The 55025-nt window shown below is 59.7% G+C and carries 58 protein-coding genes, 1 tRNA gene and 2 pseudogenes (1 of these 61 running past the window's edge); 32 read left to right on the top strand and 29 right to left on the bottom strand.

Annotated elements, in window-relative coordinates:
• The 8 genes and pseudogenes from tauD to Q8M42_RS10805 form a co-directional block, all read left to right on the top strand.
• On the top strand, positions 1-786 hold the 3' portion of the coding sequence (gene tauD / locus Q8M42_RS10840) for a taurine dioxygenase (protein ID WP_304868479.1). The gene continues 48 nt to the left of window position 1, outside the view; only the last 786 of its 834 coding nucleotides appear in the window; the start codon falls outside the window, past its left edge; it ends in the stop codon at positions 784-786.
• Positions 787-864: 78 nt separating this feature from the next.
• Positions 865-1599, top strand: coding sequence for a sulfite exporter TauE/SafE family protein (locus tag Q8M42_RS10835; protein ID WP_304868481.1), 735 nt, complete (start codon positions 865-867; stop codon positions 1597-1599).
• A 212-nt stretch (positions 1600-1811) separates the two neighbouring features.
• Positions 1812-3107 carry an SfnB family sulfur acquisition oxidoreductase gene (locus Q8M42_RS10830; RefSeq protein ID WP_304868482.1) on the top strand — a complete coding sequence of 432 codons (1296 nt, stop codon included), beginning with the start codon at positions 1812-1814 and terminating at the stop codon, positions 3105-3107.
• A 3-nt stretch (positions 3108-3110) separates the two neighbouring features.
• Positions 3111-4310 (top strand): SfnB family sulfur acquisition oxidoreductase, encoded by a 1200-nt coding sequence (locus Q8M42_RS10825; RefSeq protein ID WP_304868484.1) that lies wholly within the window; start codon positions 3111-3113, stop codon positions 4308-4310.
• On the top strand, positions 4310-5740 hold the full coding sequence (locus tag Q8M42_RS10820; protein ID WP_304868486.1) for an LLM class flavin-dependent oxidoreductase: 1431 nt from the start codon (positions 4310-4312) through the stop codon (positions 5738-5740). The genes Q8M42_RS10825 and Q8M42_RS10820 overlap by 1 nt, the downstream gene beginning before the upstream one ends.
• Positions 5741-5760: 20 nt before the next feature.
• Positions 5761-6555, top strand: coding sequence for a MetQ/NlpA family ABC transporter substrate-binding protein (locus Q8M42_RS10815; RefSeq protein WP_304868488.1), 795 nt, complete (start codon positions 5761-5763; stop codon positions 6553-6555).
• 62 nt (positions 6556-6617) lie between these two features.
• Positions 6618-7655: pseudogene (locus Q8M42_RS10810) on the top strand (methionine ABC transporter ATP-binding protein); the annotation flags it as partial.
• The gene (locus Q8M42_RS10805; protein ID WP_304868492.1) at positions 7639-8292 is read left to right on the top strand and encodes a methionine ABC transporter permease; all 654 of its coding nucleotides are present in this window, start codon (positions 7639-7641) and stop codon (positions 8290-8292) included. The pseudogene Q8M42_RS10810 and the gene Q8M42_RS10805, both read left to right, overlap by 17 nt.
• A 429-nt stretch (positions 8293-8721) precedes the next feature.
• Here Q8M42_RS10805 and Q8M42_RS10795 read toward each other — a convergent pair whose 3' ends face one another.
• The 11 genes from Q8M42_RS10795 to Q8M42_RS10745 all read right to left on the bottom strand — a co-directional run bounded on the left by Q8M42_RS10795 (position 8722) and on the right by Q8M42_RS10745 (position 20220).
• Positions 8722-9609, bottom strand: coding sequence for an autotransporter outer membrane beta-barrel domain-containing protein (locus tag Q8M42_RS10795; RefSeq protein ID WP_304868494.1), 888 nt, complete (start codon positions 9607-9609; stop codon positions 8722-8724).
• A 1026-nt stretch (positions 9610-10635) separates the two neighbouring features.
• Positions 10636-10920: a gamma-butyrobetaine hydroxylase-like domain-containing protein gene (locus Q8M42_RS10790; RefSeq protein ID WP_304868496.1), complete on the bottom strand. Its 285-nt coding sequence runs from the start codon at positions 10918-10920 to the stop codon at positions 10636-10638.
• The gene (locus tag Q8M42_RS10785; RefSeq protein WP_304868498.1) at positions 10917-11885 is read right to left on the bottom strand and encodes a HEAT repeat domain-containing protein; all 969 of its coding nucleotides are present in this window, start codon (positions 11883-11885) and stop codon (positions 10917-10919) included. Before Q8M42_RS10785 ends, Q8M42_RS10790 begins: the two co-directional genes overlap by 4 nt.
• On the bottom strand, positions 11882-12739 hold the full coding sequence (locus tag Q8M42_RS10780) for an ABC transporter ATP-binding protein (RefSeq protein ID WP_304868499.1): 858 nt from the start codon (positions 12737-12739) through the stop codon (positions 11882-11884). Before Q8M42_RS10780 ends, Q8M42_RS10785 begins: the two co-directional genes overlap by 4 nt.
• Complete coding sequence (locus Q8M42_RS10775) at positions 12739-13518, bottom strand: ABC transporter permease (RefSeq protein WP_304868501.1); 780 nt, start codon at positions 13516-13518, stop codon at positions 12739-12741. The genes Q8M42_RS10780 and Q8M42_RS10775 overlap by 1 nt, the downstream gene beginning before the upstream one ends.
• A gap of 70 nt (positions 13519-13588) precedes the next feature.
• Positions 13589-14998, bottom strand: coding sequence for an ABC transporter substrate-binding protein (locus Q8M42_RS10770; protein WP_304868503.1), 1410 nt, complete (start codon positions 14996-14998; stop codon positions 13589-13591).
• A gap of 189 nt (positions 14999-15187) precedes the next feature.
• Complete coding sequence (locus Q8M42_RS10765) at positions 15188-15433, bottom strand: ferredoxin family protein (RefSeq protein WP_304868505.1); 246 nt, start codon at positions 15431-15433, stop codon at positions 15188-15190.
• A 15-nt stretch (positions 15434-15448) separates the two neighbouring features.
• Positions 15449-17185: a fumarate reductase/succinate dehydrogenase flavoprotein subunit gene (locus Q8M42_RS10760; protein ID WP_304868507.1), complete on the bottom strand. Its 1737-nt coding sequence runs from the start codon at positions 17183-17185 to the stop codon at positions 15449-15451.
• Positions 17182-17931, bottom strand: a complete 750-nt coding sequence (locus Q8M42_RS10755; protein ID WP_304868509.1) for a GntR family transcriptional regulator — start codon at positions 17929-17931, stop codon at positions 17182-17184. The genes Q8M42_RS10760 and Q8M42_RS10755 overlap by 4 nt, the downstream gene beginning before the upstream one ends.
• Before the next feature lie 180 nt (positions 17932-18111).
• The gene (locus tag Q8M42_RS10750) at positions 18112-19302 is read right to left on the bottom strand and encodes a PLP-dependent aspartate aminotransferase family protein (RefSeq protein ID WP_304868511.1); all 1191 of its coding nucleotides are present in this window, start codon (positions 19300-19302) and stop codon (positions 18112-18114) included.
• A 135-nt stretch (positions 19303-19437) separates the two neighbouring features.
• Entirely contained in the window at positions 19438-20220 is a 783-nt protein-coding gene (locus tag Q8M42_RS10745; RefSeq protein WP_304868514.1) for a MetQ/NlpA family ABC transporter substrate-binding protein, read from the bottom strand.
• Between the two features lie 255 nt (positions 20221-20475).
• On the opposite strand from Q8M42_RS10745, the gene Q8M42_RS10740 reads away from it, so the two are divergent.
• The 6 genes from Q8M42_RS10740 (at position 20476) to tal (ending at position 25914) form a co-directional block, all read left to right on the top strand.
• Complete coding sequence (locus tag Q8M42_RS10740) at positions 20476-21477, top strand: D-cysteine desulfhydrase (RefSeq protein ID WP_304868516.1); 1002 nt, start codon at positions 20476-20478, stop codon at positions 21475-21477.
• 109 nt (positions 21478-21586) lie between these two features.
• Positions 21587-22387 carry a cystine ABC transporter substrate-binding protein gene (tcyJ, locus tag Q8M42_RS10735; protein ID WP_304868518.1) on the top strand — a complete coding sequence of 267 codons (801 nt, stop codon included), beginning with the start codon at positions 21587-21589 and terminating at the stop codon, positions 22385-22387.
• Positions 22384-23055, top strand: coding sequence for a cystine ABC transporter permease (tcyL, locus tag Q8M42_RS10730; RefSeq protein WP_304868520.1), 672 nt, complete (start codon positions 22384-22386; stop codon positions 23053-23055). Before tcyJ ends, tcyL begins: the two co-directional genes overlap by 4 nt.
• Positions 23052-23813 (top strand): L-cystine ABC transporter ATP-binding protein TcyN, encoded by a 762-nt coding sequence (tcyN, locus tag Q8M42_RS10725; RefSeq protein ID WP_304868521.1) that lies wholly within the window; start codon positions 23052-23054, stop codon positions 23811-23813. Before tcyL ends, tcyN begins: the two co-directional genes overlap by 4 nt.
• Positions 23814-23950: 137 nt before the next feature.
• Positions 23951-24946, top strand: a complete 996-nt coding sequence (gene dusA / locus Q8M42_RS10720) for a tRNA dihydrouridine(20/20a) synthase DusA (RefSeq protein ID WP_304868522.1) — start codon at positions 23951-23953, stop codon at positions 24944-24946.
• Positions 24947-24987: 41 nt separating this feature from the next.
• On the top strand, positions 24988-25914 hold the full coding sequence (gene tal, locus Q8M42_RS10715; protein WP_304868523.1) for a transaldolase: 927 nt from the start codon (positions 24988-24990) through the stop codon (positions 25912-25914).
• A gap of 57 nt (positions 25915-25971) precedes the next feature.
• Here the strand turns inward: tal and rssC are convergent, their stop codons facing one another.
• Together rssC and rssB are read right to left on the bottom strand one after the other, a co-directional pair.
• Positions 25972-26454 carry an anti-sigma factor antagonist RssC gene (rssC, locus tag Q8M42_RS10710; protein WP_275963607.1) on the bottom strand — a complete coding sequence of 161 codons (483 nt, stop codon included), beginning with the start codon at positions 26452-26454 and terminating at the stop codon, positions 25972-25974.
• Positions 26455-26462: 8 nt separating this feature from the next.
• Entirely contained in the window at positions 26463-27647 is a 1185-nt protein-coding gene (rssB, locus tag Q8M42_RS10705; RefSeq protein ID WP_304868524.1) for a two-component system response regulator RssB, read from the bottom strand.
• 217 nt (positions 27648-27864) lie between these two features.
• On the opposite strand from rssB, the gene Q8M42_RS10700 reads away from it, so the two are divergent.
• Positions 27865-28164: a PilZ domain-containing protein gene (locus tag Q8M42_RS10700; RefSeq protein WP_304868525.1), complete on the top strand. Its 300-nt coding sequence runs from the start codon at positions 27865-27867 to the stop codon at positions 28162-28164.
• Between the two features lie 60 nt (positions 28165-28224).
• Here the strand turns inward: Q8M42_RS10700 and Q8M42_RS10695 are convergent, their stop codons facing one another.
• Entirely contained in the window at positions 28225-28926 is a 702-nt protein-coding gene (locus Q8M42_RS10695) for a VacJ family lipoprotein (RefSeq protein ID WP_304868526.1), read from the bottom strand.
• A gap of 233 nt (positions 28927-29159) precedes the next feature.
• On the opposite strand from Q8M42_RS10695, the gene Q8M42_RS10690 reads away from it, so the two are divergent.
• Both Q8M42_RS10690 and Q8M42_RS10685 read left to right on the top strand, forming a co-directional pair.
• On the top strand, positions 29160-29870 hold the full coding sequence (locus Q8M42_RS10690; RefSeq protein WP_304868528.1) for an HAD family phosphatase: 711 nt from the start codon (positions 29160-29162) through the stop codon (positions 29868-29870).
• Between the two features lie 148 nt (positions 29871-30018).
• A complete protein-coding gene (locus tag Q8M42_RS10685; protein ID WP_304868530.1) occupies positions 30019-30285 on the top strand; it encodes a DUF4404 family protein in 267 nt (88 codons plus the stop codon).
• 47 nt (positions 30286-30332) lie between these two features.
• On the opposite strand, the gene queF is transcribed toward Q8M42_RS10685, so the two are convergent.
• The 4 genes from queF to Q8M42_RS10665 all read right to left on the bottom strand — a co-directional run bounded on the left by queF (position 30333) and on the right by Q8M42_RS10665 (position 32868).
• On the bottom strand, positions 30333-31163 hold the full coding sequence (gene queF / locus Q8M42_RS10680; protein ID WP_304868532.1) for an NADPH-dependent 7-cyano-7-deazaguanine reductase QueF: 831 nt from the start codon (positions 31161-31163) through the stop codon (positions 30333-30335).
• Between the two features lie 95 nt (positions 31164-31258).
• On the bottom strand, positions 31259-31957 hold the full coding sequence (gene pyrF / locus Q8M42_RS10675; RefSeq protein WP_304868534.1) for an orotidine-5'-phosphate decarboxylase: 699 nt from the start codon (positions 31955-31957) through the stop codon (positions 31259-31261).
• Positions 31958-32071: 114 nt separating this feature from the next.
• Positions 32072-32542 carry a DUF3291 domain-containing protein gene (locus Q8M42_RS10670; RefSeq protein WP_304868536.1) on the bottom strand — a complete coding sequence of 157 codons (471 nt, stop codon included), beginning with the start codon at positions 32540-32542 and terminating at the stop codon, positions 32072-32074.
• 92 nt (positions 32543-32634) lie between these two features.
• Entirely contained in the window at positions 32635-32868 is a 234-nt protein-coding gene (locus Q8M42_RS10665; protein ID WP_304868538.1) for a DUF1127 domain-containing protein, read from the bottom strand.
• A 97-nt stretch (positions 32869-32965) separates the two neighbouring features.
• On the opposite strand from Q8M42_RS10665, the gene Q8M42_RS10660 reads away from it, so the two are divergent.
• Entirely contained in the window at positions 32966-33820 is an 855-nt protein-coding gene (locus Q8M42_RS10660; protein ID WP_304868540.1) for a LysR substrate-binding domain-containing protein, read from the top strand.
• On the opposite strand, the gene Q8M42_RS10655 is transcribed toward Q8M42_RS10660, so the two are convergent.
• The gene (locus Q8M42_RS10655) at positions 33810-34565 is read right to left on the bottom strand and encodes a sulfite exporter TauE/SafE family protein (RefSeq protein WP_304868542.1); all 756 of its coding nucleotides are present in this window, start codon (positions 34563-34565) and stop codon (positions 33810-33812) included. The two genes, Q8M42_RS10660 and Q8M42_RS10655, sit on opposite strands and share 11 nt — an antisense overlap.
• A gap of 106 nt (positions 34566-34671) precedes the next feature.
• Between Q8M42_RS10655 and Q8M42_RS10650 the strand changes: the two genes are divergently transcribed.
• Positions 34672-35640 carry a LysR family transcriptional regulator gene (locus Q8M42_RS10650; RefSeq protein ID WP_304868544.1) on the top strand — a complete coding sequence of 323 codons (969 nt, stop codon included), beginning with the start codon at positions 34672-34674 and terminating at the stop codon, positions 35638-35640.
• A 132-nt stretch (positions 35641-35772) separates the two neighbouring features.
• Here Q8M42_RS10650 and efp read toward each other — a convergent pair whose 3' ends face one another.
• Together efp and earP are read right to left on the bottom strand one after the other, a co-directional pair.
• A complete protein-coding gene (efp, locus tag Q8M42_RS10645) occupies positions 35773-36345 on the bottom strand; it encodes an elongation factor P (protein WP_090247751.1) in 573 nt (190 codons plus the stop codon).
• 46 nt (positions 36346-36391) lie between these two features.
• On the bottom strand, positions 36392-37525 hold the full coding sequence (gene earP / locus Q8M42_RS10640) for an elongation factor P maturation arginine rhamnosyltransferase EarP (RefSeq protein WP_304868547.1): 1134 nt from the start codon (positions 37523-37525) through the stop codon (positions 36392-36394).
• A gap of 143 nt (positions 37526-37668) precedes the next feature.
• Here earP and Q8M42_RS10635 point away from each other — a divergent pair, with 143 nt between their 5' ends.
• Positions 37669-37911: a type II toxin-antitoxin system Phd/YefM family antitoxin gene (locus Q8M42_RS10635; protein ID WP_090505392.1), complete on the top strand. Its 243-nt coding sequence runs from the start codon at positions 37669-37671 to the stop codon at positions 37909-37911.
• Positions 37908-38171, top strand: coding sequence for a Txe/YoeB family addiction module toxin (locus Q8M42_RS10630; protein ID WP_304868550.1), 264 nt, complete (start codon positions 37908-37910; stop codon positions 38169-38171). Before Q8M42_RS10635 ends, Q8M42_RS10630 begins: the two co-directional genes overlap by 4 nt.
• Before the next feature lie 94 nt (positions 38172-38265).
• Here the strand turns inward: Q8M42_RS10630 and Q8M42_RS10625 are convergent.
• Positions 38266-38355: transfer RNA gene (locus tag Q8M42_RS10625), tRNA-Ser, on the bottom strand.
• A 40-nt stretch (positions 38356-38395) separates the two neighbouring features.
• A complete protein-coding gene (locus tag Q8M42_RS10620) occupies positions 38396-38584 on the bottom strand; it encodes a hypothetical protein (protein WP_304868552.1) in 189 nt (62 codons plus the stop codon).
• Positions 38585-38648: 64 nt separating this feature from the next.
• Here Q8M42_RS10620 and Q8M42_RS10615 point away from each other — a divergent pair, with 64 nt between their 5' ends.
• The 6 genes and pseudogenes from Q8M42_RS10615 to Q8M42_RS10595 all read left to right on the top strand — a co-directional run bounded on the left by Q8M42_RS10615 (position 38649) and on the right by Q8M42_RS10595 (position 44212).
• On the top strand, positions 38649-39338 hold the full coding sequence (locus tag Q8M42_RS10615; protein ID WP_160014529.1) for a crotonase/enoyl-CoA hydratase family protein: 690 nt from the start codon (positions 38649-38651) through the stop codon (positions 39336-39338).
• A 171-nt stretch (positions 39339-39509) separates the two neighbouring features.
• Positions 39510-40535 (top strand): annotated as a pseudogene (locus tag Q8M42_RS21015) (cache and HAMP domain-containing protein); the annotation flags it as partial.
• Between the two features lie 30 nt (positions 40536-40565).
• Positions 40566-41393, top strand: a complete 828-nt coding sequence (locus Q8M42_RS21010; protein WP_370692738.1) for a methyl-accepting chemotaxis protein — start codon at positions 40566-40568, stop codon at positions 41391-41393.
• A gap of 62 nt (positions 41394-41455) precedes the next feature.
• Positions 41456-42316 (top strand): ABC transporter substrate-binding protein, encoded by an 861-nt coding sequence (locus Q8M42_RS10605; RefSeq protein WP_304868556.1) that lies wholly within the window; start codon positions 41456-41458, stop codon positions 42314-42316.
• A gap of 69 nt (positions 42317-42385) precedes the next feature.
• Complete coding sequence (locus tag Q8M42_RS10600; protein ID WP_304868558.1) at positions 42386-43108, top strand: 1-acylglycerol-3-phosphate O-acyltransferase; 723 nt, start codon at positions 42386-42388, stop codon at positions 43106-43108.
• A 132-nt stretch (positions 43109-43240) separates the two neighbouring features.
• The gene (locus Q8M42_RS10595; RefSeq protein WP_304868559.1) at positions 43241-44212 is read left to right on the top strand and encodes a magnesium and cobalt transport protein CorA; all 972 of its coding nucleotides are present in this window, start codon (positions 43241-43243) and stop codon (positions 44210-44212) included.
• 183 nt (positions 44213-44395) lie between these two features.
• On the opposite strand, the gene Q8M42_RS10590 is transcribed toward Q8M42_RS10595, so the two are convergent.
• The gene (locus Q8M42_RS10590; protein WP_304868561.1) at positions 44396-45124 is read right to left on the bottom strand and encodes an amidotransferase; all 729 of its coding nucleotides are present in this window, start codon (positions 45122-45124) and stop codon (positions 44396-44398) included.
• Between the two features lie 221 nt (positions 45125-45345).
• On the opposite strand from Q8M42_RS10590, the gene Q8M42_RS10585 reads away from it, so the two are divergent.
• Both Q8M42_RS10585 and ptrC read left to right on the top strand, forming a co-directional pair.
• Positions 45346-45480 carry a hypothetical protein gene (locus tag Q8M42_RS10585; RefSeq protein WP_304868563.1) on the top strand — a complete coding sequence of 45 codons (135 nt, stop codon included), beginning with the start codon at positions 45346-45348 and terminating at the stop codon, positions 45478-45480.
• A gap of 28 nt (positions 45481-45508) precedes the next feature.
• Positions 45509-45706 carry a type III secretion system co-regulatory protein PtrC gene (ptrC, locus tag Q8M42_RS10580; RefSeq protein WP_304868565.1) on the top strand — a complete coding sequence of 66 codons (198 nt, stop codon included), beginning with the start codon at positions 45509-45511 and terminating at the stop codon, positions 45704-45706.
• Positions 45707-45709: 3 nt separating this feature from the next.
• On the opposite strand, the gene Q8M42_RS10575 is transcribed toward ptrC, so the two are convergent.
• The 3 genes from Q8M42_RS10575 to Q8M42_RS10565 form a co-directional block, all read right to left on the bottom strand.
• Positions 45710-46111 carry a lysozyme inhibitor LprI family protein gene (locus tag Q8M42_RS10575; protein WP_304868567.1) on the bottom strand — a complete coding sequence of 134 codons (402 nt, stop codon included), beginning with the start codon at positions 46109-46111 and terminating at the stop codon, positions 45710-45712.
• 147 nt (positions 46112-46258) lie between these two features.
• Entirely contained in the window at positions 46259-48403 is a 2145-nt protein-coding gene (locus tag Q8M42_RS10570; protein WP_304868569.1) for a 3-hydroxyacyl-CoA dehydrogenase NAD-binding domain-containing protein, read from the bottom strand.
• A gap of 128 nt (positions 48404-48531) precedes the next feature.
• Positions 48532-49737 carry an acetyl-CoA C-acetyltransferase gene (locus tag Q8M42_RS10565; RefSeq protein ID WP_305284035.1) on the bottom strand — a complete coding sequence of 402 codons (1206 nt, stop codon included), beginning with the start codon at positions 49735-49737 and terminating at the stop codon, positions 48532-48534.
• 674 nt (positions 49738-50411) lie between these two features.
• Between Q8M42_RS10565 and Q8M42_RS10560 the strand changes: the two genes are divergently transcribed.
• From Q8M42_RS10560 to Q8M42_RS10550, 3 genes are all read left to right on the top strand, one after another.
• The gene (locus Q8M42_RS10560; protein WP_304868572.1) at positions 50412-50771 is read left to right on the top strand and encodes a rhodanese-like domain-containing protein; all 360 of its coding nucleotides are present in this window, start codon (positions 50412-50414) and stop codon (positions 50769-50771) included.
• On the top strand, positions 50768-51574 hold the full coding sequence (locus Q8M42_RS10555) for a cytochrome c (RefSeq protein WP_304868573.1): 807 nt from the start codon (positions 50768-50770) through the stop codon (positions 51572-51574). The genes Q8M42_RS10560 and Q8M42_RS10555 overlap by 4 nt, the downstream gene beginning before the upstream one ends.
• 61 nt (positions 51575-51635) lie before the next feature.
• Positions 51636-53066, top strand: a complete 1431-nt coding sequence (locus Q8M42_RS10550; protein ID WP_304868574.1) for a HEPN domain-containing protein — start codon at positions 51636-51638, stop codon at positions 53064-53066.
• Between the two features lie 971 nt (positions 53067-54037).
• Here Q8M42_RS10550 and Q8M42_RS10545 read toward each other — a convergent pair.
• Together Q8M42_RS10545 and Q8M42_RS10540 are read right to left on the bottom strand one after the other, a co-directional pair.
• Positions 54038-54835, bottom strand: coding sequence for a transglutaminase family protein (locus tag Q8M42_RS10545; protein ID WP_305284034.1), 798 nt, complete (start codon positions 54833-54835; stop codon positions 54038-54040).
• The coding region (locus tag Q8M42_RS10540; protein ID WP_305284033.1) for an alpha-E domain-containing protein at positions 54832-55025 on the bottom strand (194 nt) is incomplete at its 5' end. The genes Q8M42_RS10540 and Q8M42_RS10545, both read right to left, overlap by 4 nt.

The following is a 55025-nucleotide window of genomic DNA, read 5'->3' as shown; positions in this document are numbered from 1 at the left end:
GACGGCATCAACCTCAGCGAGCCCTTGAGCGCCAAGAACCATCAGTTGATTGAACAGGCCCTGCTCACGCATCAGGTGCTGTTCTTCCGTAACCAGCCGATCACCCCGCAACAGCAGGCCAGCTTTGCCCGCCACTTTGGTGATCTGCATATCCACCCGATCTACCCAAATGTGCCGGAGCAGCCGGAAGTGCTGATCCTCGACACCGCGGTAACCGATGTACGCGACAACGCCATCTGGCACACCGATGTCACCTTCCTGCCGACTCCGGCCATGGGTGCGGTGCTGTCGGCCAAGCTGCTGCCACCTTTCGGTGGCGACACGCTGTGGGCCAGCAGCAGTGCTGCCTTCGAGGCGTTGTCGAAACCGCTGCAGGTACTGCTCGACGGTCTGACTGCCACCCACGATTTCACCCACTCGTTCCCGCTGGAGCGCTATGGCAATACGCCGCAAGCGCTGGAGCACTACCACGAGGTGCAGCGTAAATACCCGCCACTGTCACACCCAGTGGTACGCACTCACCCGATCACAGGGCGCAAGGGGTTGTTCGTCAACGATGGCTTCACCACCCGAATCAACGAACTGGAGGCTGATGAAAGTGATGCGCTGCTGCGCTTTCTGTTTGCCCACAGCACCCGCCCGGAATTCACCGTGCGCTGGCGCTGGCAGACCAATGACATCGCCTTCTGGGACAACCGCATCACCCAGCATTACGCCGTAGACGACTACCGCCCGCAGCGCCGGGTGATGCAGCGGGCAACGATTCTCGGCGACATACCAGTCTGAACCGAGGTATGGCTGCTTAACCCGCGCCAAGCCAGGCGCGGGTGCCATTTTCTGCGATCAGGTGGTTAAGTAGCACCTATGCCTGAAAACTCTCTACTGCTATCTGCGGCAGCCTTTCTGCTGATCGCCCTGCTCTATGCCAGTGTCGGCCAAGCCGGCGCATCCGGATATATCGCCGCCATGGCGCTGCTGGGCTTTGCCCCCGAGAGCATCAAACCCACGGCGCTGCTGATCAACAGCCTGGTCGCGCTGCTGGTCAGTTGGCGCTTTGCTCGGGCCGGGCATCTGAATTGGCAGCACCTCTGGCCCTTTGCCGTTCTGGCGGTGCCCATGGCAGCGCTGGGTGGTTTTATCAGCCTGCCGCCACTCTGGTTTGATCGCTTGCTGGGCAGCCTGCTGCTGGCTGCCGCCCTGCCCCTTTTTATCGGCAAAGCTGTGGATGGGGCTCAGCTGCGCCAGGCACCCCGGGCACTGGCCATGCTCACGGGTGCGGTAATTGGCCTGCTCTCGGGCCTGACTGGTATTGGCGGCGGTGTGTTGATCACGCCGCTACTGATCTACGCACGCTGGGCCAGCGTGAAAAGCGCAGCAGCATTTTCGGCCGTGTTTATCCTGCTCAATTCTGTCGCCGCCCTGGCCGGACACTGGAGCGCGGCGCGCCAGCTGCCTGAACACATCACCCTGTTAGCGCTGATCGCCATGGCCGGCGGTGTGCTCGGCGCGCAACTGGGCAGCCGCTGGCTGGCCGAGCGACGGGTGCAGCAAATACTTGGACTGCTGCTGTTGCTCGCCGGCGCCAAGCTTTGCCTGTAAAACCTTGTAAAACAGCATTCTAGAGCGCTCGAATGGTACCAGCGTGCCAGTCGGGTGCATCTAATGTTATGCGAAAAAGCTATTTTAAATATTGGATTACCTTGGCTTAAGGTATATCCACCGGACCACCGGAGCAGTGCAATTTTACCTCGCTCCGGTGCTCGTCTTCATGACGCGGCAGACGCAGCGTTTTATTTGAAGATGAGGTTTGCATGGTCAGTCCGACTACCCTTGAGGACACCGCTTCCCACCCGGAAGCCCACGCGTACCCTGAGTCAGCCCAGGCCTTACCGGCCTCTGACCAGGACATCGCTCCCCCCCTTCTACCCGCGCGCATTCTGCGCAGTGACAGTGAAGCCCTTGCGGCCGCGCATGCCTTGGCCGAGGCGGCCAGCGCGCAGGTCATCCTGCGTGATCGGGAACGTAAACTGCCCTGGTCGCTGGTCGAGCAGTTTACCGCTAGCGGTCTGGGCAGTATCGCCATCCCCCGCGCCTACGGCGGCCCGCAGCTGTCCTTTGCCACCATTGCCGAAGTTTTTCGCATCATTTCCGCAGTGGACCCGGCTCTCGGCCAGATCCCACAAAACCAGTTCGGCCTGATTGCCCTGCTGGATGTCGCTGCCACTCCAAGCCAGCGTCAGCGCCTATTTCGCACCGTGCTGCAAGGCTGGCGCATCGGCAATGCCGGGCCCGAACGCAACAGCAAGCACACCCTGGATGTGCGTGCGCGCCTTGAGCGCGAGGGTGATCGCTACGTCATCAGCGGCGAGAAGTTCTATTCCACCGGGGCGATCTTCGCCCACTGGGTCGCAGCCAAGGCCCTGGACGAGGACGGTCGTCCAGTTCTCGCCCTGATCCAACGCGGCCGCGCAGGGCTGCGCATCGTCAACGACTGGTCCGGCTTTGGTCAACGCACCACTGCCAGCGGCACCGTGCTGCTGGACCGCGTGGAAGTCGATGCACACAACCTGATTCCGCTGTGGCAGTTGGGCAGCCAACCGAGTATCCAGGGCGCCGCCTCGCAACTTATTCAGGCGGCGATTGATGCTGGCATCGCTGCCGGTGCATTGCGCGACAGCATCAGTTTTATCCGCGAGAAATCCCGACCGTGGATCGAGGCCAATGTCGAGCGCGCCAGCGATGATCCCTACGTGATTGCCGATATCGGCCGCCTGCAGGTCGATCTGCACGCCGCTGAAGCCCTGCTGCGCAAGGCTGGCAAAGTGCTGGATGAAGTCAGCGCGCAGCCCATTGATGACGATGCCGCCGCGCGCGCCTCCATTGCCGTGGCCGAGGCCAAAGTGTTGACCACCGAGATCAGCCTGCTAGCCAGCGAAAAGCTGCTGGAGCTGGCGGGCAGCCGCGCCACCCTGGCCGAATTCGGCCTCGACCGGCATTGGCGCAATGCGCGCACCCATACCCTGCATGACCCGGTGCGCTGGAAGTACCACGCCGTTGGTGCCTACTACCTCAACGGCAGCCGCCCTGCCCGTCACTCCTGGATCTGAGCCATGAACGCACCGTTGAACCTGAATCCGACGCTGATCCGCAGTGATGCCGAAGCGCTGGACGTTGCCAATGCTGTGGCCGCGGTATTCGGCCCTGGCGCGGCCGAACGCGACCGCGAACGCCTGCTGCCACATGCCGAGCTGGAGCTGTTCAGCCGCTCCGGCCTGTGGGGCATCAGCGTACCCAAACACCTGGGTGGTGCAGGCGTCTCCAGCGTCACCCTGGCCAAGGTGATTGCCCGTATTTCCCAAGCGGACAGTTCCCTTGGGCAAATCCCGCAAAACCATTTCTATGCCCTCGAAGTGCTGCGCCTCAACGGCAGCGCCGAGCAGCAGCAACGTTTGTATGCAGAGGTGCTGGCCGGGCAGCGCTTCGGCAATGCCCTCGCGGAGCTGGGCACCAAGACCGCCCTGGACCGCACCACCAAACTGTTGCGTGACGGCGAGCACTACCGCATTGAGGGGCGCAAGTTCTACGCAACCGGCGCGCTCTATGCTCAGCGCATCCCGACCCTGGCGGTGGATGACCAAGGCATTGGTCACCTGGCCTTCGTATCCCGCCATGCGCCGGGGCTGGAGATCATCGACGACTGGTCCGGTTTCGGCCAGCGCACCACCGGCAGTGGTTCGGTGGTGCTGCAACAGGTACCGGTGGCCGCCGAAGACGTGGTGCCATTCCAGGCATCATTCGAGCGCCCCACTTCGCTCGGCCCGTTCGCTCAGTTGCTGCATGCGGCCATTGATGTCGGCATCGCCCGCGCCGCCTATGAAGACACCCTGAGTTTCGTGCGCAGCAGTTCACGCCCCTGGATCAATGCCGGGGTGGACAAGGCCAGCGATGACCCGCTGACCCTCAAGGCCATCGGCCGTCTGGCCATTCATCTGCACGCCGCCGAAGCACTGCTGGAACGAGCCGGTGAATTTGTCGATCAGGCCCAGGCCGAGCCCAGTGTCGAAAGCGTGGCCGCCGCCTCCATCGCCGTAGCCGAAGCCCGGGCGATCAGCACCGAAGTGTCGCTGGCAGCTTCCAGCAAACTACTCGAACTGGCCGGCAGCCGCGCCACCCTGGCCGAACACAACCTCGACCGCCACTGGCGCAACGCGCGCACCCATACCCTGCATGATCCGGTGCGCTGGAAGTACCACGCGGTGGGTAACTACTACCTCAACGACGCCCTGCCGCCGCGCCGGGGGACGATCTGATGGGCAGCAAACAGATCCTGCTCAACGCCTTCAACATGAACAGCGTGGGGCATATCCATCACGGTTTGTGGACTCATCCACGGGACAACTCAACTGCCTTCAACAGCCTGGAATACTGGACTGATCTGGCCAAACTGCTGGAGCGCGGTCTGTTCGATGGGCTGTTTATCGCCGATATCCTCGGTGTGTATGACGTTTACCAGAACGGCATCGACCTGAGCCTGCAGGAGTCGATCCAGCTACCGGTCAACGACCCGCTGTTGTTGGTTTCGGCCATGGCTGGGGTCACCCGGCACCTGGGTTTTGGCGTGACCGCCAACCTGACCTACGAAGCGCCCTACACCTTCGCCCGTCGCCTTTCCACCCTCGACCACCTGACCCAGGGCCGCATCGGCTGGAATATCGTCACCGGCTACCTGGACAGCGCGGCCAAGGCCATGGGCCTCACGCAGCAGATCGAACACGACCGCCGCTACGACCAGGCCGATGAGTACCTGCACGTGCTCTACAAACTGCTCGAAGGCAGCTGGCAGGACGATGCCGTGCTCGCCGACCGCACGCAGCGCATCTACGCCCAACCGGGCAAGGTGCACAAAGTCCGGCACCAGGGCGAGTTCTATCAGGTGGAGGGTTATCACCTCAGCCAACCCTCGCCGCAGCGTACCCCGGTGCTGTTTCAGGCCGGCTCGTCGGAGCGTGGCCTGCGCTTCGCCGGCCAGCATGCCGAGTGCGTGTTTATCAGCGGACACAACAAGGCTGCGGCACGCGAACAGGTTGCCAAGGTGCGCGCCAATGCGTTGGCGGCTGGGCGCTCGGCGGATGCAATCAAAGTATTTATGGGCATCAGCGTGATCGTCGCACCGACCGAGGCCGAGGCCCGCGATAAGCATGCCGAGTACCTGCGCTATGCCAGCCCGGAAGCGGGCCTGGCGCACTTTTCCAGCTCCACCGGTATCGACTTCGCCCAGTACGAGCTCGATGAGCCGATCCGCTACCAGAAGACCAACGCCATCGAATCGGTGGTCAAGGCCTTCACCGCCAAGGACAGCGGCTGGACAAAACGTCGTCTGCTGGAGCAGCACGCGCTCGGCGGGCGCTACCCCGTGCTGATCGGTTCCCCCGTGCAGGTCGCCGACCAGTTGCAAAGCTGGTTCGAGGAAACCGGCCTGGACGGTTTCAACCTGACGCGCATCGTCTCGCCGGAAAGCTATGTCGACTTTATCGACCTGGTGATTCCCGAGCTGCAAAACCGCGGTTTGTACAAGACCGCCTACGCCGAAGGCAGCCTGCGCCACAAGCTGTTCGGCCAGGGCCCGCGCCTGCCGGCCAACCACAGCGCAGCCGCCTGGCGCGATCTGTCGGGCAGCGTGCCGGCGCCCCGTAGCGATATCCACCATCAACTGAGCGCTGCGGCGCTCAACCTGCTCTGACCTATACAAGGATGAAGACCATGCTCAATACCCTGAAGAAACTGACGCTCGGCACCCTGCTGCTGGCAAGTGGCCTGGCCCAGGCCGAGCAAACGCTGAAACTCGGCACCACCGCCGCCTTCGCCCCACCGCTGGAAGTGGCCGTGGCCGAGGCGAAAAAGCAGGGCCTGAAAGTCGAGCTGATCGAGTTCAGCGACTGGATCGCGCCCAACGTCAGCCTGGCCAACGGCGATATCGACGTGAACTACTTCCAGCACGTGCCCTTTCTGGAAAACGCCAAGAAGGACGGCGGCTACGACCTGATTCCCTATGCCCCAGGGGTGATCAACAACGTCGGCCTGTACTCGAAAAAGCACAAAGCCTTCGCCAGCCTGCCCGAGGGTGCCAAGGTGGCCATCGCCAACGACCCGATCAATGGCGGTCGCGGCCTGCAACTGCTGGAAAAAGCCGGGCTGATCACCCTCAAGCCTGGCGTTGGCTACAAAGCCACCCTGGAGGATGTGACCAGCAACCCGAAGAACATCCAGATCATCGAGCTGGAAGCCGTGCAACTGGTGCGCGCCTTGGATGAAGCCGACCTGGCTCAGGGCTACCCGCACTACATCCGTCTGGCCGGCACCCATGATCCAGAATCGGCGTTACTGTTCGATGGCGTCGACAACCCGGAATACATCATCCAGTTCGTTATCCAGCCTGAGCACAAGAACGATGCGCGCCTGAAGAAATTCGTCGACATCTATCAGCACTCGCCAGCCGTGCGTGCGGCCCTGGACAAGGCCCACGGCAAGCTTTATCAGCCAGGCTGGGAAAGCTGAGCATGAGTGGTTTCGACACTCACCTGCAGCAGGCCGCGCAGGCCAGCCAGCAGCTTGATACCCACCTGCGCTTTGCCAACCTGGGCAAGACCTACGCGTCAGCCCAGGGCACGGTAGAGGCACTGCGCGATATCGACCTGGCCGTCCAGCGCGGCGAAGTGTTCGGCATTATCGGCCGCAGCGGTGCGGGCAAGTCCTCGCTGATCCGCACCATCAACCGGCTGGAGCAACCCAGCAGCGGTCAGGTGCTGATCGACGGCGAAGACATCGGCCTGCTCGACGAAGACCATCTGGTCGAACTGCGCCGGCGCATCGGCATGATCTTCCAGCACTTCAACCTGATGTCGGCCAAGACCGTGTGGCAGAACGTCGAGCTGCCACTGCGGGTCGCTGGCGTGCCGCGCGAGCAACGTAAGCGCAAGGTGCGCGAGCTGCTCGAACTGGTCGGCCTGCAGGACAAACACACCGCCTACCCGGCGCAGCTTTCCGGCGGGCAGAAACAGCGCGTGGGCATCGCCCGCGCCCTGGTGCATGACCCACAGATTCTGCTGTGCGACGAAGCCACCAGCGCCCTGGACCCGGAAACCACCCAGGCGATCCTCGGCCTGTTGTGCGAGATCAATCAGCGCCTGGGCCTGACCATCGTACTGATCACCCACGAAATGGCGGTGATCCGCGAAATCTGTGACCGCGTGGTGGTGCTGGAACAAGGTGAAGTGGTGGAACAGGGCCCAGTCTGGCGCGTATTTGGCGCGCCGCAGCACGAGGTTACTCGCACCCTGCTCGCGCCGTTGCGTCATGGTCTACCGGCGGATCTGCAAGCCCGTTTGCGCAGTTATCAATTGCAAAAGACCGATGCTTTAGCTCTGCGCCTGCAGTTTTCCGGCAGCCATGGCGAACCGAATCTGGCAGCCCTGGCGGCTGCCCTCGGCGGGCGTCTGGCACTGCTCGATGGCGGCATCGAACGCATCCAGGGGCATGCCCTGGGTTACTTGCTACTGGCCGTGAGCGACTCACCGCACAGCCGCGAACAACTGTTAAGCAACGCCCGCCAACTGGCGGATCAGGCGGAGGTACTGGGTTATGTCGCTGCTGTTTGAACGCCTCTGGCAAGGCTTTCTCGACACCCTGCTGATGGTCGGCGTGTCGTCGTTGTTGGCGCTGCTGGCGGGGATTCCGCTGGCGGTATTTCTGGTCACCAGCAGCAAGGGTGGCATCTTCGAAGCGCCCAAGCTGAATCAACTGCTGGGCAGCATCGTCAACCTGTTCCGCTCGATCCCCTTTCTGATTCTGATGGTCGCGCTGATTCCCTTTACGCGGCTAATCGTCGGCACCACCTATGGCGTGTGGGCCGCCGTGGTGCCGCTGACCATTGCCGCTACGCCGTTCTTCGCGCGTATCGCAGAAGTCAGCCTGCGCGAAGTTGACCACGGCCTGATCGAAGCCGCCCAGGCCATGGGCTGCCGACGCTGGCATATCGTCTGGCATGTACTGCTACCCGAGGCGCTGCCAGGCATCGTCGGCGGTTTCACCATCACCCTGGTGACCATGATCAATTCCTCGGCCATGGCCGGTGCCATCGGTGCCGGCGGCCTGGGCGACCTGGCCTACCGCTACGGCTATCAGCGCTTCGACAGCCAGGTGATGCTCACCGTGATCGTCACCCTGGTGGTGCTGGTCAGCCTGATCCAGTTCGGTGGCGATCGGTTGGCCAAGGGGTTGAATAGGCGCGGCTGAAATGATGTCTAGCTCACCCAAAACACTGGGGCTTTGGGTGAGCGGCTGTGACTGCCGACAGCCCAAAATGGTCGGTGTCGATAGGCTAGAACCGGCCAAAAGCGGTGATCCAGCGTCTACGAAAGGCAGGACTATTCAATTCGGCTTTTCCGTACGGGTCACACACCTGCAGTCAGACATCACCTACGATGGCAAACACCTAGCCTGCTTAGACATAGTCGAAGACGTCACGTGATCCGACATAGTAGCAGCCTGAATCAAGCGATCTCACCTAACCAAACCGGCCAAATTGTTAGTCGACTTCTGCAAAGAGCATCTGGGGTCTATCGACGAGTCGGCGTAGCCGCGTCAACAACCCCAGGCTGAGTAGCTCTGCAGCAACGCAGTTGCGCCTGAATAGGTGGTCCCACTGCATAGCTTTAACGTGGTTTAGAACGGCAGCTGATACGAGGTGGCCACCCAGAAGTTTGGCATTTCACTCTGGGTCGTACCGTTGAGCATCACCGACAGCTTGCCCGGTCCGGCTTCGCCTTCAACTCCCGCGCCTGCTTTCAGCCAGTCATTGGTCACATCCTCACCCGGCAGATTGAAGGTGAAGAAGCCATCCACAGCACCGTTAACACCGGCACTGTTCTTCTCGAAGCGGTGAGCCGCTTCCAGATTGGTCACGAAGTTGTAGCCGGAAATGAACGGTATCGGCGTCTGGGTATTGAAACCCAGGCGTACCTCGGTACGGTCGTCTGTACGGCCATCGAAACGCGCCGGTAAGCCACCGCCCTCTTCGGTATAGCTTTCTATATGGCTGCTGCTGTAGCTCAGATCGACATAGGGGCTGATACCGGTATTGGCTACGCTGAGGGCATTCTGCCAGTCCAGGCGCGCACGCACGCCCCAGGTTTCGGTATCCGGGCTGGCATTGGAGGACTCCAGGGTGCTCATATTGAAATAGCCACGGCGAATATCGGCCTCACCCCAATGGCCATAAGCGCCGAGAGTCGCATACAGACCTTCGACCTGAGTCAACGGAATGATGCCTTCCAGCATCAGGTAACGGCCGTCGCTTTTGACCTCACCGTCAAAGATCAGATCTTGCTTGGCATAAGTCTGGCCAAGGGAGAGGTTGATCTGCGCAAAGCCCAGGTTGTGCCCGAAACCGATCTCGGCAAGACCGCTGTTGCCTGATCGATTACCGTGATCGTCGCGCCCCCAGTCACCCGCCGCCCAGAAGGTACTTTTTCCCGGTTCGACCAATCGCGCCAACGGCCGGCTATGGGCACCGTTGATCATCATGCTCAGGTTGGAATTCAACGCGTTCACGCCAGACGACGTGGACTCCAGGCTGGCAGCCATGGTTTGCAGGGTGACCAATTGGTTGATAATTGCGTAGTAATAATTATCACTCAGGCCAGGACAAGAAGTCGGACAATTAATTGTGCTACTACCATTGAAATAGTCAATGGACACACTATATCCACTAACTCCGTAGGCAAACAGAATACCGAGCCCACCACTCGATTGATAGAAACCCGCCGACGTTCCTACAAGCCCTGCTAAGCCATTTGATAAGCTCGTATTGCCCCACCAGGGCTGCGACTCCAACAGAGACGAATAGTCGGTATAATTCACGAATTGAGAGCTGATGGAATAGGTGCTGCCACCATAGTTTACAACCACTGTCGGTCGCTCATCAGGCGCAGCCTGTGCCAGGTCAGAATACACATTGGCAAGGCAGGCACTGACGACAATCCCGCCCGTAAGCAGTGCTTTGAGATGGCGCATGGAAGAACTCCCCAGTTCATAGTGTAAGGGCCAGTTTGTAGCCCTGCTAATCTGCAGTAGAATAATGCCTATAATAGCAAAATGCCATAATTAGAGATGATTTTCGCTACACATTAACGACAAAAAAGAACGCCAAAAAGGACAGCTCTTAGTCCATTTAGCCGAATAATCATTAAATCTGAATATCCTTTTACTAGTTCTATTCTGTGAGTAGAAACTCACGCAGTCGCTGACCATCGATTGCACGGAAAATGCCCTCGGGCCGAATCGCCCCTGACTTCATGGGCACATTCGAATGACTGCACTTGGCCGATTTCTGCCTGTGATGACTGGCCACTTTGGATCGGTTCCGGCCCTTCGTAGTCGGCCGCTGCCGACCCAATATAGCCGCTGGGAAACGCCCGGAGTCGGCCAATTTCATCCCCAGGCACACAGACAAGTCAGGGGCGGTATTGGGTTTACCGCCTACGCATCCATTGCCAAATCATCGGCTTCGCACTTTCGCTATTAAGATTGGTAAAGGCGCACCCTCTGCCCATGACGTAGCAGCTTAGCTGCCGACGCTTATCCGCTCGCTAACTCCGCCAAGTAGTCCCACGGGTAAATCCCCCGCTCATGCCCATCGCTGAACACCAGCTGCACGCCATAACCCTGGCTGTTGATGGCGCTCAGGCTTACGCCAGCATTGACCAGATCAATTCGCCCGCCCATTCGCGCTGCGCGGCACTGTGAGCACGGGCATGCCGCACGCAACCTTGCATGGCTGAGGCTTTGCGTAGAGCCGTCAGGCCACTGCAGGTGCAGTAGGCCGGCATTACGCTGATTGCGGATAGCGCTGGGGGCGTTCATCCCACAGCCTTTTGCAGCTGGCTCAGGGCAATACGCACCGCCTTGCGCACTTCCGGGTCGCTGTCATGTTCGGCGGCCTGCAACGGCGCGATGGCGGCGCTATTGGCCAGCTCGCCGAGGGCCAGGGCGGCCTCCTTGCGCAGGTTGCTGATGCTATGACCGAGCAGCGTGACCAAGCCATCCAACGCGTCGACAAAGCGCAGTTTGCCCAGCGAACGCGCCGCGCGCAGACGCACCTGCCAGTAGCTGTCCTGCAATGCGTCGATCAGCGCAGGACCGGCCTCGCTCAGACCCACCTTGCCCAGGGTAGTGGCAGCTTCTTCGCGCACCTGCCATTCACTGTCGCGCAGGGCTGCCTGCAAAGCCGGCAATACCACCAAATCGCTGGCCAGGCCCAGTGCACCGGTGGCGGCACGGCGTACTTCGGTGTCCGGGTCATCACTGGCCAGGCGCGCCAATTCGGGTAGAGCGTCGAGCTGCTTGAGCCAGCCGAGAATGCCCACCGCCTCACGCCGCACAAAGGCATCGCTGTCCTGCAGGGCCTGGCGCGCCACTGGCACGCTGTCGGGCAGGCGCAGTTCACGCAGGGCACGCAATGCGCTGCTGCGCACAAAGGCATCAGCATGGTTGGCCCAGGGCAGGATCACTCGCCCGGCGTCCAGGCTTTTCAGCTCACTGAGGCTCTGCGCAGCAGCACCGCGTACCGCCTCATCCGCATCGGCCAGGGCGGCGCACAGGGCGGCCACCACATCGGGCTCCTCCCATGCTTCGAGCAAACGGGCGGCCTCGGCGCGCACCTGGGCGTCGCTATCACTGCCCAGGGCCTGGGTCAGCCAGGGCAAGCCATCAGGGTCTTCCAGATCAGCCAGGGCGATCAGGGCAATACGCCGCACGCCGGCATCGCTGTCACTTAGGCGTGGCTGCAGAGCAATAATTTCAGGGTTGTCGCTGGGCAATTCAGTCATAGGGCAATTCGCAATGGCGGGAAGTCGGCGCTGGGCAGGCCCAGCGGGGTCAGGCGTGGCAGTTCGCGGCCTTCTTCATGACGCAGCAACTCCAGGCAATGGCGTTTGAGGCGGACGAACTCAGGGCTGGTCAGCAGGCTGGCGTGCCGGGGCCGGGAGAAATCCAGGCGCAGGTCTTCGATAAAACGTCCCGGCCGTGGACTCATCACCAGTACGCGGTCGGCAAGAAACAGCGCCTCGTCGATATCGTGGGTGACAAACACCACGGTGGTGCGGATACGCGTCCAGATATCCAGCAACAACTCCTGCATCCGCGCACGGGTCTGTGCATCCAGCGCACCGAAGGGCTCGTCCATCAGCAGCAGACGCGGGCGGTTGATCAGCACCCGGGCGATTTCCGCGCGCTGCTGCATGCCGCCGGACAACTGATTGGGCCAGCGCAGGGCAAACTCCTGCAGGCCAACCAGACGAAGAAACTCACCGGCCTGGTAGCGTCGCTCGGCCTTGCCCAGGCCCTGCATCTTCAGGCCGAAAGCAACGTTGTCGAGCACACTGCGCCAGGGCAACAGGGTGTGGTGCTGAAACACCATGCCGCGCTCAGGCGACGGCCCAGCCACCACCTGGCCATCGACGCGCAGCGCGCCGGCACTGATCTGTAAATGGCCGGCCAGGGCACCGAGCAGGGTCGATTTACCACAGCCAGAGGGGCCGAGAATGCACACGAACTCGCCTGGCTCGACGCTGAAATCCAGGTTCTGCACGGCGTCGAAGGCCTGTGCGCCCTGCCCCAGGCGAATCGACAATTGCTGGCCGTCGATGCGCCCCGGTTCTACGGCTTTTTCATAGGCACTCATCAGCGTTTCCCCTTGATCCGATACCAGGGCGTCACCCAGGCACCCAGCTGTTTGACCAGGGCACTGCTGCCCATGCCGAGCACGCCGATCAGCAGCATGCCCACAACGATGTCGGCATAGTTCTGGATGGTGTAAGACTCCCAGGTGTAGTAACCGATGCCCCACTGCCCGGAGATCATTTCCGCCGTTACCAGGCAGAACCAGGAAGTGCCCATGCCGATGGCCAGACCGGTGACGATGCTCGGCGCCGCGCCCGGGATGATCACCTCGCGCAGGATCGCCAGACGCCCCGCCCCGAGGCTGCGTGCCGAGGCGATCAGGCGCGGATCGACGCCCTCAACGCCATGAATGGTGTTGAGCAGGATGGGGAACAGCGCCCCGGTAAAGGTGATAAAGATCATCGAGGCTTCCGAGGACGGAAACATCAGGATGGCCAGGGGAATCCAGGCCACCGCGGGAATCGGCCGCAACACTTCCAGCGGCGGCAACAGGCTGTCTTCGGCCCATTTCGAGCGGCCGATGGCCAGGCCCAGCAGCACGCCGGCAATCACCGCCAGCAGGTAACCGACAAACACCCGGCCCAGGCTGCTGGACAGGTGCGCGACCAGCTTGCTCGACTCGACCAGGGCCACAGCAGCATCCAGCACCGCGCTTGGCGTTGGCACGTAAGTGAAGGTAATCAGCCCCAGATTCAGCCGCTGGGTCGCCGCCACATGCCAGAACAGCAGGCAGGCAGCGAGCGAGGCCAGGCGCAGGGGCCAGCGGTATAGCGGGTTCATGGCAATCTCCGTAACCCTCTGCCACACCCCGCTCGCCTGAACGAAAAAGGGTGGGCAGAGGGAGTAGGTCTTAGCGGCTGGCCAGCAACTGCTGGTTGGCGCTGACGAAGTCCAGCGCGGTGCCGCCATGCTGCTGGGCGTAGGCCAGCGCCTGATCCTTGAGCAGGAAGGCGCTGAGCTGGCCCTTGGCATCACGGACAAACCAGGCCTGGTTGGCCAGCAGTTTGATGCCGCTGTCGGCTGCCTGGGCGTAGATGGCGCGGATGTCCTTGCCTTCTGCTTCCAGGCTGGCCAGCGCGCCCAGGGCTGCTTCCGGGGAGCTGTAATGACGCACCTTGTCTTCACCACGCACCCAGATCTGCGCCAGGCGTTTGAAGTCGGTGATCGGCTTGCCGGTCAGTGCATCGTTGGCCTTGAGCGGCAGCGCGGCGTAGTTAGCCAGCTGCGTGTTGTAGTCCAGACCGGAAGCCTTGAACGCTGCTCGAATGTACTGATCGTCAATGAACTTGGCCGTATCCAGGTCGCGGTCGGTGCGCTTGAGCAACTTGAGGGTGTCGATGGACGTCGCCACCGCCTGGCGGTATTCCGGCTTCCAGCTCAGGTCACGGGTCTGCAGGCCGAGCGGGCCGTGGAACAGGTAGTTGACCTCAGCCTCAATGCCGGTGACCTTCTCGATCAGCTCGCTGTATTTCTCCGGCTCGGCGGCCAGCAACTGGTCGGCTTCAATGCCCGCGCGCAGGTAGGCGGTGACGATTTCCGGGTACTTCTTGGCGTAGCTGGCATCCACCAGAGCGCCGTGGAAGGTTGGCGCATTGGCCTGCGAGCCATCGTAGATCTTGCGGGCGAAACCACGGTTGGGGAACAGCTCAGCAAAGGGTACGAAGTCGGCATGCGCCTCGATACGGTTGCTGCGCAGGGCGGAGCCGGCAATTTCAGGAGCCTGGGCGATGATCCGCACGTCCTTCTCCGGGTCCCAGCCTTGTGCGGCCACGGCGCGCAGCAGCATGCCGTGGGCGGTGGAGGCGAATGGCACGGAGATGGTCTTGCCTTTCAACTCTGCCAGCGACTGCACGCTGGAGGACGCCGGCACCACGATGCCGTTGCCGCTGCCCAGAGTGCTGCCGGACAGTACGCTGATAAACAGGCTCTGCTTACCCGCCTCGATATGCGCCACACCGTTGAACGAGCCAGGGAAGTCGGCCATGGCGCCGAAGTCCAGCTTGCCGGCGACCATCTCGTTGGTCAGCGGCGCGCCGCTGGTGAAGTTCTTCCACTCGATTTCGTATTTGGCGTCCTGGTACTTGCCGTCTTTGGGCAGGTACTTGTCGAGCAGGCCCAGTTCACGGATCAGCAGACCGCCAGCGGCGCAGTTGATGGTGGTGTCCTGGGTGCCGATGGCAATACGGATGGTCTCTGCCTGGGCGGCGGTGATGCTGCTGATGGCCAGCGCAAGGCCGGCGATAGTAGTGCGCAAGATCATGGGTGTTTCCCCTCGAATCATAAGTATTGGAATCGTCTCCGCCATGCGGTTGGCTGGTGGGAAACGAGGGGTTGTTACAGCAGGCGTCCGGCGGTTATCCGGATAGCTTTTGTCGAGCAGGTGTACCCCGGTGGGTTTAACCCGTGCGACAGAATCAAGTGATTGCACTGCGGGCTTGAACCCGGCGGACTACCTCAACAGATAAGGAATCTCTACCTTCACTGCGCCGGTCGGACAATCCGTTTCACACGGCATGCAGTACCAGCATTCGTCAAAGGCCATATAGGCTTTCTGCGTGGCCGGGTTGATGGCCAGCAGGTCCATTGGGCAGACATCCACGCAGACGGTGCAGCCCTTGTGGGCGATGCACTTGTCTTCATCGACCGTTACCGGTGCATTGCTGCGAAAGAAAACTTCCTGGGGTTGATACGCCATTGCACACGCCCTCCTTTAGGCTGCTGCGTTGCCTTTGACGCGCAAGCGGTTGTAGGCCTGCTGCTCTTCGTCATCCAGCGGAATCAGGTAGGGCTCGACCGGTTTCTTGAAGCTGCTCATCACGCCGCTTTCATCCTTCTTCAGGTGGGCATGACAGAACCATTCGGCATCGTTGCGCTGCGGGTGATCGACACGGTGGTGGTACAGGCCCCAGCGACTCTCGGTGCGGAACAGCGAAGCACGTGCGGCCATCTCAGCACAGTCGCGGATTACGCTGACTTCCAGGGCGCGCATCAGCTCATGCGGGTTGTTGGCCTTGAGCTGGTCGAGGTCACGCTGGATCTCGGCAAAACGGGTCAGGCCAATTTCCATCTTCTTGGTCACCTTCGGCGGCTGCAGGTAGTCGTTGACCATGCGCCGCAGCTTGTACTCGACCTGCGCTGGCGGCAGGCCATGCTCGCGCAGCAGCGGTGCATAGACCCGCGCACGCTCAGCTTCGATCTGCGCCGCATCCAGTTCGCTGTAGTCGCGCTCAGCCACGTAATCTGCCGAATTGCTGCCCGCGAACCAGCCGTAGGTGAAAGCGCCGAGCATGTAGTTATGCGGCACGGCGGCCATATCGCCAGCCGAGTACAAGCCTTTAACCGAGGTCTCGGCCTTCTCGTTGACCCACACGCCCGAGGCGCTATGACCGGAGCAGAAGCCGATCTCGGAGATGTGCATCTCGACCATGCCAGTGCGGTAGTCGGTGCCGCGGTTGGCGTGAAACTGACCGCGACTCGGACGCTCGTTGCTATGCAGGATTTCCTCGATGGTCTGGATGGTTTCCTCGGCCAGGTGATCGAGCTTGAGAAATACCGGGCCGTTACCGCCTTCGAGTTCCTGATGGAACTCCCACATCATCTGCCCGCTCCAGTAGTCGCACTCGATAAAGCGCTCGCCCTTGTTGTTGGCGGTGTAGCCTCCCAGTGGGCCGGTGACATAGGCGCAAGCCGGGCCGTTGTAGTCCTTGATCAGCGGGTTGATCTGGAAGCACTCCAGATTGGCCAGCTCGGCACCCGCGTGATAGGCCATGGCGTAGCCGTCGCCGGCGTTGGTCGGGTTCTCGTAGGTGCCCATCAGATAGCCAGACGACGGCAGACCCAGGCGCCCAGCCGCGCCGCAGCAGAGGATCACGGCCTTGGCCTTGATCACATGAAAGTCCGCCGTGCGGCAGTCGAAACCCATCACGCCGTTGACCGTGCCTTCGGCATCGGTGAGCAGGCGCGTGGCAATCAGGCGGTTGGTGATTTCCACCCGTGCGCGCTTGAGCTGGCGATACAGCACCTTCTTGATGTCATGGCCTTCCGGCATCGGCAGCACGTAGGCACCCATGTGGTGGACTTTCTTCACCGCGTAGTCGCCGGTTTCGTCCTTCTCGAACTTCACGCCCCAGCGGTCGAGTTGTTCGATGGTCTCGAAGCTGTGGGTGGCATAGGCGTAAACGGCGGCCTGGTTGACGATGCCGTCGTTGGCCACGGTGATTTCCTTGGTGTACTGCTCGGGCGTGGCGTGGCCGGGGATAATGGCGTTGTTCAGGCCGTCCATGCCCATGCTGATCGCGCCGCTGCGCTTGACGTTGGCCTTGTCCACCAGCAGCACACGCAGCGCTTTGTTGCGCTCCTTAGCCTTGATCGCCGCCATCGGCCCGGCAGTACCGCCGCCGATAATCACGATGTCGTATTCCTGTTCCAGCGTCTGATAGCTGCTCATTGCTGCGCGTCCTTTTGCCTATCGATGCGCAGGCGATACTGGAAGGCATCGCCGCGGTAGTAGAGGTGTTCGAAATCCAGGGGCGTGCCGTCAGCGGCGTGGGTCAGGCGCTCGATGCGCATGATCGGTGCGCCCTCCTCAACCAGCAGCGCCTGCGCCAGATCGCTGTCGGCGAGCGCCGCATCGATGGCAAGGTCGGCGTGGCCAAGGGGAATACCGCAGTCGTTTTCCAGGATCAGGAAGATGTCGCGAGTGGCCAGGTCAGCTTTCTCCAGTTTTTCGCCAACGGCCTGCGGCAGGTAGGTGACTTCCAGCGACACCGGCTCACGGTTGATCAGGCGCACTCGCTTGATTTCAGTGACCAGACTGCCCTCTTCCACCTGCAGCCGCTCGGCAACCAGGGCGCTGGCCGGCACGAACTTGAAGCTGCGCAGACGGTTGAGCACTTCATAGCCCATCTGCGTCATCGACTCGGCCAGGCCCTGCAGGGTGCTGACGTTCTGGAAGGCCTTGGGCTTGGCGACAAAGGTCCCCTTGCCGTGAATCTTGAAGATCAGCCCTTCCTTCTGCAGATCACCCAACGCCTGCCGCACGGTGATGCGGCTAACGCCATGGGCCTGGCCCAGCTCGCTTTCCGAGGACATGCGGCTGTGCGGTGGATAGGTGCCATCAAGGATGCGCGTACGCAGCAATTCCTTAAGCTGGCTGTAAAGCGGTACAGGGGACAGCGGGAGCAGTTGGGCCATGTTCTGGGTCTCAATCATTACTTGTCATAACAAGTTGTAGCGAGAAGATATCGGAAATAACCGATCCTTTTAAAATACTTTTATCGAATAACGTTATGGCATTGCGACAGGGTGCCGCTCGCCATCAGCGCACCCTGCCCGGCAGGCAGGATGCGTGAAGGGTTTGAACCAGAAAGTTGATCAGAGACGATCCAGTGCTTGCAGGAAGTCCAGGACAATATCCTCGGCATCTTCGATACCCACCGACACGCGAATGGTGCCGTCATGGATATCCAGGCTGCTCAGGGTTTCGGCGGACAAAGCGCGGTGCGAGGTTTTGCCCGGATGGGTGATGCTGCTGGCAACCCCGGCCAGGGATGGTGCAAAAGCGGTGTAATGCAGCTCATGGATCAGCTTGTCGACCTCTGCCAGGCCGCCTTTGAGGGTAAAGCTGAGCATTCCGGAATGGCCTTTGCGGAATAGCTGCTGCGCCAGTTTATGGTCCGGGTGCGAGGGCAAACCGGGGTAATACACCTTGGCTACCTGCGGGTGCGCCTCCAGTGCCTCGGCCAGAATCTGCGCATTGCTGGAGTGGGCGCGCATACGCAAGGACAGAGTCTTGGCCCCGCGAAAGGTTAACCAGGCTTCGAACGGGCTGGCACTGCCACCGGCATTGATCTGAAAACGCCGGGCCTGGGCAATCCACTGCGCATCGCCCACCAGAATGCCGCCGGTGGCATCACTGTGGCCGTTGAGATACTTAGTGGTGCTGTGCAGCACCAGGTCCGCACCATCAGCCAGCGGGTGATACAGCGCCGGCGAAAGGAAGGTGTTATCCACCAGCAGCTTGAGCCCATGGGCCTTGGCCAACTTGCTCAGCGCCGGAATATCACTGACGCGCACCAGGGGGTTGGAAGCGGTTTCGGTATAGATCAGCCGCGTCGCCGGGGTGATCGCCGCCGTCACGGCCGCTAGGTCATTGATATCAACCAAGGTGGCACTGATGCCAAAGCGGCTCAACTCCTTCTCGATCAGGCTCTGGGTCGTACCGTACAGCTCACGACTGGCAATCAGGTGGTCACCGGCGCTCAGGAGGCCAAACAGGGCCGCGCTGATCGAGGCCATACCGGAGGCGGAAAATAGTGCTGCCTCGCCGCCCTCCAGGTCTCGAATCAAGGCTTCCAACGCCGCCGTATTCGGGTTCCCAAGGCGGGTGTACATATAGTTGTCCGGGTTACCGGCGAGAAAATCGTCGACCTGTGCCAATGAGTCGTAAACAAATACCGAGGTTTCATAGATCGGCAGGCTTTTGGCCCGAGTCACCATATGCTGATCAATATCATTGCCGCTATGCACGGCACGGGTGGAAACCCCAGAGGCATGCTCTGACATAGACAAAACTCCAAATACTCTGCGGCTAAACGGGCAGCAAAAAAGAACGCCGACGAGAGCAAGCCTTCGTCGGCGCTGGAAATGGCAGGGGCAGTTGAACCGCCCCTGCCGCCGTGGTCAGTGGGTTGGCGAGAATCAGAACGCGGGAACCACCGCGCCAGAATATTTCTTCTCGATAAAGGCTTTGACTTCAGGGCTGGTCAGAGCAGCCGAGAGTTTCTTGATTGCATCGCTGTCCTGGTTGTCCGGACGCGCCACCAGGTAGTTCACGTAAGGCGAGTCACGACCTTCGATCACCAGGGCGTCCTTGCTTGGGTCCAGCTTGGCTTCCAGGGCGTAGTTGGTGTTGATCAGCGCCAGGTCAACCTGATCCAGCACGCGCGGCAGAATGGCGGCTTCCAGTTCCTTGAACTTGAAGTTGTGCGGGTTCTCGGCGATGTCTTTCGGGGTTGCCTGGGCGTTGCTTGGATCTTTCAGCGTAATCAGGCCGGCCTTCTGCAGCAGCAGCAGCGCGCGACCACTGTTGCTACCCTCGTTGGGGATGGCGATGGTGGCGCCGTTCGGCAGGTCTTTCAGGGATTTGTACTTGCTCGAGTAACCACCGAAAGGCTCGACGTGCACGCCTTTGACGATCACCAGGTCAGTGCCACGGCTGGAGTTGAAGGTGTCCAGGTAAGGCTTGGTTTGGAAGTAGTTGGCATCCAGCTGCTTCTGCTGCACCTGCAGGTTCGGCTGCACGTAATCGGTAAAGACTTTGATATCCAGATCGACGCCATCCTTGGCCAATTGCGGCTTGATCAGCTCAAGGATTTCAGCATGCGGCACGGGGGTCGCAGCGACAACCAGTTTCTCGCCGGCGTGCGCCAGGGTTACGGAAAGCGCAGCAGCCAGAGCAGTGAGCAGCAAAGTCTTTTTCATTGTGATTTCTCTCAGTTCGTATGCCCCAGCTGGATCTTCAGCTGCGAGCGGATCAGATTTCGCACCTGCCGGTTAGGCTCGGTTGCTGCCGACATTACTGAGAATTTTTATTCCCTTAAAATACTAAATAATTATTTTATTATTCGATTATTGAATATTAGATTATCCAGTCAGTGCGCCTAGAGTGTGCACAGCTGATAGCAGCAGAAGCCGCTGCGACACCCTTCAAACCGCGAATTACAGATGAGCCTCGCCATGCTTGCCGATTACCTTGCCCGCTTCCCCCGCCTCGAACTGGTGCCCACCGCAACCCCTTTGGAAAAACTTGAGCGGCTGTCCAAACACATCGGCCGGGAGGTTTTCGTCAAACGGGACGACATCACACCTTTCGCCTTGGGCGGCAACAAAGTGCGCAAGCTCGAATTTCTCGCCGCCGACGCACTGGCTCAGGGCGCCGATACCCTGGTGACAGCAGGTGCTATCCAGTCCAACCACGTCCGCCAGACTGCTGCGGTGGCCGCGCGCTTGGGGCTGGGCTGCCTGGCATTATTGGAAAACCCCATCGACAGCCGCGACCGTAACTACCTGAGCAATGGCAATCGCTTGTTGCTTGAGTTGTTTGCCGCCGAGGTGGAGTTGGTGGCGAATCTGGATACGGCCGATCTACTGCTGGCCGAAGCCGCCGACCGCTTGCGAGCGGCAGGCAAACGCCCCTATGTGGTGCCCATTGGCGGCTCCAATGCCCTTGGCGCCCTGGGCTATGTACGTGCCGGCCTGGAGCTGGCGCAGCAGATCAAACAGAGCGGCCAGCAATTTGCGGCCGTGGTGCTGGCCTCGGGCAGCGCGGGAACCCACAGCGGCCTAGCCCTGGCTCTGGAATACGCCCTACCTGGTACTCGGGTCGTGGGCGTTACCGTGTCGCGCCCGGATGCCAGCCAACGGCCCAAGGTCGAAGGCCTGCTGCAGCGCACCGCTGAACTGTTGGGCGTCGATGTGCCTGCCGGGCTGCGTATCGAGCTATGGGATCAGTACTTTGCTCCACGCTATGGCGAAGCCAATGCCGGCACACAGGCAGCCATTAAGCTGCTGGCGCGATACGAAGGTCTGCTGCTCGACCCGGTCTACACCGGCAAAGCCTTTGCCGGCCTGCTGGATGGCATTGCCAAGCAGGCATTCAGCGCTGCAGGAGCAGTGCTGTTCCTGCACACAGGCGGATCTCCAGCGCTGTTTGCCTACCACGGCGCGGCAGAGGGATAGCCCACCAAATATTCCAATAAAATATATATAAATAATTTATTAGTATTTTATTGCATAAAAGAATCTCTCTAGAGTGGCGCCACTTCCCACTCACTGCGAGGATCGCCTTATGCAGCTCTCTTTACTACGCCGCCAATTCGCTGCCGTTGGTTTCGGCCTTGCCCTTGCAGCCGGCTGGGCTGGGCACAGTGTTGCCGCTGATGATCTGCTGCTGCAGATCCAACAACGCGGTGCCATCAACGTTGGCCTAGAAGGCACCTACCCGCCGTTCAACTTTCAGGATGAAAGCGGCAAGCTGACCGGTTTCGAAGTGGAGTTCGCCCAAGCCCTGGCCAAAGAACTGGGCGTCAAAGCCGAGTTTCAACCGACCAAATGGGACGGCATCCTCGCAGCCCTGGAATCCAGCCGTCTGGATGTAGTGGTCAATCAGGTGACCATTTCCGAAGAACGCAAGAAGAAGTACGACTTCTCCGCGCCTTATACCGTCTCTGGCATTCAAGTATTGACCCGCAAGGGCCAGCAAGGCCAGTTCAGCAAACCCGCTGATCTGAGCGGCAAGAAAGTCGGTGTGGTACTGGGCACCAACTACGAACAGTGGCTCAAGGACAATGTGCCTGGGGCCGACATCCGTACCTACGACGATGACGCTACGCGCAACCAGGACGTGCGTGTTGGCCGTATCGACGCGATTCTTGGTGACCGCCTCGCGGCGTTCGAGCTGATCGCCAAAACCGGTGACAGCCTGGCTGTAGCCGGCGAGCCCTTTGCTCCGCAGCAAGCCGGTATTGCCTTGCGCAAAGGCAACCCAGAATTGCTGGCGGCCATCGACAAGGCCATTGCCAAACTGCGTGCCGATGGCACCCTCGCGGCGATCTCGCAGAAATGGTTCAAGGCTGACGTGACCCAATGATCGAAGCAAGCCTGCAGCTTGCGCTGAACTCCGCGCCCTTTCTCCTCAAGGGCGCGCTCTACACTGTGGTGCTGAGCCTTGGCGGGATGTTCTTCGGACTCCTGCTGGGCTTTGTCCTGGCCATTTCGCACCTCTATGCCATCCCCCCTGTTCGCTGGCTGGTGCGCATCTACGTCTCGTTCTTCCGTGGCACCCCGCTGCTGGTGCAGCTGTTTATGATCTATTACGGCTTGCCGCAGGTGGGTATTCAGCTGGAACCGCTGCCAGCGGCCTTGATCGGCTTCTCCCTGAATATGGCGGCCTATATCTCGGAAATCCTGCGCGCCGCCATCGCCTCGATTGATCGTGGCCAGTGGGAGGCCTCGGCCAGCATCGGCATGAACCGCGTGCAGACGCTTTATCGCACCATCCTGCCGCAGGCCGCGCGTACCGCCCTGCCGCCGCTGGGTAACAGCTTTATCTCACTGGTCAAAGACACCGCCCTGGCCGCCACCATCCAGGTCCCAGAGTTGTTCCGTCAGGCGCAATTGATCACCGCGCGCACCTTCGAGATTTTCACCATGTACCTGGCTGCCGCGCTGATTTACTGGGTATTGGCCAGCGTTCTGGCCCACCTGCAAGGCCGTCTGGAAGCACGCGTCAACAAACACGAGCAGGACACCCCATGATCAGCGTGCGCAACCTGAGCAAATCATTCAAAGGCCAGGAAGTCCTCAAAGGAATCAACCTGGATATCCAGCCCGGCGAGGTGGTGGCGATTATCGGCCCGAGCGGCTCAGGCAAGACCACCCTGCTGCGCTGCCTGAACCTGCTGGAGGAACCGACTGGCGGCACGATCCGCGTTGGCAACATCGAAATCGACGCGGCCCGACCACTCAGCCAACAACAAACACTGGTACGTAAACTGCGCCAGCATGTCGGTTTTGTGTTCCAGAGTTTCAATCTGTTCCCCCACCGCACCGCGCTGGAGAACGTTATCGAAGGCCCACTGGTGGTGAAGAAGCAAGCGCGTGCGTCAGCCACCAGCCGTGGCCGCGCCCTACTGGCCAAAGTTGGTCTGGCCGGCAAGGAAGACGCCTATCCCAAACGTCTTTCCGGCGGCCAACAACAGCGGGTAGCCATCGCACGCGCCCTGGCCATGGAACCGGACGTGATCCTCTTCGACGAACCCACCTCAGCCCTCGACCCCGAACTGGTCGGTGAAGTGCTCGCCACCATCCGCGGCCTGGCCGAAGAAAAGCGTACCCTGGTGATCGTCACCCACGAAATGAGCTTTGCCCGTGACGTGGCCAACCGCGCGATCTTTATCGACAAGGGTGTGATCGTCGAACAGGGCGACGCCAAACAGCTGTTCAGCAGCCCGCGCGAGCTGCGCACCCAACAATTCCTCAGCAAGTTTCTCGGTGATGCGGTGCTGGGCGCCTGAAGATGACTTCTCCCGAAGTGAATCGATATGCTCCACGGCGCGCCTGTATAATGCCGCCCACACGTACCAGCCATGCCCGTTGCATGCAACTCATATGCAACAGCGCGTCAGAACGCAGCAATTCACCGGTCAATTAATTGAAAAATATCAATTTAAATCAACAAGCTATATCTAGGCGTTTTAGTGTAGCGCCGATGATGGATTGGACTGATCGGCACTGCCGCTTCTTCTTGCGCCAGCTATCTCAGCACGCCCTGTTGTATACCGAGATGGTCACCACTGGGGCCATTCTGCATGGCGATACGGCGCGTTTTCTGCGCCACAGCGTGGCCGAATATCCGCTGGCCCTGCAGCTGGGAGGCAGCGTGCCGGCGGATCTGACGGCCTGCGCCAAGCTGGCACAAGAAGCAGGCTATAACGAGGTCAACCTCAATGTGGGCTGCCCCAGTGACCGGGTGCAGAACAACATGATCGGCGCTTGCCTGATGGGCCATCCGCAGCTGGTCGCCGATTGCGTCAAGGCCATGCAGGATGCGGTAAGCATCCCGGTGACGGTGAAGCACCGCATTGGTATCAACGGCCGCGACAGCTATGCCGAGCTGTGCGATTTCGTCGGCACCGTGCGTGATGCCGGCTGCCGCAGTTTTACTGTGCATGCGCGGATCGCCATCCTGGAGGGCCTCTCGCCCAAGGAGAACCGCGAAGTGCCGCCGCTACGCTACGAGGTGGCGGCGCAGCTCAAGCAGGACTTCCCCGAGCTGGAAATAATCCTCAATGGCGGCATCAAGACCCTGGAAGATTGCCAGCAGCACCTGCAAACCTTCGACGGTGTGATGCTGGGCCGCGAGGCGTACCACAACCCTTACCTGTTGGCCCAAGTGGACCAGCAGCTGTTTGGCTCAACGCGCGCCGTAATGAGCCGCTTCGAGGCCATGCTGAGCATGCGCGGCTATATCGCCGCGCACCTCGCCGAAGGCGGCAGCATGCACCACATCACCCGCCATATGCTCGGCCTGGGCCAGGGTTTCAATGGCGCGCGACGCTTTCGCCAGCTGCTCTCGGTGGATATTCACAAGACCAGCGAACCACTGGCGCTGTTCGATCAAGCGGCGCAATTGCTGCAAGGCCGCTGACTCGGGTAAGGTCGGTGCACCTGCAACGACAAGGCTGTGTCATGACCTCCAAGCTGGATCAACTCAAGCAGTTCACCACCGTGGTCGCCGATACCGGCGACCTCGACGCCATCACCCGCCTGAAGCCGGTCGATGCCACCACCAACCCTTCCTTGCTGCTCAAAGCCGCTGCCATGCCTGGTTACAGCGAACTGCTGAAAAACGCAGTGACTGCCAGTAATGGCGACTTGGGCCTGGCCTGCGACCATTTTGGCGTCGCGGTGGGCGGTGAAATCCTCAAAATCATCCCCGGTCGCATCTCCACCGAGGTGGATGCACGCCTGTCGTTCGACACCCAGGCCACCCTGCGCCGCGCCGAACGCCTGATTGGTCTGTATGAAGAAGCTGGCATTGGCCGTGAGCGCGTGCTGATCAAGATCGCCTCGACCTGGGAAGGCATCCGCGCTGCCGAGCAGCTGGAAAAGGCGGGTGTCCAGTGCAACCTGACCCTGCTGTTCAGCTTCGCTCAGGCCCAGGCCTGCGCCGATGCCGGTGTCTTTCTGATTTCGCCCTTCGTCGGGCGTATCTACGACTGGTACAAGAAGGCCGAAGGCCGCGATTTTGTCGGCGCAGAAGACCCAGGCGTGCAGTCGGTTACGCGCATCTACAACTACTACAAGGCCAACACCTACCAGACCGTGGTAATGGGCGCGAGCTTCCGCAATATCGGCCAGATCGAACAATTGGCCGGCTGTGACCGCCTGACCATCAGCCCCGAGCTGTTGCAGCAACTGGCCGATGATCAGCAGCCACTGGCGCGCCAGCTCAGCCCTGGCAAGGCTGCCGAAGCCAAGCAGAGCCTGAGCGAAAGCCAATTCCGCTGGGCGATGAACGAAGATGCCATGGGCACCGAAAAGCTCGCCGAAGGCATTCGTCTGTTTGCCCGCGATCAGGAAAAGCTGGAAAAACTGCTGACCGCTCAAACCTAAATGGCCTGAATGCAAAAGGGGCGCTCATTGAGCGCCCCGTTTGTTTAACCACTTTAATCAGTGATGTTCGAGGGCATTGACCAGATCGTGGAAGGCTTCGCGATTGGATTCATTCAAGCCCATCAGAATGCGGTGCGCTTCCAGCACCTTGGCGCGCACCAACTCTTCTGATTGATCCTGCGATGGCAGATCATCCAGACAATCCGGGCACGGCACTGGCGTGTCGACGATATTGAAGACCTGATCAAACCCCATCGACTGCAGCAAGCGCGTGATATCGGCGTGAGTGGTCACCACTGTCGGCAGCAGGCCGATCTTCTGCCGCGAGAGAATCGACAGCTTGGCCAGCAGGCCAAGGGTCGTGCTATCAATACTGCGAGTCTCGGTGAGATCAATCACGATGGCTGAGAAATTCAGCGCGGTGAAGATTTTCTCGATGGTCGAATCCAGGGCCGAACACAGCGTCAGGCGCACTTCACCGACAAACTTCAAGATGAAGGTGCCATCTTGTTCGGCAAACTGGATTCTACCGGGGCTTATCCCAGGGTTCATGCAAGGTTCCTGCTTAACACCAGCAAGGCAATATCATCCGGCATATCCCCCAGATTGGCCAGCCCAAAAGCCTTGCGCAAGCCATCTAGGGTGCCACCTGCGGAACTGATCAGCTGCGGCAGCAGGGTTTCCTTGTCTTTCAAGGTATCGCCCGGCAGCAGATCAAGGATGCCATCGGAGAGCAGCGTCAAGCTGAAGGCCTCAGGCAGCTCAAGCTCCAGATCGTTGTATTCAGCCTCAACAAACAATCCAACCGGCAGGCCACGCCCTTCCAGGTAATGCGCTTGGCCGTCGCTGTAGAGCACCGGCAGCGGCAGATGGCCGCCAATGCTGTAGGTCAGGCGGTTGTTGGCCTGGTCGATCACGCCACCGAGCATGGTCACGTGCTTGCCCAGCTTGCAGTTAATCAGGCCACGGTTGATATGGCCGAGCACTTCAGAGGGTTTGAAATCTGGCAAGTTGCCACCGCGGCGCGACTCGTAGAGCAGGCGGGTGGTCATAAACTTCAGCAACACGGTGATAAAGGCCGAAGACGCGCCATGCCCGGACACATCGGCCAGATAAAACGCGATACGGCTGTCATCCACACGGAAATAGTCGACAAAGTCGCCCGACAGGTACAGCGAAGGAATGATCTGGTGGGCGAAGTTCAAGCCATCGGCCTGCCAGGGCGTCACCGGCAGCATGTTCATCTGCACCTGGCGCCCGGCGTTCTGATCTTCCTGCAACAGGTGCAGGCTGGCTTGCAGTTCGCGGTTGGCGGTTTCCAGCTCGTCGCGGTAGCGCTGGTTTTCCAGGCGCAAGTTGGCGCGATCCAGCGCGCGGCGCACTGAATGCTCAAGCACGGCAAGATCGGCCAGGGGTTTGATCAGGTAATCGGCAGCGCCCAGGCGCAAGGCCTCGACGGCATCGCTCATCACGCCTGCACCGGACACCACGATCACCGGGGTTTCCACTTGCAGGGCGTTGATACGGCGGATCAGCTCGAGGCCATCGACTTGCGGCATGCGCAGATCGCAGATCACCAGATCCGGCGACTCGGCATGAAAGACTTCCAGCCCCTGCAAGCCATTGGCGGCCTGCAGCACATGAAAACCACTGTCTTCCAGGTAGGCTGCGAGGCTCGCACGCACTACGTCGTCGTCATCGATTATCAGCAGCGTGGCACTGGTTTTGTGCATGAGGTATCCAGGCAAACTGCGCCGGGTATGGGTTGGCTTATGCATGCAGAGCTAGTGTCTGCAGGCGCGAACTCGGCTTGCTTCAAGGCGCAGACGGTACTCCCATCCGCAACGTGATTCAAGCGCATGCCGGTCGTCGCCCTACGACTTTACACCTCAAATCGGCGAAGGTTATAAGAGCTGCAGGACAGCCCCCCATAACAAGAGGAAAAAGCCCATGAGCCAAAATGATCGTGCTTACAGTGAGAAACGCGATTACATCCGCATGCGGCTAGAGGCCCCCGTCACCCTGCACCATGACGGCAAGGAAATTCCCGCACTGTGTCTCGACCTGTCCAGCACCGGCATGCAGCTGGAAGCCGAGAGCGCGGTGAAGATGGGCGACAAGGTGCGCGTGCACATCGCCTCTGATCACAACGAATTACGCGGCCTGGACGCCCAAGCCGAAGTGATGCGCGTCAGCACGACGGAAGATGGCCGCCAGGCATTAGGCTTGGCGATTATTTCCATGAACTGACAAGGCTTAGACAACAAAAAGGCGGCCTTTTATAGCCGCCTTCGCCACACAAAAGACGACTCAGAAATCGTCTTCGACCTCGCCATCGCGCACTTTGAATTCGCGATTCTGCAGGTAGGCATTGCGGATAAAGATGTACTTGTCACCACTGACCATACGCTCAGCCTTGAGCAAGCTGGCCCGCAGGCTAACTGTCTCCACACCGATCACCACATTACGCGTAGGTACATGGTCGATGTGCATGGGTGCAGTCAACATGGCGTCAGGGACGCGACCAAAGGTATCACGCACGGTGCTCGGCCCCAGCAGTGGCAGCACCACGTAAGGACCGCTCGCCAACCCCCAAGCGCCGAGTGTCTGACCAAAATCCTCATCGCTGCGCTGCAGCCCCATTTTCGTCGCTACATCAAAGAACCCAAGCAGACCGAAGGTGGTATTGAAGATCAAGCGACCACTGTCCACGCCAGCGTTGTGCAGCTTAGCCTGCAACAGGTTGTTGGCCAGATTGCGAACATCACCGATATTGCGAAAGACATTGCTTACACCGTCTTCAACAAACTGCGGCGTCACCGCCTGATACCCCTTAGCCAATGGTTTGAGGGTGTAGGTATCAACGTTATCGTTGACCCGGAACATAAAGCGGTTGTAGCCCTGCCAAGGGTCTTCTTCATTGGCTTGCGCCAGTGCAGGCAACAACAGCACACCGGCACAGGCTATTAACAGGCTCAATCGTTCAATCCAGCTTGCACCGGTCACACGCATCACAGTCGCTCCTTGAAAATGCTCAGGCTGCCGCAGGCGGCCAAATCAGGCCGCGCAGTATAAGGCGGCAGCCCCCTAAATAGGCAGCATAGCGGACGAACAAATAGCTGAAAAATCTTACCGTCGGTTGCCGTACAGCTCAGCGATCAGCTGCATGCGTAGAGAAATAAAGCCTTCATCTGCCTGTAACCTGAAGGCGCTAGCCTGGACTAGACCATTTTCAAGGACGGCCCATGAAAACGCCCGCCAGCCTGCCCGCTTTCAACGCCATATTGTTTAGCCTGTCCGGCTGCCTGGTTGATTTTGGCGCTCGCACCATCCCCCTCACCCTTCAACGCCTCTACCCAAAGGCAGCCAATCTGCAGAGCCTGCCGCACGCTCTGGGCCGTGAGCCTTTGACTGAAGAGTGGCAAACCTACCAGCAGGCCCTCTGCGAGACCGCATGCGAGCATGCCGAAGCCACGTATGCTGCCCTGCCCTTGCTTGAACAGCTGCACCAGCAAGCGGTGCCCTGCGCCTGGCTGGATGAACTGCCGCGTGACGCCAGCATCAGTCTGGCCAGCGCCATCCCCGACTGGCTGACAGGTACACCCAGCCACAACCATCGCCCCTGGCCGGCGCCCGATGCTATCTGGCTCAGCCTACTAGAACTGCAGGTAAATCAGCTGGAAGGCTGCGTGCTGGTCAGCGGCGAACCGCGCCTGCTACAAGCAGCACTGAATGCCGGTATCTGGACCATCGGCCTGGCCATCAGCGGCCCGCTGTGCGGCCTAGCACCGGCTGACTGGCAAAGCCTGCCAATGGGCGAACGCGATCGACTGCGCAGCCAGGCCACATTGAGCCTGTACCGCCTTGGCGTGCACTCGGTAATCGACCAACTCAGCGACCTGCCCACCTGCCTGGCGGACCTCAGCCTGCGTCGCCACAAGGGCGAAAAGCCCTGAGCCAGGGCCAGATTGCCTGCTGAATCGGTGCCTCAAGCTTGACCCAAAGCAAGCAAAGCCTGCCGGCTTGGATTAACCTGAAGGCATGCAGAACCTTTCGCCCCTGCGCAAGGTCAGTCAATCTGTCGACTAACAAAGGGAGAACTCCATGCCTGCAAGCCGCCTGCAGCAACAACTGCAAGACCTGCGCGACCAACTGGCCGAGCAACCGCCACTGACTGAAGAAGAACGCGCCGAACTGTTTGTGCTGACCCAGGGAATTGAACTGCAACTGGCCCGTCAGGCTGCAGCTGCCCCTGACGCAACCCTGATCGACGGAGTCAACCTCGCGGTGGAACGCTTCGAAGCCAGCCATCCGACCCTTGCCGGCACCCTGCGCAATATCGTGCAGAGCCTGGCCAATATGGGTATCTAAGCGCACGCAGCACTAACAAAAACCCCAGCTCTAGCTGGGGTTTTGCATTACTGGCGCACCAGTCGGTGATTATCCGGGCTGAAGGGCCTGCTGCTGCGATAGGGATTGATATCCAACCCGCCACGCCGCACATAACGCGCATATACCGTCAGGTGCTCAGGCTTGAGCAGGCGCTGCAAGTCGAGAAAGATTCGCTCCACGCACTGCTCGTGAAAATCCGCATGCTGGCGAAAGCTCACCAGGTAGGCCAGCAGACTGGCGTGATCCAGCGCCAAGCCACGGTACTGCACCACCAGCGTGCCCCAATCCGGCTGGCCGGTGACCGGACAGTTGGACTTGAGCAGATGGCTGTGCAGAGTCTCTTCGACCACCCGTTCCGTATCGCAACGCAGCAGTTCAGGCTGTGGCTGCGCATAGTTGCTGATAACCACATCCAGCTCATCAACACAGACACCTGACGCGGCCTGCACACCCTCGGCGGTTACCTCAGCCAGGCTACGCACACGTACGCCAACCGGCTTGCCAGCGGCCGCCGAGAGGTCCTGCACCAGCACCGCCGCCAGTTCGTCAGGCGTGTTGAACACCGACTGGTTTAGCGAGTTGAGGTACAGCTTGAAGGATTTTGACTCGATGATATTTGGCGAGTCGGCGGGAATGGCGAACTCACCCATGGCCACCACCGGCTTGCCCGACGGCAACAGCCAGGACAGCTCGAAACAGTTCCAGAAATCCACACCCTGATACGGCAGTGTCTCGGCGCTCAGGCCCAACTCGGCCCATTTAGCGGCACGCGGAATCGGGAACAACAAAGACGGGGTGTAGGTAGCGATGTACTCGCTGGATTTGCCCAGTGGCGAATCTTCGGCGGCGGGATGCATGGAAAAAACCTGGCTAGTCGAAATGCAGCGATTGTATACAACTTAAAAGGCAGATCCAGCGCGGCAAGGCCAATACCGGCCTTGCCGCAGCAGCATCAGGCCAGCTCAGCTACTACCGCAGCCAGCGCCTGGGCGGGATTGGCTGCCTGGCTAATCGGCCGGCCGATCACCAGATAGTCCGAGCCTACATCCAACGCCTGACGCGGAGTCAGAATACGGCGCTGGTCATCCTGGTCGCTGCCGGCCGGACGAATCCCCGGCGTCACCAGTTGCAACGCCGGATAAGCGGCCTTCAGCGCCTGCGCTTCCTGAGCCGAACACACCAGACCATCCAGACCAGCCTGCGCCGCCAGCCCAGCCAAACGCAGCACCTGCGCCTGCGGTTCGAGATCCAGGCCAACACCGGCCAGGTCTTCGCGCTCCATGCTGGTCAGCACGGTTACGCCGATCAGCAGCGGTTTGGCCCCAGCAAGCTTGTCCAGGGTTTCGCGGCAGGCCGCCATCATGCGCAGGCCGCCCGAGCAGTGCACATTGACCATCCACACGCCCATCTCGGCCGCAGCCTTAACGGCCATGGCGGTGGTATTGGGAATGTCGTGGAATTTCAGGTCGAGAAACACCTCGAAGCCTTTGCCGGCCAGCACGTTGACGATCTCCGGCCCGCAACGGGTGAACAGCTCTTTGCCCACTTTTACCCGACACAACGTGGGATCAAGCTGATCAGCCAATGCCAGCGCGGCATCACGGGTCGGGAAATCCAGGGCAACGATGATCGGGGTCTGGCAGGCGGACATGGGCAGGCTCTCGGGCAAGACAAATTCGGCGCGCATTGTAGCGGATGCGCTACCTGCTTGCCGCTCCGGTGATCCGCTCGCCTCGCTCATGCTCAAGCAGATAAGCGCTTGCCGCTACTCGGCAGGCTCAGCCACAAGCACATCCGGCGCCGCAAACGCCTGGCGAAAGCTGAACGCCTGCGCGCTGGCGCCCTGCTCACGCAGCAAGGTCAGGCGCTCGGCAGCCTCCTGCACCGATGGTCGATGCCCCGCCGGCACCCACCACAGCACCATATGCGCCGCACTGACTTTGCTGAACCACTCCTGGCGGCGCTTGAGCATCTCGGTATGGGCGGACGTGTAGACGTAATCGCTGAGCGCCTGCACATCGCACCAAACGGACAGATTCACCAGCACATCATCGCCAAACGGGCGAAACGCCGTGGCATCGCCCGCCTCGTCCTGTAAGCGCCAGATATAACCGGGCGAGGCTTCCGCCAGCGCATTGATGCGCTCCAGATTGGCGACAAAATCGGCCATGCTCGGCGACTCCAGCGGTTCCTTCATCGTGGCGATATTCAACTGCGCGAGTTGATAGCTAGACATCAATGCTTTCCTTATTAAGTAAATCCCTAATGACCACTGCCCTCATTGAGCCCTACAAGCGCATCACAGCTTATATGCACATGGCCCGCGACTCAGCGCGCCATGGGATCATCCCAGAATGAGCGTTCGCTTTCCTGGGTAACATCCGCACGGCTTAAACCGAGATCCTTCAACGCCGCATCATCGAGCATGGCCAAACGCCGCCGCTGCTCGGCCAGCTGCCACCAGCGGGAAAACTGGCGGCCAAGCGCACGCAGTACTTCAAACAGCCGGCGGCCCTGGAAGCGTCCGGCACTGGCTAATGCATAACCTTTTTGACCTTTCATCTCGTCGCCCTCCTTGTGGGGTTGGCGACAGTCTCGCGCTCGGCTTATGATCAATCCAACGAATGTTTCTTATGCAATGTATCTCGGAGATTGATGTATGGCCAGCTACCCGAGCATCGACAGCGAACTGCTGCGCACCTTTGTCGCGATTGCCGATCACGGCGGTTTTACCCGCGCTGCGGAAATGGTCAACCGCACCCAGTCGGCTGTCAGCATGCAGATGAAGCGCCTGGAAGAAGATGTGGTGCAGCGCCCGCTGTTTCTGCGCGACGGGCGTCAGTTCAGCCTCACAGCCGAGGGCCAGCTACTGCTGAGCTATGCCCGGCGCATCCTCAAGCTGCACGCCGAGGTGATGAACAGCATGCGCGAGCCGCATATGGTCGGCACCGTGCGCATCGGCACGCCGGACGACTACGTGATGCGCTTTATGCAGGGCATTCTGGTGCGGTTCGCCCAATCCTACCCGCTGGTGCAGGTCGAGTTGCACTGCGAGCCTTCGTTCCAGCTGTTGCAACGCCAGGATCTGGACTTGACCATTGTCACCCGCGAGCCGGGCACCGAGATTGGTCAACTGTTGCGTCAGGAACATCTGGTCTGGTCACAGGCGCGCAACGCCAACCTGCATGAGCTGGAAACCCTGCCGCTGGCGATGTTCAATTCGCAGTGTTTCTGTCGCTCTTGGGCCTGCAACGGCCTGGAAGCACTGGGACGCAACTTCCGCATTGCCTACACCAGCCCCAGCCTGTCGGCGATCATGGCGGCGGTCAGCGCCGGTCTGGCGATTACCGCCCAGCTGCACAGTCTGATCACCCCAGACTTGCAGATTATTGGCGAGGCCGAAGGCATGCCGTCCCTGCCCTCCGCCAGCATCGTGCTGCTACGCAACAGCAACACGCAAACCCAGGTCACCGAGACCCTGGCCGAACAGATCGTCGAAGGCTTTAGACTTTAAGCCCGAGCAATACCGCACAGAGCAGCAGAAAGCCGGCAAACAGACCGCGCAATACCCGTTCAGGCAACGCATGGGCGAACTTCACTCCCCAGCTGATGCTCAGCAAACCGCCCAACGCTAAAGGGGCGCCCAACAACCAATCGACGTGATCATGCACGGCATAGGTCGCCAGGGTGACGGCCGTACTCGGCGCCGCCAACGCCAGAGAAAGCCCTTGCGCGACCACCTGACTGGTACCGAACAGCGTAGTCAGCACCGGCGTCGCCAACACTGCGCCGCCTACGCCGAATAGGCCGCCGAGCAAACCGGCGCCGCTGCCCAGCAGCGTTAGCCAAGGCCAGGGATAGCGCATCCCCACCGAGAGCATGGCCGGCTTGCTGTACAGCCGCGAGAGGTTATAGACCGCCAGCATCACCAGGAAAACCACGAACCCCAGGCGCATGCGCTCGGCATCCACAGTGACGGCCCAGCGCGCCCCCAGCACGGCAAACAGCAAGCTGGGCACCGCCAGGGCCAACGCATGGCGCCAGTCGATACGGTTGCGCTGGTGATAACGCCACAGCGCCAACAGCACATTCGGCACCACCATCACCAGCGCCGTGCCCTGGGCCAATTGCTGATCCAAACCAAACAACACGCCAAGCGCCGGAATGGCGATCAGCCCACCGCCAATCCCAAACAGGCCACCCAGAGTGCCAAGGGCCAGCCCTAGCAGAAGGTTCAAGGCAAAGTCGAGCAAGGTCATCGATAGGCTCCAGAGTGAAGCTGCACAGCCTAGTTATTCGCCACTAGCCGCGAAACGCACAGCAACGCAAAATGGCTATGCATATAACGCACAGCAAGGCCTGACCATGAACCCCGATAGCCTGACCGACCAACTCAGCCTGTTTCTCGATGTGCTGGAAACTGGCAGCTTTTCCGCCGCAGCCCGTCGCCACCCGCTGACGCCCTCGGCAGTGGCTAGGCGCATCGATGCCCTGGAACGCTCATTAGGCAGCAGCCTGTTCAGTCGCAGCACCCATGCCGTGCGCGCCACGTCTGCCGGCCTGGCCTTTGCCGAGCGCGCGCGGCGCATTCTCGCCGAGCTGCACCTGGCCCGCGCCGAAGCCGTATCACTGAGCAGCGCACCGGAAGGGTTGATTCGTATTGACGCACCCGCGCCATTCGGTCGACGCCACCTGGCCCCGGCGATTGCCGAATTTCTGGTCGCCTATCCGGGGCTGGATGTGCAATTGCGCCTGATCGACAGCTTCGTCGATCTGCATGGCACCCACTTGGGTGAAGTCGACCTGGTACTGCGCATCGGACCGCTGGCCGACACCCGCCTGGTCGCCACCGCGCTGTCGCCGATGGTCCGGATCGTCTGCGCCAGCCCCGACTACCTGGCGCGTCGCGGCGTGCCGCGCAACCCAAGCGAGTTGCTGGAGCACGACGGCCTCGACTGGGACAGCCTGGCGCCGCCCTATGCCTGGCGCTTCGAGCAGGACGGCAAACTGCAGCTGTGCCGCCCCAAACGTCTGCGCATGACCGCCAACAACGCCGAAGCGCTGCTGTTCAGCACCCTCGCCGGCCTGGGCATCGCCCATTTGCCGACCTGGCTGATCAGCGATTACCTGCTGCGCGGCGAACTGCTGCCGCTGTTCTGCGAAAACGGCCTGCCCGCTCCCGAGCCCAGCGGCATTTACGCCCTGCGCCTGGAACGGGAAACCGACTCGCGCAGCCGCTTGTTGCTGGAATTCCTCAAGGCCCGCTTTGGCCCGGTAGCACCCTGGGATCTGGCGCTGCAAAGCGGCTTACAACGCAGTCAAAGGCTGCAATAGAGGCAGAAAAAATGATCGGAAATCTTTTTTAGCGTCGCGCAGCGACGACCCGAAGGGTAGCCGCCATGGATGGCTGGCCATAAAAAGCCCGACTCAAGGTCGGGCTTTTTCTTCTCGCCGTTAAAGCCGATCTTAGACCGGAGCTTTAGCGCGGGATTTGTATTCACCGGTACGGGTGTCGATTTCGATCCAGTCGTCGATGTTGCAGAAATCAGCGACTTTGATCTCGGTGCCGTTGCTCAGCTTGGCTGGCTTCATCACTTTGCCGGAAGTGTCGCCACGGGCGGAACCTTCGGTGTAGGTGATCTGGCGAACGATGGTGGTCGGCAGGTCAACCGAAACCACTTTGCCTTCAAAGAATACGGCTTCGCAGACGTCGGTCATGCCATCAACGATGTACGGCATTACGCTTTCCAGATCATCTTTGTTCAGCTCGTACTGGTTGAACTCTTGGTCCATAAAGACGTAGTTCGGTTCGCTGTAGTACGAATAGGTCACGTCTACGCGATCAAGGATTACCGGCTCCATTTTGTCGTCGGCTTTGTACACGGTTTCAGTTGAGGAGCCGCTCAGCAGGTTCTTCAACTTCATTTTAACGATGGCGCTGTTACGACCGGATTTGGTGAATTCGGCCTTCTGGATCAGCCAAGGTTGGCCGTCGATCAGGGCCACACTGTTGGGCTTCATTTCTTGTGCGGTTTTCATACGAATATCCGGGTTTGGATGGAATTACAAAATTCTTGGCCGCGTATCATAGCCAATTTAGGTAAAACTGCACCAGCGCCTCGGCAAGATCGGCCTGAGAGGCCCGTTGCAGACACCACTGCTCGGCGTGTGCCTGCTGCGCTGGCCAGCCTTGTAGCAGCTGATTCCAGCTTTCTTTGACCGACTGACCGGTATTCCAGGCATGCCACAGCTCGACCAGGGCGCGCTGCCCATCCGCTGATAAGCCCTCCTTATAAAGAGCAAGAAACGCGTCGAGTTTTTCCAGATGGACGTTGTCTGCTTGCTCATAGATATGCCAGAGCAACGGCCGCCCGGCCCATTGCGCACGGATAAAGGAGTCCTCGCCGCGCACCGCATTGAAGTCGCAACTCCACAGCAGCCGGTCGTACTGATCCTGCTGGATAAACGGCAGCACCTGGATATGCAGTTGGCCACGCTGCTGCACATCTCCAGCGCGCATGGCTGTGCAACCGAGCCAAGCCTGCAGATCCGCCAGAATGCGCCCTTCCGGCACCAATAACTGGCTGGCGTGCGCGTCTGCAGCCAGGACATCCAGCCAGCTGGCCAGCGCAGCGTTCTCATAGGCAAACAGGGAGATCAGCCGAGCGCCTGACAACGGCGTTACCCCAATGCTGCGCAAAAATACATCGCGTGCGCTGCTGTCCGCCTGAAACGCCCGGCGTTGTTGCAGCAACTCGCGCTCACGCAATAAGCCGCCACTGCCTGCAGTAAAACCAGGAAAAAAGAAAAACTTCGACAAGCCATTGGACTGCAGCGAAGGCAAACCATGGCAGCCCTCAACCCACTCCTCGGCGCTGAGGTACTCCAGATTGAGCCAGAGCACTTTCTGCTTACGCGTGGCCATTGCCGCGATATAAGCGGCCGGCAATTCACAGGCAAACGCCTCAATCACCACATCCGCAGGCTCAACCGCCTGCCACTCGGCACGCCATAAACAGACCTCGACCCCTTGCTGGATTTGCCGCAGCGCCTGCGCATCAGCCTGCGGACACAGGCGCACAAACGCGCCAAGATCATCCACCCACAAGCGCACGGCCAAGCCATGCTCGGCCACCAACTGTCGCGCCAAGCGCCAGGTCACCCCGATATCGCCGTAGTTATCAATAACGCTGCAGAAAATGTCCCAAGTCGCCTTCATGCCCAACCCCAATCGCTAGGCGCGCAGTCTAACAAGCGCCCGGCGACGGTAGTTTGACACTGAACCCGCTGGCCGATAAATGACGTTAACAAAACGTACGTTTTGCCGTACGCTACGCGCAACGACATAGGAGGCCAGTCCCCATGCAAACCCTAACCGCAAGCGAAGCACGCACAAACCTGTACCGGCTGATGGATCAATCTGCCGAATCGCACCAGCCCATCCTGATTTCAGGCAAGCGCACCAACTCCGTTTTGGTGTCGGCCGAAGACTGGGACGCGATTCAAGAGACTCTGTATTTGCTGTCAGTTCCTGGCATGCGCGAGTCCATCAAGGAAGGCATGGCCGAGCCGGTCGAGGAATGTGCTAAGGAACTGGATTGGTGAATTGGCAGCTCGTCTACACAAAGCAAGCGCAGAAAGATGCACAGAAACTGGCAGCGGCCGGCTTAAAGGACAAAGCTAAAGCCCTGCTGGCAGTCGTACAGGACAACCCGTTTCAGAACCCTCCTCCCTATGAAAAGCTGGTCGGGGATCTCGCCGGGGCCTACTCGCGCCGCATCAACATTCAGCATCGGCTGGTTTATATGGTGCTGCAGGATGAACAGGTGGTGAAGGTTCTGAGGCTCTGGTCGCACTACGACTGATAAAGGTTTTCGACACTCTGTCGACACCACCAAACGCCAGAAAGCAAAAGGCCCCGACAACTTTTTAGTTATCAGGGCCTTAGCTGAATCAATATGGCGGTGAAGGAGAGATTCGAACTCTCGATACGATTTCTCGTATACACACTTTCCAGGCGTGCTCCTTAAGCCACTCGGACACTTCACCGGGGTTCGACGGTCATTGCTGTCTGTCGAGGCGCGCTAATCTAGCCGAACAGCCCTGCAAAGGCAAAAGCTTTTTTCAAAAGATTCATGCGCTTATGCCAGATGCAGGGATCAGTCGTGACCTTTGCAAGTCTGGCTCGAATCGCCGCTAGGCAAATAGAACAAAGCCCTGGGAAATAAACAGGCTGACGGCAACAAGCGCAGCAATCGCTGACCAGCCAGTCAGCCATCGTGCTTTACCTGACCGGTGCGGATGAGTAACGTCTGCTGCACTTCAGCACAAGGAACCCGACCATGAGCGACCTGATCAGCTACCAACTCGACGATGGCATTGCCACCCTGACCCTGTGTAATGGCAAGGTGAATGCCATCTCCCCGGATGTGATCACCGCGTTCAATGCGGCTCTGGATCGCGCCGTGCAGGACAAGGCCATCGTGATCATCACCGGCCAGCCGGGCATTCTCTCCGGTGGCTACGACCTCAAGGTGATGACTTCCGGCCCGCAGAATGCGATCGATCTGGTAGCTTCCGGCTCCACCCTGGCGCGCCGTATGCTCGCCCACCCCTTCCCGATCATCGTCGCCTGCCCGGGCCATGCGGTGGCCAAGGGCGCCTTTATCCTGCTCTCGTCCGACTACCGCATCGGCGTCGAAGGTCCGTTCAGCATCGGCCTCAACGAAGTGCAGATCGGCATGACCATGCACCACGCCGGCATCGAGCTGGCCCGTGATCGCCTGCGCAAATCGGCCTTCCACCGTTCGGTGATCAACGGCGAGATGTTCGACCCGCAAGGCGCTGTGGATGCCGGTTTCCTCGACAAGGTGGTGCCGGCCGAGCAGCTGCACGCCACCGCCCTGGCGGTTGCCCAGCAGATGAAGAAGATCAACATGACCGCGCACAAGAACACCAAGCTGAAAGTGCGCAAGGCGCTGCTCGAAGCCCTCGACCAGGCGGTCGAGCTGGACAAGAAGCACATGGGGTAAACACACCCCGTAACACCGCAAAGCCCGGCTCATGTGCCGGGCTTTTGCATTTAATGGCAAAACAGTGGCTAACCGGCAAGCAATCTGCCCAGGCTGTATTACTTTTAACAGGTAAGGCCAGGGAGCAGAGGCACTCACCGATCTATTCGAAATTGCCGCCGGGAGCGTGTTATGAAGATTGCCCACAAGGTTGGTCTGGCTGCGGCCATCGTGCTGTTCCTCACCACCAGCCTGCTGTCCCTGGCGCAAGTCAGCCAGGTTCGTGAAACCCTGCATAACCAGGTGGCCGCGAGCATCGCGGAGTCGAGTAACGCGCTGGCGCGGCAGATCGAAAACTGGCTCAACGCCAAACTCAAGCTGATGGACCTGATGGCGCAAAGCATCGACAGCAACTACAGCCCCGAAGAAACCCAGCGCATCGTCAACAGCCCCATGCTGAAGAACGAATTTATTCTGGTGTTCGGCACCCTACAAAGCGACGGCAAGCCGATCAAGAACACCGATGACTGGCAACCAAAACCCGACTGGGATGGCCGCCAGCGCCCCTGGTACGCCACCGGTAAAGCAGGCAACCAGGCCGTGCTCACCGAACCCTATGTGGACTCCACCACCGGTGAAATCCTGATTTCCGCCGTTACCCGCATCACCAATGCCGGCGAGTTTCTCGGCGTACTGGGTGGCGATATTCGCCTGAAAACCGTAGCCGACGCGGTCAACACGTTGGACTTCAATGGCGCCGGCTACGCCTTTTTGCTCACGCGCAATGGCAACATCATTTCCCACCCAAATACCGAGTTGAATGGCAAAAACTACAGCGAGCTGTTCGGCGGCCAGAGCCCGGCGCTGAACAAAGAGCTGCAGGAAACCAGCGGCGGCGACAAGGACCTGCTGGTGTCCTTCACCCCACTGCCCAATCTCAAAGGCATGGATTGGTATATCGGCGTGGTGCTGGACAAAGGCATCGTCATGGCCGAAGCCAATGCCCTGAGCTGGCGTGCAGTGATCGGCACCATACTGGGGGTGATCATCAGCCTGATCGTGCTGGGCGTGCTGATGAACAGCCTGCTCAAGCCCCTTGATCATCTGCACAACTCCCTGCATGAAGTGAACAGCGGCGAAGGCGACCTGACCCGCCGCCTGCCCGCCACCGGCAACGATGAAATTGCCCTGGTCTCCAAGGAATTCAACAGCTTCCTGCAAAGCCTGCAGAGCCTGATCAGCGAGGTAATGGGCAGTTCCAGGCAGGTGCGTGAAAGCACCACCCTGACCTCCAGCGAAGCCAACCAGGCGGCCAATCGCTTGCAGCAGCAGCTGCAGGAGCTCGATCAGCTGGCCACCGCCATGCAGGAAATGGCCTCCACCGCCGAGGAAGTCGCGCGCAACGCACAGGCTGCGGCGCAGGCTGCACTGGCGGCTAATCAGGAGACTGAAAATGGCGTGCGCGTGGTTTCGCGCTCCACCGAGGCGATCAAGCACCTGGCCGAGGAAATGGACGAAACCAGCCATGCGATCAACGAACTGGCCAAGCTCAGCCACAACATCGAGTCGATTCTTTCGGTGATCACCAGCATTGCCGACCAAACCAACCTGCTCGCCCTCAACGCCGCCATCGAAGCCGCGCGCGCCGGGGAGTCCGGCCGGGGTTTTGCCGTGGTTGCCGATGAAGTACGCTCACTGGCCTCGCGCACCCAGCAGTCGACCCAGGAAATTCGCCAGATGATCGACCAGCTGCAATCAGGCGTGAAGCAGGCTGAATCGCGCATGCAGCAGAGCCGTGATACCGCCAGCAAGACCGCCGAAGAAGCTGGCGCGGCCAACGACATGCTCGGGCGCATCAGCGATGCCATCACCCGCATCAACGACATGAACCTGCAAATTGCCACTGCCGCCGAGCAGCAGAGCGCCACCACCGAGGAGATCAACCGCAACACCACCAATATCCGCGACATCAGCCATGAAGTGGCCGCCGGCGCCGAAGAACAGGTGCGTCAGTGCGCCGTAATGGTCGAACAGGTCGGCCAGCAGGACCATCTGCTCGGGCGCTTCAAGGTCTGAGCCCCCATACATCGGGCTGCACCTGCGCGTGCAGCCAGCGCCAACCGATAAGGAGATTGGGCATGCGCAGACTCGTAACCTGGCTGCTGTGCCTGGCCATGCAGGGCATCGCCCAGGCGCAAACACCCGTCAGTGTTACGGTGCTGTGTGACGCCAGTTATCCGCCCTACAGCTACGCCGAAAACGGCGAAGCCAAAGGCCTGTACAGCGACATCCTGCGTGCAGCCTTCGTACGCATGCCGGGTTATCGCGTGAGCATCCGCCCGGTGCCCTGGCCACGCGGGCTGGCGGCGCTGGAAAAAGGCACAGCCTTTGCCCTGTTCCCGCCCTACCATCGCCCCATCGACCGCCCGTGGATGGATTACTCACGACCGATTCTGGAGGAAAGCGTGGTGGCCTTCGTGCGCGCGGAGTTAGCTCAGCAGCGCGCCATCGAAGATTTCCCGGCCGCCTATGCGGGCCTGCGCATTGGCCTCAACCGCGGCTTCAATATCATCGCCGCGTCCAGCTACAAGACCATGCTCGCGGCCGGTGAGGTGCAGCAGAGCTACGCCACGGACAACCGCACCAACCTACTGCAACTCAGGCGCAAGCGCATCGATGTGTATATCAATGATCGCCTGTCGATCCTCTGGGAGCTGCAACAGATGCGCAGCGAAGGTCTGTTTGCCAGCAGTGGGCTGGACTGGCTGGTTGAAGGGCCAACGCTGTCCAGCGAACACGGTCATCTGGGCTATACCCGCATCAATGAACAGGCCTACCCCTACAAACAGGACTTTATGCAGCAACTGGATCAGGCCCTACTGGCCCTTGAGCAGGATGGCAGCATCACCCGCCTGGCGCAGCGCTATAGCTCGATTGACCTGCTACCCGCCACCGGCAAAGGCGCTGGCGAGGACGCAACAAGCGGTAACGACCTCTGATCAGCATCAATTGCCGAAAGCAGTGCACGCCCGTACACTGCGCGCCTTTTTCCTATACGGGCGTACCAAATGCTTTTTCTTCTGCGCATGCTGGCGATGGGCGTGCACTTTATCCTCGCCGGCATCCTGGGCCTGTTGCTTGGCATCTGCCGCCCGTTCAATCCAGACAACAGCCGTCTGTGCGCCCGCCTCTACAGCATCCCTGCACAGTGGTTGCTGCGCTGGAAGCTGAAGACCGATGTACACAGCCTGGAGCACCAGCACTCCTGCGTGATCATCGCCAACCACCAGTCCAACTATGACCTCTATGTGCTCGGCCGCGTGGTGCCCAAGCGCACCGTGAGCCTCGGCAAAAAAAGCCTAAAGTGGGTGCCGTTCTTCGGCCAGTTGTACTGGCTGGCCGGCAATGTACTGCTCGACCGTGGCAACGCCATTCGCGCCAAGCAGGCCATGCTCACCACCACCGACACGCTCAAGCACAAGGACACCTCGATCTGGGTATTCGCCGAAGGCACACGCAACCTTGGCAAGGGCCTGCTGCCCTTCAAAAAAGGCGCGTTCCAGATGGCGATTGCTGCCGGCGTGCCGATCATCCCGGTGTGCGTCAGCACCTACGTCAAGCATATCCAGCTCAACCGCTGGAACAGCGGCGAGATCATGATCCGCTCGCTGCCGGCCATCCCCACCGCTGGCCTGAGCCAGGATGACCTGCCGCAGCTGCTCGAAACCTGCCGCACGCAGATGCAGCAGTGCATCGAGGCCATGGATCAGCAGCTCAGCCCAAGCGCCTGAGGCAACCCGCAACGCCGACAAAGCCCAGCCACGCGCTGGGCTTTTTCTTGCCTGCAGAGCCCAGCAGCGCCCACTGGCAGCGGCTAAGCCGCTAAGCTGCGTGCTGAGTTCACCACCAATAAGAGAAGCACTATGGGTCGCGTTGTTGCTGCCGCCGTTTACAGCAAGGGCAAGAAAGTCACCAACATCAGCCTCGACGAAGGCAAGCCATGGTCGAAGAAACCGGGGCATTTCGTCTGGATCGGCCTGCATGATCCCTGCTCCGAGGAGCTGATCAACCTGCAGCAGCAATTCGACCTGCATGAACTGGCGCTGGAAGACGCCCTGCAGCGACACACCCGGCCCAAGCTGGAAACCTTCGGCGACGCGCTGTTTCTGGTGCTCTACTCGCCCATTCTGCTTAACGACGAACTGACCTTTGTCGAAACCCAGCTGTTCGCCGGCAGCGGTTACATCATCAGTGCCCGCTACGGCGAATCCGCGCCCTACTCCCAGGTGCGCCAACGCTGCGAGGCGCGCCCGCTGCTGCTTGAGCACGGCGAAGATTTCGTACTCTACGCCCTGCTCAGCTTCGTGATCGAAAACTACCGTCCGCTGATGGACAACTACCACGTCGAGCTTGAAGAAGTGGAACAGCACGTGCTGAAAAACCCACTGAGCCAGACCGATGTCGAGCGCATCCAGGGCCTGCGCCGTGATCTGCTGCGGTTGCGCCGCTATATTGGGCCGCTGGCAGAAATCTGCCAGGAGCTGCAGCGCCTCGACTTCCCGTTTATCGACAAGAACATGCGCCCCTACTTTCGCGACGTGGCGATTCACGTCAACCGCCTGCTGGAAGACCTCACCGCCCTGCGCGAGATGGCCGATCACGCTATCGAAGTCGGCCTGTTGCTGGAGTCCTCGCGGCAAAGCGTTACCCAGCGCAAGTTCGCCGCCTGGGCCGCGATCCTGGCCTTCCCCACGGCGGTAGCCGGGATCTACGGGATGAATTTTCAGAACATGCCAGAGCTTGCCTGGCAGTACGGCTACTTCGGCGTGCTCGGGCTGATCACCACGGGCTGCGTCGGGCTCTTCATCAGTTTCAAGCGCTCCGGCTGGCTATAAAAACCAGACCGTAGGATGGGTGCGAACCCATCAGCCAATTGACGGCTTAGCACCTAGGCTGCCTCACCCATCCGACAGTTCTGTAGCACAAAAAAATGCCGCTTCCCTGGCAACGGAGAAGCGGCATTTTTCTTATGTGAACAGCATTACCGCCTAGTGCGGGGCTTATCGTCCGACTGCGCGTTACTCAGCCAGGCCGGCACGGCCCTGGGCGACAAAGCGCATCATCCATTCGGCCACGGTGTGGCCCTGGTGGTCGTGCTGCAGGCTGTCGACGCCCTTGGAGTAGGTCGGCTCACCGATATGCTGTTGGCGCAGGTCGAGCAGCGCGCGCGAGTAGTCATGCACAAACTCGGGGTGGCCTTGGAAACACAGCACCTGATCGCCGATGCAATAGGAGGCAATCGGGCAGAACTCACTGCTGGCCAGCAATGTGGCGTTTTCCGGCAGTTGGGTCACCTGGTCCTGGTGGCTGATCAGCAGGGTCAGGTCTTCCAGATCAGGGCTCATCCAGCTCGGCTTGCTCGCCATACGGTACTGATGAATACCCACACCCCAGCCCTGCACCGCGCGCTCGGCTTTGCCGCCTAGCAGCAATGCCAGCAGTTGATGGCCGAAGCACACGCCCAGTAGCTTGTCGCCACGGCTGTAGCGCTCCAGCAGGTAAGTTTTCAGGGTCTGAATCCAGGCATCGCTACCGAAGGAGTCTGCCTTGCTGCCGGTCACCAGATAGGCATCGTAGCGCTCGCTGTCCGGCGGGTAATGCCCCTCCATCACGTTGTACACCTTGAACTCGGCAGCAATCGGCTGACGGGCGAACAACTGCTCGAACATACGGCCATAACTGTCGTATTGGTCGACCAATTCAGGGCGAAGAACATCGGTTTCCAGGATGCAGATCTGCAGCGGCATATGGGCGGTTACCTAGGGCGCAGGAGGGTTGTTTTACCAGCGCGCAAGCGTGCCTGCTGACAGGCTGCAAGGCAATAGCTGCAGGGCAAACCCGACCAATTACCCGAGGCCCATCAGCGCCCTCGATAGTCACCATAAGCACCATTCACTTCTGTCGATAACGGCACACGCAGATGATCTGGCCATCGGGCACTGCGCCCCACTCACCAGAGGACATCAGCATGACCAGTTTTTCCGCCATCGCCAGCCTGCTTGCCGCATCGGCCTTTACCAGCAGCCACAGTGCGAGCAGCCAGCGCCAAGCCGAGAAAGTGCAAGCCGCACAATTCAAGGCTGAGCAGAACGCCGCTAAATAACTGCGCCATTAGCGCGAGGAAAATCGCCATGAGCATCGCCCAATCGCTGAGCAACCAAAACGTCTATGGCGTGACCTACGCCACTGTCGACGGCAGCGGCATCCACTTCGAGTCCGAGCTGGCCATCCAGCTTAGCGATGGGACTCTGACCACCCTGCGCATGCCCACTCACCTGAGCGAGCGTCAGGCCATCCAACAGCTGGTGTGCGGCCGCCAGGTCTGCTGATAACTACTGCGCTGGCATCGGGCAGCTGAGGTCGCCTTCTTCACAGACGGCCAGCTGCTCCAGCTCCTTGACCCGCGCGGCGGTCTTTTGCGTCAGGCAGCCGTTAAGCACCATCGGATAAGCCGAACCGCCCTCCACCGATGCCGACTCGAACGCGCAGGCCAGGTCGCGGAACTTGATCCAGGCCAGCTGCACCTCCTTGAGTTGCTGCTTCTGCCCATCATCCAGACGCTTGCGGTAATCGCCGTAGAGCTGATTTAGGCGTTTGTCCTGTGCGGCGTAGTCCGCCGCCGCGCACTGGTTGAGGGTGAACTGGTCCATGGCATTGGCGCAGTCATCCGCCCACACCGGCGCGGCCATTAGCCCCAAGCTGATTGCCAGCGCACTGCGTATCCCGATTGTCATAACACCTCCCTTGCGCCACACCCGCGTGGCTGTTGCAGCAGTCTAGTGCTGTAGCCATAAATAGGCTGGTCTTCCATAAACTACAGGCCATAAAAAACCGGCTCACAGGGAGCCGGTTTTCAGAACCTCAGCCTTAACGCGACGGCATTAGAAGCTTTGGTTCTTCGCCGCCTTTTCCAGCAGCAGCGCCGGTGGCAGGAAGCGCTCGCCGTACTGCTCAGCCAGGTACTGGGCGCGGGCGACGAAGTCCTTCACCCCGTACTGATTGATAAACTGCAGCGCGCCGCCGCTCCAGGCGGCAAAGCCGATGCCCATGATCGAGCCGATATTGGCGTCGGCAACCGACTTGAGCACACCCTCTTCCACGCAGCGCACGGTTTCGATGGCCTGGATAAACAGGATGCGATCACGCACGTCGATCTGCGAGATCTGCGCGTCGCCCTTCTCGAAACGCGCTTTCAGCTCCGGCCACAGGTGCTTCTTGCCGCCCGCCGGGTAGTCGTAGAAGCCCGCCCCCGCCGCTTTGCCAGGGCGCTTGTACTCACTGAGCATCATGTCGATCACCGCAAAGGCAGGATGCTCTGGGATGGATTTACCCTCGGCTGCCAGATCCTTAATGGTCTGCTGACGGATATGGTTCATCAGGCTCATCGACACTTCGTCGCTGATTGCCAGCGGGCCAACCGGCATGCCGGCCTTGCGCGCTTCGTTTTCGATCATCGCCGCGCTCACGCCCTCGCCCAACATGGCCAAGCCTTCGTTGGTGAAGGTGCCAAACACGCGCGAGGTGAAGAAGCCACGGCTGTCGTTGACCACGATCGGGGTCTTCTTGATCTGCATGACGTAGTCGAAGCCGCGCGCCAGGGTTTCGTCGCTGGTGTGCTCGCCCTTGATGATTTCCACCAGCGGCATCTTGTCCACTGGGCTGAAGAAATGCAGGCCGATAAACTTGTCCTGCTTCTGCACCGCCGTGGCCAGGCCGGTGATCGGCAGGGTCGAGGTGTTGGAGGCAATCACCGCATCCGCCAGCGCCGCACGTTCAGCAGCAGCGGTAACGTTAGCCTTGAGGTCGCGATCCTCGAACACCGCTTCGATAATCAGGTCGCAACCTTCAAAGTCAGCATCGCTGACGGTCGGTTTGATCCGCGCCAGAATGCCATCGCGCTTGTCGGCGCTCATCTGGCCACGGCCGACCTTCTTCTCCAGCAGCTTGGCCGAGTAATCCTTGCCCTTCTCGGCCGCCTCGATGGAGATGTCCTTGAGCACCACCTCAATCCCAGCCACCGCCGACACATAGGCAATACCAGCACCCATCATGCCGGCACCGAGCACGCCAACCTTCTTGGTCACGTAAGGCTCGAAGCCTTGCGGGCGCGAGCCGCCTGCGTTGATTTCATTGAGCTGGAACCAGAAAGTGCCAATCATGTTCTTCGCCACTTGCCCGGTGGTCAGCTCGGTGAAGTAGCGCGCTTCGATGATCTGCGCGGTGTCGAAGTCAACCTGGGCACCCTCAACGGCGGCGCACATGATCTTCTCCGGCGCCGGGAAGCAGCCCTTGGTCTTGTCGCGCAATACGCTCGGCGCGATGGCCAGCATCTGCGCCACGTTCGGGCTCGACGGCGTACCGCCAGGGATCTTGTAACCGGCAACATCCCAAGGCTGCTTGGGCGCCGGGTTGGCGGCGATCCAGGCGCGGGCCTTGGCCAGCAGGTCATCCTTGTCGGAAGCCAGTTCGTGGATCAAGCCAGCCTTGAGTGCCGCATCGGGACGTACCTTCTTGCCTTCGGCCAGATACGGCAGGGCTTTTTCCAGACCGAGCAGGCGCACCATACGCACCACCCCGCCACCGCCTGGCAGCAGGCCAAGGGTCACTTCCGGCAGACCGAGCTGAATGCTGGAATTGTTCAGGGCGATACGGTGATGGCAGGCCAGAGCAATTTCCCAGCCGCCGCCCAGGGCTGCACCGTTGATCGCCGCAACCACCGGCTTACCCAGGGTTTCCAGGCGACGCAGTTGGCCCTTGATATTGAGGATCATCTGGTAGAAGGCCGGCGCGTCGGCCTTGGTGACCTTGATCAGCTCGTTCAGATCACCGCCGGCGAAGAAGGTCTTCTTCGCGGAGGTGAGGATGACCCCGGCAATGGAATCTTTCTCGGCTTCCAGACGCTCGACAATCTTGCCCATGGCCTCGCGGTATACCGCGTTCATGGTGTTGGCACTCTGGCCGGGCATGTCCATGGTCAGAACGACGATATTGTCCTGGCCTTTTTCGTAACGGATGGCGTCAGTCATTACTTAATTCCTTTCTCACTGGCAGTTGCACTCAACTGGTGGGCAACGCAGAAACCATAGGAGCGGGCCATGCCCGCGATCATCAGCGCAACGTCGGCTTCGCGGGCATGGCCCGCTCCTACGCCTGTTCAGTTTCGTTCAATAATCGTGGCAATACCCATACCGCCGCCCACACAGAGGGTGGCCAGGCCGTAGCGCAGTTGGCGCTTCTCCAGCTCGTCGATCAGGGTGCCGAGGATGGCGCAGCCGGTCGCACCCAGCGGGTGGCCCATGGCGATGGAGCCGCCGTTGACGTTGACCTTGTCCTCGCTGACGCCCATGTCCTTCATAAACTTCATCACCACCGAGGCAAACGCCTCGTTGACCTCGAACAGGTCGATGTCATTGACGTTCAGCCCAGCCTTGGCCAACGCCTTGCGGGTGGCCGGCGCCGGGCCGGTGAGCATGATGGTCGGGTCGGTGCTGGTCACGGCGGTGGCGACGATACGCGCGCGCGGCTTCAAGCCCAGTTCCTTGCCCTTCTCAGCGCTGCCGATCAGCATCAAGGCGGAGCCGTCGACGATGCCCGAACTGTTGCCCGGAGTGTGTACGTGGTTGATCTGCTCGACATGGCTGTAGACGCGCAGCGCGGTGCTGTCGAAGCCCATCTGGCCCATCATCTCGAAGCTCGGCTTGAGCTTGCCCAGGCCTTCGAGGGTGGATTCGCCACGGATAAACTCGTCGTGGTCGAGCAGCACGATGCCGTTCTGATCCGCCACCGGAATCAGCGACTTGCTGAACGAGCCGTCCTTGCTGGCGCGGGCGGCCTTCTGCTGCGAGCGCAGGGCAAAGCTGTCGACGTCAGTGCGGCTGAAACCTTCCAGGGTGGCGATCAAATCGGCGCCGATACCCTGCGGGGTGAAATGGGTGTGCATATTGGTAGCTGGGTCCATCACCCAGGCGCCACCGTCGGAACCCATGGGAATGCGCGACATCGACTCGACGCCGCCGACCACCACCAGGTCTTCAAAACCTGAACGCACCTTCATCGCACCGATATTCACCGCTTCCAGGCCCGAGGCGCAGAAACGGTTGAGCTGCACGCCCGACACGCTGACATCCCAATCGGCGACCATGGCCGCCGTTTTGGCGATGTCCGCGCCCTGATCACCCACCGGCGTTACGCAGCCGAGCACGATGTCATCGACCTGGCTGGTGTCCAGGTTATTGCGCGCTTGCAGCGCCTTGAGCAGGCCGGCGATCAGGTCGACAGGTTTGACGCTGTAAAGCGCGCCGTCCTTCTTGCCCTTGCCGCGGGGCGTGCGCACCGCATCGAAAATATATGCTTCGGTCATGGCGTCCTCAGACCTCCAATGGAGGGTGGCTGATGGCGCAGGTGGGGCCCACGCCTGTTTTTGTTGAGTGCAGTCACCATACGCCGAGCGCAGACAGGCTCAATGACCGAAGCGCTCAGGCCTATTGACCGCTCAGCTCAGACAAACGGTCAATCACTGGGCGAAGGCCAACAAGCGCGTCTAGCTCAAGCTCCGCTTGCCTGTGGCGGAGCCCGCGTCATAACCACAGGCAACTAATCCACGCACCTTAGTAATCAAGGCGTCTATAGCCAGGGGCTGCGCGCCCCTACAGTTGAATCAAGCCACCAGCACATAGTGTGCAGGTCGGCTGCTGTAGGCGTCGTCGCCGGGTTTTGCCGGGGCGGCTTGAATGATCAACACGAGGTGTGGCGTCGCATCCGCATATTGAGCAGGACAGCGACGACCACCCGCAAAAAACAACAAGGCCAACCGCCATGTTCAATCCAGTGAAAATGCGTCAGGCAGGCATGATCGTGTTTGCCACCACCGTCATTCTGATTCTTCCCAACCTGACCCGCTTGGTCAGCTAAACCCCTGATTTCCTGCCCTGCCTGCCACCGTGGAGTGCGCATGGCAGGGGCAGCACAACCCCGCAACCGCTTGAAAGCTGGCGCCTGTGCTAGGGTGATTTCAATCACCCTAAGGAGCACGCCATGCGCACCCTACTTGCCACCCTCGGCCTGCTGGTCAGCCTGCCTCTGCTGGCCGGCGAAGCCGAACTCAGCGCCGCCGTTGTCGCCCTGCAATCACCGGAAAGCGTGCTGATCGATGTCCGCACCGCCGAAGAATTCGCCGCCGGCGCCTTGCCCGGAGCCGAGCAAATCGAGCACGAACAGATCGCCAGCCGCATCAGCGCCCTCGCCCCGGATAAAGACACGCCGATCATCCTCTACTGCCGCAGCGGCCGCCGTTCCGGCATCGCCGAAGAAAGCCTGCGCGCCATGGGTTACAGCAACCTGATCAACGCCGGCGGCTATGACGAACTGAAACTGGCCCTGGAGTCGCAGGATTGAACAAGCACACCCTCTGCATCGCCCTGCTCGCCCTCTTACCCTTCAGCCACCTGCACGCCGCCGAACTGACCCTGGAACTGGGCAGCGGCAGCCAGCGCCTGAGCAGCGCACAACTGCTCGCCCACCCGCAGGCGCAAAGCGTCGAGATCAGCGACGACGTTAGCTACAAACGCAACATGCACTACCGCGCTGTGCCGTTGGCCGCCCTGTTAGAAGGCGTGCAGCCGGGTGACCACCTGCAACTGGTGGCCAGCGACGGCTTTGCCGCCGAACTCTCCGCCGCCCCCGCGCTTAGCCAAACCGGCAGCCAGGCGTGGCTGGCCATCGAAGACCCAGCACAACCCTGGCCCGCCCTGGGCAACGGCAAACCCAGCGCCGGGCCGTTCTACCTGGTATGGCAAAAACCGGCCGCCAGCCAGATCGGCCCCGAACAATGGCCATTCCAGCTGGCCACCATCCGCAAACTGGCCCCGGTGGCGCAGCGCTTTCCGCAACTACTTCCCGCAGCAGACGCCAGCTCGGCGGTGCAGGCCGGGTTTGCCCAATACCAGAAAAACTGCATGGCCTGTCATCGCCTGAATGGCGCCGGCGACTCGCAATTCGGCCCCGATCTGAATATTCCGCATAACCCAACCGAGTATTTCAGCGGCGACTTTCTAAGCCGCTATATCCGCGACCCTCAGAGTTTAAGGCGCTGGCCACAGGGCAAGATGCCGGGGTTTGCGGTTGAGGTGTTGAGTGATAAGGAACTGGGGGAGTTGGTTGAGTATTTGGGGCATATGAGCTCAAGGAAGATTAATTAAATCTCAACAGCAGTGCGACCATACAAAAATTTTCGGCACAAGTGATTACAGGAATTTCACAATGCAAAGAAGGCCAGAAGAACTCCTTCTAAACGAAAGCTATGAATTCAATGTCACAGTTAAAGCTACTGAAAATTATTTTTCAGCCAAACTCAAACTAACGCCAAAATCAATAAACCTTAGAGTAACGGGAGAGGAATCAGAAGGCAGAAAATACTCAGGCGGATGGTCAGACCTTGAAACGCTAACCTGTCAAGCAACCAATACAACATTTATACTAACCAACCTAAAAATACAAAAATCCACAAGCGGAATAATCACACAAAACCCGAAACTAATTACATTCTTCGAAATAGATTACATCGTTGAATACCTGATAATGACTCCATCAGATACGGGATTGAAATTAAAATTCAACGAAATATCCATATACTCAGAAACACTAAACAAGTGGATTGGACATACAAGAATCCAAAGAAAAATAATTGACAGCTACCACAACAAAACCATACCTGAACATTTTAACGAATTTCGCGAGCCGCTTAACAAACATCTTACCCTAGGCGCCAGCTACAGCATAAAAACATACAGCTCCTCATCCAACTTTGAGGCCGGTATAAATTTTCCGCCACTTTTATACTTAAGGCTGGACAGCAGTACTACAGCCGAAAAAATAATAGCTGAGTACAATAGACTTTACGCAATACTATCAACAATCACTGGCAGCAATTTATCCGTACAAAAAATCCAAATAAACTATAACAGCTCACACCACAAGAAAGCTTCTCTTTACTACACAAACAAAGCCCACAAACCAAACTTTCAAAATACAATTCTATTCCCACTTGGAAAAGATATCTGGACAGGACCTCTCACACCAGAGTTCCCTCTTGAGGCATTCTCTCAATATTTCAAGTTGCCGGAAACGGAGCAATCGTACTTTGCAAAATATTTAAAATATAGAGAAATGAATAACAACGAAGACCGATTTCTTGGATATTTTAGAATCCTTGAAAGCCTCTGCTTCAATAGCAAAAAATTCATCAACGACGAGATATTAAACGAAATAAAAGATCTAATAAAAACACACTTAACACTCACAGAAATATCAAAAAAAGACGCTTATTCATTTATTCGCGGATTAGACAGATACAACAACTCAAAGTACAACACAGAAAAATGCATAACTGACTTCTTTAAAAGAATCCCAGACACAACCAAAACACAATGGAAATTCAACAACGATTCAATCAAAGAAATTTGCAAACTTAGAAACGACATAACACATGCCAACAATTACTACTACGACGAAGCAAGCCTACATGGGTACACAAAATTCGCTGAAGCTCTTCTCATAATAGCTCTTCTTGAAAAAATCGGAATACATCCAGATATTTCAGGAAAGATCATCAAAAGAATGGATGGGCATTTTTGGATAACAGCATCTTCTGCAGCAGTGAACATCGAATTTCCCGCACAAAACGACAAGTAACCCATAATTAAATTCCTCAAAACAAACACACCTACTATCGATATATCATGAAGAATTCTGCTCAACTAAGCTGACGCTTTTCGCCTTTACGGCGAGTCACTTTCTCTTGCTTCGCACAAGAGAAAGTAACCAAAGAGAATGCGCCCCTGCATCCGGGTTTCGCTGCGCGAAACTTCCCTCGCTCCGGTATTGCTCCGGGGGCCGGCGTACATGGGCCGTCCCTGGCCCATTACGCCTCTCGCCGCATCCATGCGGCTCGTCCCCCTACGCAACACCTCCACTCGGCCTCCTGATGGGGATTTTGCGCGCGCATGTAAGTTCGGCTGCTGTCGACACGCTCTGCTTTTGTAGGAGCAGGCTTGCCCGCGAATCGAGGTGAATACAAAAACATCGCGGCCAAGGCCGCTCCTACAGGTTTCGCAAAGCGACCACCATTGGTGACAGAACCGGAGGATGGGTTGAGCAACGCGATACCCATCAAATTGCCGTGGTGGAAAACGCTTCGCGGTTTTTCACCCTACGAGCGGGTGAGCGATGTGCCGGTGCTTTTGGTTAATCCACACAAAACTTGCAGGCGACGCCAAACGCCCCTTCAGGAGGGTGAACAGAAACGTTGTGGAAGGGGTTGAGCGACATGGATGTCGCGAGAGCCGCGATGGGCCAGGGATGGCCCTTCGCGGCGGGCCCCTGGAACAACGATGGCGTGAACGAACCCTGCCGCAGGCAGGGCCGGATGTCGGGGCAAGCGTTTTTGGTTACTTTTGCGGCGACTGGCAAAAGTGACTCGCCCGTAAGGGGCGAAACCAAAACTAGAGCTGACCGCCAAAACTAAACTGCACAGCGACCGCTAAAAGCGCCAGCAGGCGCAACCGTGACCACCGCTTGGTGGGTTACGTGGCGCTCAAGCTCCGAGTTGAACAATCAATCTCAGATCAGCGCCACTAACCCACCCTACGAAGCCAGCGCAGCGCCTACTGCTGTTGCACCCGCACCAGTGGTGCAACCTCCACCTGCGCATGCATCTGCTCGATGCCGCCACCGCGACGCATGCCGCGTACTGGGCAGGCATCCAGATAATCCAGGCCCACGGCCAACTTCAAATGCCGCTCTGGCTTGGCCAAGCAGTTGGTCACGTCAAAGCTGTACCAGGCGTCATCCAGCCAGGCCTCGGCCCAGGCGTGGCTGGCCAGGTGGTCTTCGCTGTCGGTAAACAGATAACCCGACACATACCGCGCCGGAACGCCCAGGCTGCGCGCGCAGGCCAGGAAGGCATGGGCGTGATCCTGACAAACGCCCTTGCCGCCGGCAAAAGCTTCACTGGCGCTGGTTTCCACGGCGGTGCTACCCGGCTGGTAACGGATATGCGCATTCAACGCATGCATCAGGTCGATCAGGCCGCTGCGGTCAGGTCGGCTGCGGCTCTGCAACTTGGCAAATTCGCGCAAGGCTTCGTCGGCCTCGGTCAGGCGGGTAAAGCGCAGAAACGGCAGAGCCGACTGACTTTCGTGCTCGGCCTCGCGCGCCTCGTCAATTTCCACCTGACCACGGGCGCCGATAACGATGGATTCGTGCGGCTCATCCATGGTCAGCACATGCAGGATATTGCCATAGGGATCGAGCTGCGCACGCACCGGGCGCGGCAGGGTCAACTCCCAGCTGAGCACCTGCTGGCGCTCGCTGTCGTGTGGGGTCAGGCGCAGGTACTGGATGCTGGCGCGTACCTGATCATCGTAACGATAGGTGGTGTCATGGCTGATCGAGAGTCTCATGCGACCTCCAGGTAGGACGTATGGATGGTGTTGCCCAACTGGCGTACCAGCAGGATGAAGTCGGTGAGCCAGGCGTGCAGGCCTTCGTCGAGCACTTCATCGATACTGGTGTAGCGCAGCCGCGCATCCAGTTCGGCGGCCAGGCGCTGTGCCGGGCGACCGTTCTCTCCGGGTAGACCGGAAAGCATCA

Source organism: Pseudomonas sp., from assembly GCF_030684895.1.
Taxonomy (GTDB): Bacteria; Pseudomonadota; Gammaproteobacteria; order Pseudomonadales; family Pseudomonadaceae; genus Aquipseudomonas.
This window is presented reverse-complemented; position numbering and strand designations above follow the sequence as displayed.

Excerpts from the sequence above, each read along its gene's own strand:
- Q8M42_RS10780 (WP_304868499.1), bottom strand. The coding sequence starts at position 12,739 with ATGAGTGCCTATGAAAAAGCCGTAGAACCGGGGCGCATCGACGGCCAG.
- Q8M42_RS10595 (WP_304868559.1), top strand. The coding sequence starts at position 43,241 with ATGGGTCGCGTTGTTGCTGCCGCCGTTTACAGCAAGGGCAAGAAAGTC.
- earP (WP_304868547.1), bottom strand. The coding sequence starts at position 37,525 with ATGAAGGCGACTTGGGACATTTTCTGCAGCGTTATTGATAACTACGGC.
- Q8M42_RS10830 (WP_304868482.1), top strand. The coding sequence starts at position 1,812 with ATGGTCAGTCCGACTACCCTTGAGGACACCGCTTCCCACCCGGAAGCC.
- Q8M42_RS10650 (WP_304868544.1), top strand. The coding sequence starts at position 34,672 with ATGAACCCCGATAGCCTGACCGACCAACTCAGCCTGTTTCTCGATGTG.
- pyrF (WP_304868534.1), bottom strand. The coding sequence starts at position 31,957 with ATGTCCGCCTGCCAGACCCCGATCATCGTTGCCCTGGATTTCCCGACC.
- Q8M42_RS10585 (WP_304868563.1), top strand. The coding sequence starts at position 45,346 with ATGACCAGTTTTTCCGCCATCGCCAGCCTGCTTGCCGCATCGGCCTTT.
- ptrC (WP_304868565.1), top strand. The coding sequence starts at position 45,509 with ATGAGCATCGCCCAATCGCTGAGCAACCAAAACGTCTATGGCGTGACC.
- Q8M42_RS10790 (WP_304868496.1), bottom strand. The coding sequence starts at position 10,920 with ATGAACGCCCCCAGCGCTATCCGCAATCAGCGTAATGCCGGCCTACTG.
- Q8M42_RS10660 (WP_304868540.1), top strand. The coding sequence starts at position 32,966 with ATGGCCAGCTACCCGAGCATCGACAGCGAACTGCTGCGCACCTTTGTC.
- Q8M42_RS10740 (WP_304868516.1), top strand. The coding sequence starts at position 20,476 with ATGCTTGCCGATTACCTTGCCCGCTTCCCCCGCCTCGAACTGGTGCCC.
- Q8M42_RS10700 (WP_304868525.1), top strand. The coding sequence starts at position 27,865 with ATGAGCCAAAATGATCGTGCTTACAGTGAGAAACGCGATTACATCCGC.
- Q8M42_RS10575 (WP_304868567.1), bottom strand. The coding sequence starts at position 46,111 with ATGACAATCGGGATACGCAGTGCGCTGGCAATCAGCTTGGGGCTAATG.
- Q8M42_RS10590 (WP_304868561.1), bottom strand. The coding sequence starts at position 45,124 with ATGCCGCTGCAGATCTGCATCCTGGAAACCGATGTTCTTCGCCCTGAA.
- queF (WP_304868532.1), bottom strand. The coding sequence starts at position 31,163 with ATGCATCCCGCCGCCGAAGATTCGCCACTGGGCAAATCCAGCGAGTAC.
- tcyL (WP_304868520.1), top strand. The coding sequence starts at position 22,384 with ATGATCGAAGCAAGCCTGCAGCTTGCGCTGAACTCCGCGCCCTTTCTC.
- Q8M42_RS10545 (WP_305284034.1), bottom strand. The coding sequence starts at position 54,835 with ATGAGACTCTCGATCAGCCATGACACCACCTATCGTTACGATGATCAG.
- Q8M42_RS10805 (WP_304868492.1), top strand. The coding sequence starts at position 7,639 with ATGTCGCTGCTGTTTGAACGCCTCTGGCAAGGCTTTCTCGACACCCTG.
- rssB (WP_304868524.1), bottom strand. The coding sequence starts at position 27,647 with ATGCACAAAACCAGTGCCACGCTGCTGATAATCGATGACGACGACGTA.
- Q8M42_RS10635 (WP_090505392.1), top strand. The coding sequence starts at position 37,669 with ATGCAAACCCTAACCGCAAGCGAAGCACGCACAAACCTGTACCGGCTG.
- Q8M42_RS10815 (WP_304868488.1), top strand. The coding sequence starts at position 5,761 with ATGCTCAATACCCTGAAGAAACTGACGCTCGGCACCCTGCTGCTGGCA.
- Q8M42_RS10750 (WP_304868511.1), bottom strand. The coding sequence starts at position 19,302 with ATGTCAGAGCATGCCTCTGGGGTTTCCACCCGTGCCGTGCATAGCGGC.
- Q8M42_RS10820 (WP_304868486.1), top strand. The coding sequence starts at position 4,310 with ATGGGCAGCAAACAGATCCTGCTCAACGCCTTCAACATGAACAGCGTG.
- Q8M42_RS10670 (WP_304868536.1), bottom strand. The coding sequence starts at position 32,542 with ATGTCTAGCTATCAACTCGCGCAGTTGAATATCGCCACGATGAAGGAA.
- Q8M42_RS10785 (WP_304868498.1), bottom strand. The coding sequence starts at position 11,885 with ATGACTGAATTGCCCAGCGACAACCCTGAAATTATTGCTCTGCAGCCA.
- Q8M42_RS10835 (WP_304868481.1), top strand. The coding sequence starts at position 865 with ATGCCTGAAAACTCTCTACTGCTATCTGCGGCAGCCTTTCTGCTGATC.
- Q8M42_RS10765 (WP_304868505.1), bottom strand. The coding sequence starts at position 15,433 with ATGGCGTATCAACCCCAGGAAGTTTTCTTTCGCAGCAATGCACCGGTA.
- Q8M42_RS10685 (WP_304868530.1), top strand. The coding sequence starts at position 30,019 with ATGCCTGCAAGCCGCCTGCAGCAACAACTGCAAGACCTGCGCGACCAA.
- Q8M42_RS10775 (WP_304868501.1), bottom strand. The coding sequence starts at position 13,518 with ATGAACCCGCTATACCGCTGGCCCCTGCGCCTGGCCTCGCTCGCTGCC.
- Q8M42_RS10565 (WP_305284035.1), bottom strand. The coding sequence starts at position 49,737 with ATGACCGAAGCATATATTTTCGATGCGGTGCGCACGCCCCGCGGCAAG.
- Q8M42_RS10600 (WP_304868558.1), top strand. The coding sequence starts at position 42,386 with ATGCTTTTTCTTCTGCGCATGCTGGCGATGGGCGTGCACTTTATCCTC.
- Q8M42_RS10745 (WP_304868514.1), bottom strand. The coding sequence starts at position 20,220 with ATGAAAAAGACTTTGCTGCTCACTGCTCTGGCTGCTGCGCTTTCCGTA.
- Q8M42_RS10550 (WP_304868574.1), top strand. The coding sequence starts at position 51,636 with ATGCAAAGAAGGCCAGAAGAACTCCTTCTAAACGAAAGCTATGAATTC.
- Q8M42_RS10560 (WP_304868572.1), top strand. The coding sequence starts at position 50,412 with ATGCGCACCCTACTTGCCACCCTCGGCCTGCTGGTCAGCCTGCCTCTG.
- Q8M42_RS10825 (WP_304868484.1), top strand. The coding sequence starts at position 3,111 with ATGAACGCACCGTTGAACCTGAATCCGACGCTGATCCGCAGTGATGCC.
- Q8M42_RS10605 (WP_304868556.1), top strand. The coding sequence starts at position 41,456 with ATGCGCAGACTCGTAACCTGGCTGCTGTGCCTGGCCATGCAGGGCATC.
- Q8M42_RS10760 (WP_304868507.1), bottom strand. The coding sequence starts at position 17,185 with ATGAGCAGCTATCAGACGCTGGAACAGGAATACGACATCGTGATTATC.
- Q8M42_RS10770 (WP_304868503.1), bottom strand. The coding sequence starts at position 14,998 with ATGATCTTGCGCACTACTATCGCCGGCCTTGCGCTGGCCATCAGCAGC.
- tcyJ (WP_304868518.1), top strand. The coding sequence starts at position 21,587 with ATGCAGCTCTCTTTACTACGCCGCCAATTCGCTGCCGTTGGTTTCGGC.
- efp (WP_090247751.1), bottom strand. The coding sequence starts at position 36,345 with ATGAAAACCGCACAAGAAATGAAGCCCAACAGTGTGGCCCTGATCGAC.
- tal (WP_304868523.1), top strand. The coding sequence starts at position 24,988 with ATGACCTCCAAGCTGGATCAACTCAAGCAGTTCACCACCGTGGTCGCC.
- Q8M42_RS21010 (WP_370692738.1), top strand. The coding sequence starts at position 40,566 with ATGGGCAGTTCCAGGCAGGTGCGTGAAAGCACCACCCTGACCTCCAGC.
- Q8M42_RS10570 (WP_304868569.1), bottom strand. The coding sequence starts at position 48,403 with ATGACTGACGCCATCCGTTACGAAAAAGGCCAGGACAATATCGTCGTT.
- Q8M42_RS10665 (WP_304868538.1), bottom strand. The coding sequence starts at position 32,868 with ATGAAAGGTCAAAAAGGTTATGCATTAGCCAGTGCCGGACGCTTCCAG.
- Q8M42_RS10755 (WP_304868509.1), bottom strand. The coding sequence starts at position 17,931 with ATGGCCCAACTGCTCCCGCTGTCCCCTGTACCGCTTTACAGCCAGCTT.
- Q8M42_RS10615 (WP_160014529.1), top strand. The coding sequence starts at position 38,649 with ATGAGCGACCTGATCAGCTACCAACTCGACGATGGCATTGCCACCCTG.
- tcyN (WP_304868521.1), top strand. The coding sequence starts at position 23,052 with ATGATCAGCGTGCGCAACCTGAGCAAATCATTCAAAGGCCAGGAAGTC.
- Q8M42_RS10695 (WP_304868526.1), bottom strand. The coding sequence starts at position 28,926 with ATGCGTGTGACCGGTGCAAGCTGGATTGAACGATTGAGCCTGTTAATA.
- Q8M42_RS10655 (WP_304868542.1), bottom strand. The coding sequence starts at position 34,565 with ATGACCTTGCTCGACTTTGCCTTGAACCTTCTGCTAGGGCTGGCCCTT.
- Q8M42_RS10620 (WP_304868552.1), bottom strand. The coding sequence starts at position 38,584 with ATGGCTGACTGGCTGGTCAGCGATTGCTGCGCTTGTTGCCGTCAGCCT.
- Q8M42_RS10690 (WP_304868528.1), top strand. The coding sequence starts at position 29,160 with ATGAAAACGCCCGCCAGCCTGCCCGCTTTCAACGCCATATTGTTTAGC.